We start from the raw sequence: 55,840 nt of genomic DNA, 5'->3' as shown, positions 1-55,840 counted from the left end.
ATGAGCAGGCGCGCAGCCGCGCCCATGCCAGCGGCTCGGACACCCGCAGCGACCTCAATGGCCCGCGGGGCTGAGGAAGGAGCGAATCATGTTGCAACGCTATCCTGACGCGCAGCGGATGAACCATTGGCTCATCGCCTTGCTGTTCTTCGGTGCCGGCCTCTCCGGGCTGGCCTTCTTCCATCCGAGCCTGTTCTTCCTGAGCAACCTGTTCGGCGGCGGCCCCTGGGCCCGCATCCTGCATCCCTACATGGGGCTGCTGATGGTGCTGGCCTTTGCCGTGCTGGCGGTGCAGCTCTGGAAGGAGAACCGCTGGACGAAGACCGACACGGAATGGGTGCGCCACAGCAAGGACATGCTGGCCGGTGACAAGTCCAACATGCCGCCCGCCGGCAAGTACAACGCCGGCCAGAAGGGCATCTTCTGGCTGATGGTGGTGTGCCTGGCGGTGCTGCTGGTGACCGGGGTCATGTTCTGGCATGCCTGGTTCCCGGAAGGCAACATCCTGATGCGTCGCGTCGCCGTGCTGCTGCACGCCGCGGCGGCCACCGGGCTGATTCTGGGTGTCATCGTTCACATTTATGCCGCGATCTGGGTCAAGGGCACCATTCGCGCCATGACTCGTGGTACGGTGACGGAGACCTGGGCCAAGCACAACCACCCCCTGTGGTACAAGGAAGTCAAGGAGCGTCCGCGCGCATGACGGCCACGAGCAATACTGGCAAGCCGGTGAGCAGCCAGATCCGTCTGATGACACCGGAGGAAATCGCGGTGAACGCGGGGGCTCGCCCCGCGCCGCTGCGATTGCCCGAAGCCGGTGTCTTCGCCGAACGTGCGCTGCGACTGCGCCAACTGGCGCAGGACCATCCGATGCGGGACTACCTGCTGTTTGCCGCCGAGCTGGCCCAGCGCCAGCACGAGCAGCTCAAGCAGGCCCGCCCGCTGACACTGCCCACCGAGTCCGATCTGGCCGAGGCCATGGCCGCCGGCCTGCCGCCGCTCGACAGCCGCACCTTCGTCCGCCAGAGCGTCTGGCGGGACGAACTGCGCGAGCTGCTTCAGCACCTGAGCACCGCAGCCGTTCCTGCGCCGGTGCAGGCGCTGGCCAAGGACCTGATGCAGCTGGACGAAGCCGCACTGGACAAGCAGGCGCAAGCGCTGCTGGCCGGTGGCGGCCCTGGCCTGGATCCGGCCGCCGCGCCGATGCTGGCCGCGGCCCTGCAGCTGTACTGGGTCCGCCTGGTGCAGCAACTGCAGGACCGCTATCAGCGCGCCGGCAAGACGGAGCATCTGGCGCCGTTCGGCATGATCGACGACCCGACCGTCTGCCCGTGCTGCGGCTCGCGGCCGGTGGCGTCCATCACCCGCATCGCTGCGGAAACTTCGGGTCAGCGCTTTCTGGCCTGCTCGCTCTGCGCCACGCAGTGGCATTACGTGCGCATCAAGTGCACCCATTGCCAGAGCACCAAGGGCATCAGCTTCCGCCAACTTGTGGACGATGACGGCCACAAGCCCAACGAAGCGGTGCAGGCGGAATGCTGCGAGGCCTGTGGCCACTATCTCAAGCAGGTGCACATGGAGAAGGAACTGCAGGTCGAGCCGCTGGCGGACGACCTGGCGTCCCTGACCCTGGACCTGCTGGTGGGTGAACTGGGCCTGGTGCGGCATGGCTTCAATCCGCTGCTGATCCTGGGAGAAGCCGACGCCGGCGACGACCGCCCGCCCGGCAGCGACTCCGAATCTCCCGGCCCCGCCCACACCGGCGCGGCGCCACCGGATCCCGGAGGGCACTGAGCATGAAGCCCGAGGCATCCATGGTCCATGGTCCGACGGCGAGTCTCCCGGCAGACGCCCCAGCGGCGTCGCCGGCTGCCCCCAAAGACCTTCCCTCGATCGACCGACTCCTGCGTGACCCAGCGGTGACCCCGCTGGTCGCCGCGCATGGTCACGCCCTGGTCGCGTCGCAGGCGCGTGAGCTGCTGGACCGCTGGCGTGCCGAGGCGCTGCAGGGCCGTCTGTCACGCGAGCAGCTCCCGCAGCTGCCCGACGCCTTGCGCACCCGCTGCGAAGAACGCCTGACCCCGCGCATGCGGCGGGTGATCAACCTCACCGGCACGGTGCTACACACCAATCTGGGCCGGGCCCTCCTCGCCGATGAAGCGCTGCAGCAGGTGCTGGCCTGCATGGGTTCGCCCAACAATCTTGAATTCGATCTGGCGCTGGGCGCCCGGGGTGATCGCGACAGCCTGGTGGAAGACCTGCTGTGCGAGATCACCGGCGCGGAAGCGGCCACGGTGGTCAACAACAATGCGGCGGCCGTGCTGCTGGGTATTGCTGCGCTGGCCGGTGGCCGCGAGGTGATCGTTTCCCGCGGCGAGCTGGTGGAGATCGGCGGTGCCTTCCGCATGCCGGATGTGATGGCGGCGGCGGGTGCACGTCTGGTGGAGGTGGGCACCACCAACCGGACGCATCCACGCGACTATGAAGCCGCCATCGGACCGGCCACCGCGCTCCTGATGAAGGTGCACACCAGCAACTATGCGATTCAGGGCTTCACCTCATCGGTGGATGAAGCGACGCTGGCGCCGATTGCGCGTGCCCGCGGCGTGCCGCTGATGACCGACCTGGGCAGCGGCTCGCTGGTGGACCTGGCGCAATGGGGCCTGCCGGCAGAGCCGCTGCCGCAGCAGATGCTCCAGGACGGCTGCGATGTGGTGACCTTCAGCGGCGACAAGCTGCTGGGCGGACCGCAGGCCGGGCTGATCGTCGGCACGCGGGAGCACATCCAGCGCATCCGCAAGTTCCCGATGAAGCGGGCGCTGCGCCTGTCCAAGCTGCCGCTGGCGGCTCTGGAAGCGACGCTGCGGCTGTATCTCAAGCCGGACCGCCTGACGCGCGATCTGCCGACGCTTCGGCATCTGACGCGTCCGGTGGCGCAGATCGAAGCCCAGGCAGCTCGGCTGCTGGCGCCGCTGCAGCAGGCGGTGACGCCGCGCTTTGAGGTGCGGACGGCGTCAATGCGCGGCCAGATTGGCTCCGGCTCGCTGCCGGTGGAAACGCTGCCCTCGGCGGGTCTGGCGCTCGCGCCGGTGTTGCCTGGCAAACGCGGCATGGGCCGCGCGCTGGATGAGCTGCAGACGGCGCTGCGCGCCCTGCCGCTGCCCGTCGTGGCGCGGGTGCAGGCCGACGAGCTGTGGATGGATCTGCGCTGCCTGGACGAGGGCGCGCGGGAAGCCGAGTTCCTGGCGCAGCTGCCGCGACTCGCGGAGGCGCTGCAATGATCATCGGCACCGCCGGCCATATCGACCACGGCAAGACGACGCTGGTGAAGGCGCTCACCGGCGTCGACACCGATCGCCTGCCGGAGGAGAAACAGCGCGGCATCAGCATTTCGCTGGGGTACGCCTATCTCGAGACGCCAGACGGTCGGCGGCTGGGGTTTGTCGACGTGCCCGGCCACGAACGGCTGGTGCACACCATGCTCTCCGGCGCGACCGGCATCGACCATGCCCTGCTGTTGATCGCGGCCGACGATGGTGTGATGCCGCAAACCCGTGAGCATCTGGCCCTGCTGTCGCTGCTGGGCATCGACCACGGCACGGTGGTGCTGACCAAGATCGACCGGGCCGATGAAGCGCTGCGGGCCCAGCGTCGCGCCGAGGTGGCGGAACTGCTGGCCCACACGGGGCTGTGCGCATCGCCGGTGTTTGAAGTGTCTGCCGCCACCGGGGAGGGCGTGGATGTGCTGCGCGAGCATCTGCTGGCGCAGGCGCGGGGATTCTCCCGTCGCGATGTGTCGGGGCAGGGCTTCCGTCTGGCGGTGGACCGGGTGTTCAGCCTGTCGGGCGTCGGCACGGTCTGCACCGGAACCGCCTATGCCGGCGAGGTGGCGCTGGGCGAAGAACTGCAACTGGTGCCGCCGGCGACGGGACAGGCGCCGCGCACGGCGCGCGTGCGCAGTCTGCATGCCCAGAATACGGCCGCGACCCAGGCCCATGCCGGGCAACGCGTGGCCATGGGCCTGGCCGGCATCGACAAGGATCAGGTCAGCCGCGGTCAATGGTGGGTGGCGCCGGAAGTGGCGCTGTGGACCGACCGCATGGATGTGCGTCTGCGGCTGTGGTTTGATGAAGCGCGGCCGCTGCGCAGCGGCACGCAGGTGCATGTGCATCTGGGGGCGTCGCAGACCACCGGCTCGGTGGCCGTGCTGGGCACGCTGGACGGCGAACCGCTGGATGCGATCCAGCCCGGCAATGAAGCGCTGGTGCAATTGGTGCTGCATCAGCCGCTGTGCGGCTGGGCCGGGGACCGGGTGGTGCTGCGGGATGCGTCGGCCACGCGGGCGCTGGCGGGTGGCAGCGTGCTCGATCCGTTTGCGCCGGTGCGGTACCGGCGGACGGTGCAGCGGTTGGCAGAGTTGAAGGCCTTGATGATGCCGACGCCGGGGCAGCGGCTGGACGGGCTGTTGGCCCAGGCCCCGCTGGGCGTCGATGTGCAGCGGTTCGCGGCGGCGCAGGGTGTGGCCCGCGCGGTACGGGCCGGGTGGTTGGCGCAGGCGCTGCCCGCGGATGATTCGGTCTGCACGGTGCCGGGGCTGGAAGGGCCGTTGTGGGCACTCGGGCCGGCACAGACGGTGCAGGGGCGACAGGTGGCGCTGGAGCGGCTGGCGCTGTATCACCAGCAGCAGCCGGATGAGCTGGGGCCGGATCTGGCCCGGTGGCGGCGTTTGAGCCTGCCGCGGCTGCCCGAGCCGCTGTGGCGGGCGCTGGTGCATCAGATGGTGGCGCGCGGGGAGGTGACGATCACCGGGGCCGCGGCACATTTGCCAGCGCATGGGGTGCAGTTGTCGGCGCTGGATCAGCGGCTGGCGCAGCGGGTGCTGCCGAAGCTGCTGGATGCCGGGTTTGACGGGGCGTGGGCAAGGGATCTGGCGAAGGACTCGGGGGAGGCAGAGGCGCTGGTGCGCACGACACTCGCCCGGCTGGCTCAGCGCGGAGAACTGTTCCAGATCGTCAAGGACCTGTACTATGCGCCCGCGCATGTGGAGTCGCTGGCGCGGCTGGCGAGAGGGGCCGTGGCGGATCACGGGGTGGTGACCGCCGCGAACTTCCGCGACCTGACCGGGCTCGGACGGAAACGCGCCATTCAGGTGCTGGAATTCTTCGACCGCGTCGGGCTCCTGCGCCGCGTCGGAGATGCCCATAAACTCCGCGCTGATTGCAAGCTGTTTCTGGATGAGGACGAGCCGGCCGGGACCAATACCCCCAACCGCTCCCCCACATCCCCCAGCAACATCCCTTCATCGGGGGCCCCTTGAGCCCCCACGTTTTCACCCCGGAGGGGGAACGATCCCGGTGGATCGGCCAGGCTTCAAACCTGGTGGGTGGCGCCATGCGTTGCCAGGTGGGTTCGACCCCCGCCCCCCTCCGCCGGAAGCATTGGCTTGGCTACTGCGCGGAACGATCTTGCGTCTGCGGTGCTCGCCGTACGAAAGTACGGCTCCGCTCCTCAACGCAACCTCGTCCCGCTCGCGACGCCAATCCAACGCTTCCGGACCACCTGCGTCGCGCGACCACACTTCGTTCGTCGCGTGAGCATCACTTCGTTCGCTCACTCGCGGTCAACGACAGCACTTCGTGCGTCGGGGGAGCGACGCTTCGCTCGCTCGCTCACTTGCGAGGGCGACGGCACTTCTTGCGTCGGGGAAGTCGGGCCGCGTTTGTTGACGGTCAGTAAGCCCTTGGGCAGGCGGCGCCGTTCTAATTCCCTTTCTTTCTCTGGAGATCATGATGACGGGTTTGGTCAAACAACTTAAAAATACCGTGAAGGCTCTGGCCGTCGTCGGCCTCGCCGCACTCTCCCTGGCCACCGCTCAGGCACAGACCATCCTGCGCGTCACCGCCATCCCGGATGAGTCGCCAACCGAACTCGCGCGTAAGTTCGCGCCGCTAGGCAAATACCTGGAGAAAGAACTCGGCGTCAAAGTCGAATGGACCCCCGTCACCGACTACGCCGCCGCCGTCGAAGCCGTCGTCAATAAAAAAATCGACCTCGCCTGGTTTGGAGGCTTCACCTTCGTTCAAGCCAATGCACGCTCCGGCGGCAAAATCGTGCCCCTGGTGCAGCGCGAAGAAGACGAAAAATTCCGCTCCGTGTTCATCACGGAAGCCGGCAGCAAAATCACCAAGCTCGAAGACCTCAAAGGCCACACCCTCAGCTTCGGCTCCGCCTCCAGTACCTCCGGCCATCTGATGCCCCGCAGCTTCCTGCTCGCCGCCAAAATCAATCCGGAAACCGACCTCAAACGCATCAGCTTCTCCGGCGCCCATGACGCCACCGTCGCCGCCGTCGCCGGCGGCAAAGTGGACGCCGGTGCCCTCAACATCTCCGTCTGGGAAAAACTGGTCAGCGAAAAGAAAGTGGATCCCAAAGAAATCCGCGTCTTCTACACCACCCCCCCTTACTACGACTACAACTGGAGCGTGCACGCCGAAATGCCCGCCGCCCTGCAGGAAAAACTGAAACAAGCCTTCCTGAAACTCAACGACAGCACCCCCGAAGGCAAGGAAATCCTCGCCCTCCAACGCGCCACCCGCTTCGTACCCACCAAGGCCGACAACTACGCCGGCATCAGAGCCGCCGCCGAGAACGCCGGTCTGCTGAAGTAATCCCATGTCCCTGCTGGCCCTGGAAAGCCTGCGTCTCGATGCCGGCCCCCGCTGCCTCATCCAGCCGCTCTCCCTGCAGATCAACGCCGGAGAACAGATCGCCCTGATCGGCCCCTCCGGCGCCGGCAAAACCTCGCTGCTGCACGCACTGGCCCTCGCCCTGCGCCCCAGCAGCGGCCGTTTGCACCTGGACCAGCAGGACGCCTGGGCCTTGTCCCACAGCGCCCGACATCGACTCCGCCGCCAGCTCATGCTGGCCCCCCAACACCCCCCACTGCCACCGCGCCAGCGCGTGGCCGTGTCCGTGCTCGCCGGCCAGCTCCCCGGCGCCTCGCTCGCACGCAGCCTGCGCACGCTGTTCAGCCCCTCCGCCGACCAAGCCCGCCAGGCCCACGAAGCCCTCGCCGCCCTGGAACTCGGCGACCGCCTCTGGTCCCGCGTGGACCAGCTCTCCGGCGGCGAACGGCAACGCGTGGCCCTGGCACGCCTGCTGGTGTCCCGGGCGCCTCTGTGGCTGGTCGACGAACCCCTGTCCGCCCTGGACCCTCAACGCGCCCAGCGCAGCCTGTCCGTGCTGCAGCACGCCGCCCGCCAGTCCGGCCGCACCCTCGTCTGCAGCCTCCACCAAGTGGATCTCGCCCGCACCCTGTTCCCACGGATCGTGGCACTGCGCGACGGCCGCCTGTTCTATGACGGGCCGGCCGAAGGCCTGGACGACGCCACCGTCGCGGCGCTCTATGCTGGCGACGAGACCCTGATGCCGTCCACGCCGAGCCGTGCTCACGATGCCGACGACGACGCCCGCAAGATCGACGGTCCGCGGGAGATCGATGGCGCCTCGGGTGTCGATCGTCCCGCGCCAACGCCCGCCACCCCGCTGATCTGCCGATGAGCCATCCGGCTGCACTGTCCTCGCCGCCCCCCTGGCAGCGTGATCCGCTGGCGCTGCGGCGCCTCACACTGGCCCTCACGCTGCTGGTGCTGATGTGGCCCCTGCTGGTGCTCTGCGAATTCCGGCCCTGGGAGCTGCTGGAGCCGCGCAGCCTCCGGGCCACCGGACGCTTTCTCGTCCAGTTCCTGACCCCCCGTCTCGACGGCGAATTCCTGCTCATGGTCGCCGGCGACACCTGGCGCACCGTCGCCATGGCCTCCGCCGGCCTGGCCCTGGCCTGGATCATCGCCATCCCCATGGCGCTGCTCGGCACGGCACGCCTGTCCGTCTCGGCCCTGACCGGGCGCATGGCCGCCTGGCCCGCGGCGCTGCGGTTTGTGGTGCGCGGCGTGCTGGTCATCCTGCGCTCGGTGCCCGAGCTGGTGTGGGCGCTAATGCTGGTGCGTGTCATCGGCCTGGGCCCCGGCTCCGGGGTGCTGGCCATTGCGCTGACCTACGGCGGCATGCTGGGCAAGGTCTACGCCGAGATCCTGGAAAGCGCCGACGGCGCCCCCACGCGCGCTCTGCTGCGCAACGGCGCCGGCCGACTCCAGGCCTTCTTCTTCGGCACGCTGCCCGGCTGCGCCGATGAACTGGTGAGCTACACCGTCTACCGCTGGGAATGCGCCATCCGGACGTCCGTGGTGCTGGGATTCGTCGGTGCCGGCGGACTGGGTCAGCAGCTGGACAACGCCAACAAGATGCTGGCCGGCAATGAGGTCATCACGCTGCTGCTGGTGTTTGTGGCGCTGGTGGCCGCAGCGGATCGGGTCAGTGCGTGGCTGCGTCCCAGCCGTCGCGGTCAGGAGGAGGGCGGTCGTGACCGGCCGGCGCCTCGCTGGGGACTGTGGGTGCTGCTCACCGCGCTGACTGTGATGTTCGTCGCCAGCTTCGTCTCCCTGCCGATGCATTGGGGCGAATGGCTGAGCTGGCAGGCGTTCCGGCAGATGGGCGCATTTCTGGCCGAGTTCTTCCCGCCACAGCTGTCCCCGGACTTCCTGAGCCGCGTGGGGCAGGGCGCGCTGGAAACGCTGGCCATGTCCGCCCTTGGCAGCCTGCTGGCCGCGATCGCGGGTCTGGCACTGGCACTCGTCGCCAGTCGTTCGTCGGGTCCGCTGCGCATCGGCGCGCGTATGGTGCTCAATGCGCTGCGCAGCGTGCCGGAACTGGTGTGGGCCTCGCTGCTGCTGATCTCCGCCGGCCTGGGTCCGATGCCCGGCACGCTGGCACTGGCGCTTCACACCACCGGCGTGCTGGGGCGCCTGATGGCCGAGGCGCTGGAAAACGCGCCGGCGGCCAATGCCCTGGCGCTGCGCTGGGCGGGTGCGTCCCGCTGGCAGGTGTTCCTCTTCGCCACGCTGCCGCAGGCGGCGCCGCAACTGCTCAGCTACAGCCTCTACCGCTGGGAAAACAACATCCGTGCTGCAACCGTTCTCGGCGTGGTGGGCGCCGGTGGTCTTGGCCAGATGCTGACGGTGCACCTGGGACTGTTCCAGATGCGTGAGACCGGCACCGTGGTGCTGGCCATGCTGCTGCTGGTGATGGTGGTCGATGCATGCTCGTATGCCGCTAGACGACAGCTGAACCGCTGAGCCGCTGAGCCGGCCCCTTCACAGCATCTCCACCGAGGTAAATGACCATGGACGCCATGACCCTGTTGACCCGCCGTGCCTCGATCGGCCCCAAGCATCTGACGGAGCCGGGACCGGACGACGGCCAATTGCGCCAGATGCTCGAAGCCGCCTTGCATGCGCCTGATCATGGCGAGCTGGTGCCTTATCGTTTCAAGGTCGTGCGCGGGGGGGCGCGTCAGGCGATGTCGCGACTGTTCGGCGAAGCCGCCCGTCGTGCCGGCAAGGACGACGCCGGCGTCGCACTGGACGAAGAGCGCGCACTGCTGCCGCCCGTGACGGTGGCCGTGATCGCCCGCCAGGACATGGGCCATCCGCAGGTGCCCGCCCATGAGCAATGGGTGGCACTGGGTGGAGCGCTGACCAACTTCCTCAATGCGGCGCATGCGCTGGGGTTCGGCGGCAAGATGCTGTCCGGTGCCAAGGCGCGCGATCCCGGTCTGGTGGCCGCTTTCTGCGAACCTGGTGAGACCTTGGTGGGGTGGATCGCGCTGGGCACACCGGCCCGGGCAGCCAAGGCCCGGCCGCCAAAAGCCGGCGCTGATCAGGCCCTCATGACCTGGCAGCCACCCACCCGATGATCGAAGGTTCTCGGGCCCGGTCGCTGACCCAGCTGACCGGCCTGGCGTCGTTTCGGCGCGCGTGTATCGCCAATCTCGCGCCAATGCCGGCGCACCTGCGCACGCTCAATGCGCGTGGCTGAGGTCCAGGGCTTCGACCATGGCCTTGCCAATCGCTTCGCTGGACTTCGGGTTCTGACCCGTGATCAGGTGGCCGTCACGCTCGACATGCGAGAGCATGGGCAGCAGCGCCGAATGGAAGTCGGCGCCCTGGTCTTTCATGGCGTCCTCGAGCAGGAAAGGCACCTCGCCATGCAGGCCGGCCAGGCGTTCCTCCATGTTGGTGAAGCCGGTCACGCGGCGGCCCTTCAACAGCGGTGAGCCGTCGCGTCGGCGGACATGCAGCAATCCGGCAGGCCCGTGGCAAACCGCAGCGATGAGTTTGCCGTCGGCATCCTGCCGGGACAGCATCTCCTGCAGCGTTGCATCTGTGACCAGGTCCACCAGCGGACCGTGCCCGCCGGGCAGGAAGATGAGGTCGAAGGCATCGTCTTTCACCGAAGTCAGCGCCCGCGTGGATTGCAAAGCCGACAGCGCGGAGGCCCATTCGGCAGCCTCCTTCTCGCTGGGTTGGGATTTCTCGTCGATCGGCACGGCACCGCCGGCCGGCGACGCCACGGTCACCTCGACGCCGGCTTGCGTCAATGCGAGGTAGGGGACGGCAAATTCTTCGGCCCACAGGCCCGTGGGATGGCCCGATGGGAGCTGTTGGCAGCTGGTAGCAACAATAAGGGCGCGCATGGGAGGCTCCTGAAAGTGGGAGAGAGGATGTCGGCAGCTTGGCAAGCAAGGTGCCTACCGCCCCGCCTCGGCCTTTCGCCTTCGCCGGCCCCCGCATCGACCAAAGTCACATCCACCCGCGCCGGATCCGTCGTAGGCTTGATGCTGGCCGGAGGCGACCCCGACGTTCGCGAAGCTTCGGCCCCAGACTGGACGGACTTCACGATGGCGCAATCAAACAAGCCCGGACCGCTGTGCGCGGCGGACGGCTGGCTCCCGGCTCGCACGCCGGGCACCTTGGGCATCCTGGACCACGGCGATCCCGATGTCTGCACCCGGCTCGGGGACACACCCGGGAGCCTGGGCCTCTTTGACCACGCGTTTCTCGACCTGCCGTGGCTGTCGCAGCAACCGGCGTCCGGTCCTTTGATGTGTCGTGCAGCGGACGGCACACCGGTGACCGGCGGCCCGGCCGGTGCCGATCGCATCACCGTCGAACAGCTGCGCAAGATCTTCCCGAAGGCGTCCAAGGATCTGCTGCAAAAGGTGGCCGACGAACTCAACTTCGACCTGAAGCTGTATGGGCTCAACACGCGCTTGCGCCGGGCGCATTTCTTTGCCCAGGTGCGGGAAGAGGGCGGGCCGGCATTGACCATCAAGAGCGAGAGTCTGGCCTACGGAGAGGCGGGCTTGAAAGACACCTTCAAGTACTACCGGGAGCATCCGAAGGAGGCGGTCACCGACGCCTATGAGAAGAACGCCAAAGGGAAAGTCATCCGTGCTGCGCAGCAGGAGCTGATTGGCAACAACGTGTATGCCAACCGCAATGGCAATGGCGACGCCAAGAGCGGTGACGGCTGGAAGTTTCGCGGTCGTGGCCTGATCCAGGTGACGGGACGTTCCAACTATGCCGCCGCCACGAAGCTGTACTGGAAGGTGTACAAGGACCGACAGGTGGATTTCGAAAAGACGCCGGAGCTGATGGGAGAATTTCCTTACGCGGTGCGCTCCGCCGTCTGCTTCTGGCTCGACCACAAACTCCATGAGTTGGCGGACATGGGCGACAAACCCGCGGATGTTGACCGCATCACGAAGGTCATCAACCTTCACACCAAAAGCTACGCGGCGCGCCGCGAAAATTTCACGACGACCCATGCCACATTCCAGTGATCTGCGTTCGCGTTTTCAAGGCGGTCTCCACCCGGTGCGCCGGGGCCTGACCCTGACGCTCATGATGGCGGCGGCCACGGCCGTGCAGGCGGCGGGCGCGCCCCCGACCCTGTGCAACGCACAGGAAGAGGTGCAGTTCTCCTGCTCGACCGGTGCGAAGACAGTGTCGCTGTGCGCGAGCCCAAGCAGCGGCACGATCGACGCGCTGACCTACCGATACGGTGTGCCCGGCAAGGTGGAAATGGAGTATGCCGCCACCAAAGCCAACGGCCAGGTGTTCTTCGCCACGGTGATGCCCGCGGCGCCGGACGCCCAGGTCAGCCAGGTGTGGTTTGACAAAGGCAACACCCGTTATCTGATGACCGAGTGCACCGGTGGCGAGTGTGTGAAACCGGCGGGCCTGGCGGTGCTGCGTGGCGACAAGGTGCTCATGAATGCTCGCTGCGTGCGAGATCCCGCCAATGACCTTGCCTGGTTCAACACCCGGCTGGTCGAGTTCGGCAACGACGCATCGCAGGTGAAGTCGTCAACGCCGCTGTTGCGCAGTGAAGAGACGGACAACAACATCTCGGAACTCTACAAAACGGGCAAGGCGCCGCGGTAAGCGCCGGGTGATCTGCCATCACTCGGCAGATGCGCCTCACACGCCCATGAAGTGCGCCGCCAGTCCGCGCGCCTTGAACTCGTGGACCACATGGTCCACGAACACCCGCACCTTCGTTGGCAGCAGCCGCCGACTGGCGTAATAGATACTCAGCGGCAAGCCGTTGCCCCACCAGTCCGGCAGCACCTGGACGAGGTCTCCGCTTCGCACCAGGGGCCGCGCATGCGGCGAGGGCATCAACGCCAGGCCCAGACCTGCGGCGGCGGCCCGTCCCATGGCTTCGGGGTCGTCCAGCACCAGGACCGGGCGCACCTCCGCGACCCCCGAGCGGCCTTCCGCATTGTTGAGCGTCCACGGGATCAGCCGTCCGGTCCGAAGCGACCGCCGCATCACCCCACGGTGACGGACCAGGTCTTCCGGCGTGCGTGGCAGCGGATGCTGTTCCAGATAACGGGGTGACGCCACCAGCACAAAACGCAGCGGCGTCAGTTCGCGCGAGATCAGGCCATCGGTCAGTTCGATGCCGCCGCCCACCGCCACATCAAATCCCTCCGCCACCAGCGCGACCTGCCGATTGTCGAAATGCAGGTCCGGCACGATGTCCGGGTAGCGCTGCAGGAAGCTGTCCAGCATCGGCAGCACATATTCCCTCCCGACCATCGGCGCCAGCGCGACCTTCAGCGGCCCCGCCGGTTGTCCGGCCCCTTGGCGCAGGTCGGCCAGCGCTTCGCCGATCTCCCCCCAGGGCAGACGCACCTGCGCATACAGGCGCTCCCCATCCGTGGTCAGGGCCAGGCTGCGGGTGCTGCGCTGAAACAGCCGCAGCCCCATGCGGGCTTCGAACTGCGCGACGCTTTTGCTCACCGCTGCAGGCGTCAAGCCCAGGCGACGACCGGCGGCCGAAAAGCTGCCTTCGTCCGCCGCGGCGATGAAGGCGTCCAGATGACTGCGAAGGTCGGTGAGCATGGAGCACAGCTTATCCGACTGGTTGAAAGTGATCGACAGGATTCGTGACTACCGCAATCAGGTGGCGGCGCCCACACTGTGATCACTGCTTCACTTCAACCCTCTGAAAGAGACCCATCATGAGCACCTCCCATACCCCTCTTCGCGGCCAGGTGGCCTTCATCCACGGCGGTTCCCGCGGCATCGGCGCGGCGACCGCCCGCCGGCTGGCCCGCGACGGCGCTGCCGTCGCCATCGGTTATGCCGCCTCCGCGAGCGCCGCGCAGGCGCTGGTGGAAGAAATTGTGGCCGCCGGCGGCCAGGCCATCGCCGTCAAGGCGGACGCCACCGACGCCGCCGCGCTCACCGCCGCCATTGACCAGGTGGCCGAGCGTCTGGGCCGGCTGGACATTCTGGTGAACAGCGCCGGTGTGCTGCATACCGGCCCCTTCGAAAACTTCTCGCTGGAGGACTTCGACCGCACGCTGACCGTCAACGTGCGCTCGGTATTTGTGGCCTCGCAAGCGGCGGCACGGCATATGAAGGAGGGCGGGCGCATCATCAACATCGGCAGCACCAATGCGCAGCGCATGCCGTTTGTGGGCGGCGCTGCCTATGCCATGAGCAAGTCGGCCCTCGTCGGCCTGGTCAAGGGCATGGCCCGCGACCTCGGCCCGCGCGGCATCACGGTCAATAACGTGGCTCCCGGTCCGGTGGACACGGAGATGAATCCGGAAGCCGGCGAGTTCGGCGCTGCGCTGCACGACCTGATGGCCCTGCGTCGCCATGCAAAGGTCGATGAGATCGCCGGCATGGTGGCTTATCTGGCCAGTGCTGAAGCGGCCTTTGTCACCGGCGCGGATCTGCTGATTGATGGTGGGTTCGCCGCCTGAGTTCACTCGCTTGGCGGGGCCGATGGACGTCGGCCCCGCAATGGTTCATCGGCCCCGCAATCGAGGGGTCTCCCCCTTAAGAACGAGGCGGGCTCTCCCAGCGCTCCGGCAGAATCGCGCGCTTTGTGTCGTTGTAGACACATTTAGACAACAAAACGTCGCAATGCGGCGCGGCCACACGAGCCGGCGAGGGAGAGGAATCGATGCTGATGGCAACAGGCGCTCGTGCGTCCGGATGGGCTGCGCGCTGCGTGGCAGGGATCATGCTGGTGCTGCTGAGCGCCTGCGGGGGTGGGGGTGGCGGCGGTGCAGGACCCGATGCGGGGCCGGGCGGCACGCAGGCGCGCCTCGGGGTGGTGATTTCCGAGGCCAGCGGCAAGGCAACACTCATCGGTGAGCCGGCCACCTTCACCGCCACAGCTTACGGCGGGCGGGGGCCCTACAGCTATCGTTGGACCTTTGTCGATGGGACGGAAACCGAGCGTGCCGAGGGCACCATCAGCCACGTCTTCACCATCACGGGCTCGCAGCAGGTCTTGGTGGTGGTCAAGGACGCCACGGGCAACACCGCACGCGCCACCACCACCATCAACGTGGAGGATCGTTCTGGCCTGACCTTGTGGGTACCGCCCAGCCTGTCCGTGGGCCAGCCGCTGGCGCCGCAGATCAACGTCGACAACAGCACGGTGGTGGCGCTGGACTGGGATCTGGGGGACGGCCGCACGGCACAAGGCAAAGCGCCGGCCTTGGCCTACTTCAACAAAGGCCAGTACGTCCTCACCCTGGTGGCCACCTACAGCAATGGCGTCAAGCGGACGGCCACCGCGACCGTGAATGTCGACACCGACGCCCCGGCACTGAGCGTCAGCATTCCCGCCGGCAATATCTACCCCGGCAACTACGTGACGATCAAGGTCGGTCCCGACCTGCGCACATTTGAAAGCCTGCACCTGTTTGTGAACGGCAAGGATGCCGGCTACACCTCCACCGGCTTCTCCCTGCCCAAGGCCGGTACGTACGAGGTCCGCTTCGAGCGCACCAATGCGACCGGTGCAATCGCCTCCGCCAGTCTCGCCGTGACCGTGCTGGATCCGGTCCCACCGTCCGGCCTGGCGCTGCAAATGCCAGCGGCCACCACCAGCACGCTGGAACGCTGGGCCACGCAGCAGTTCTCGGTCAAGGTGGCGGTCGGAGATGGCAACCACGGCAACAAGTACCAGTGGGATTTCGGTGATGGTCAGACGGAGAGTTCCGAGTACAACACCTGGATCAATCACACCTACCGCGCCGCCGGGGTGTACACGCTGACGCTGACGGCGACGAACGATTACGGACTGTCGGCCACGGCCACCGGCACGGTGGTGGTGGGCCCACGGCAGGAAATCACCTTGCTGGCAGGGCAGGGCGTGGTGGGCACGCAGGTGGACGGGCCGGCGCTGCAGGCCAGGTTCATGCAGCCACAGGCCCTCGCTTTCGACGCTTCCTCGAACCTCTTCATCAACGACTACGCCAACGCCGCACTGCGCAAGCTGTCGGTGGACGGAAACGTCAGTACGGTGAAGATGCCCAGCTACTGCAGCGCCGGGTACAGCCGGCAGATGGCGCTGGCACCTTACGGCGACGGCAATATTGACGTCTACTCGTCCTGCGGAGGTCTGGTGCGTCTCTATCCAGGCGCTCCCTCCATTGATCAGAACAGCATCGCCTACCCTGTCGGGTCGGAGGTGTCGATCACGCAGATGGCTCGCGCGCCCGACGGCGCGCTGGTGATGGCGGGCTCCGGGGTGCTGCGCCGCCTGGAAACCGATGGCCGCGTCACGTATCTGGCTGGCGTGCTCAATACCAGCGGCGGTCTGGACGGCACCGGTGCCAATGCCACGTTCGACAGCATCCGTGGCATCGGGTTCGACAATTCGGGCCAGCTGTACGTAGCCGACTACCTGCGTATCCGCAAGGTGACTTCGACCGGCGAGGTGACGACGCTCGCAGGCCAACAGACGTGGAGCACCGGCTTTGACGGCCAAGGAACGTCCGCCGCGTTTGGTCCCATCAAGGACATGTCGGTCGCTTCGGACGGGACGATGTATGTCTTGCAGGAGAACGGTGCGATTCGTCAGGTCACAGCGGCGGGCGCGGTCACGACGCTCCCGGTCGCTGCCGACAACAGCCTGAGCGGCATCGCGGTGGCGCCCAATGGCACGCTGGTGGTGAGCCGTGCCGGCACCGATGCGGTCTACAAGGTGCAGCCCAACGGCTCACTGACCTTGCTGGCGGGGATTCCGCCCACACGTGCCCGGGTGGACGGGCGCGGCAATGCGGCGGTCTTCTGGGAGACGCAGGGGGTGGCGGAGGGTCCGAGCGGCGCCTTGTATGTCGCAGACAGCAACAACCACGCGCTGCGCAAGGTCCTGCGCGACGGCACCGTCACCACACTGGCCGTCTTCTCGTCCAACGGTGTGCAGGTCTACGGCTCCACGCCGTTCTATCAGGGCGTGCCCATGCTCGGCGAGGTGGCCGTGGATGCCCAGGAGAACGTTTATGTGGCGGATGCCTTCATGAACGTGATCCGCAAGGTGGCGCCGGATGGCACCCAATCCATCCTGGCGGGCCAGCCTGGCAGCAGCGGATACGCCAACGGGCCCGCCCAGCAGGCGCTGTTCTATTCGCCGCTCGGCGTGGCGGTGGATGCTGCCGGCAATGTGTATGTGAGCGACCTGACCCACACCATCCGCAAGATCTCGCCGGCGGGTGTCGTGTCGCTTGTGGCGGGTGTGCCCCGGACGGCGGACCTGCGCAACGGGGCGGCCAGTCAGGCCAACTTCAACTTCCCCACGCATCTGGCCGCAGCCGCGGACGGCACCCTGTACGTGGCCGACTACGGCAACAACGTGGTGCGCAAGATCACGCCGGAGGGGGAGGTGTCCACGGTGGCTGGACGGCGGGGGGCCAGCTGCAGCATTGACGGACCGCTGGGGACCAACTGCACCCCGCAGCCGATGGGGCTGTCGCTGGACACGGTCAATGGCGATCTCTACATCGCCACGTCGGTGGGGGTGATGCGTCTGCGTCCGGACGGCTGGGTGGAGGAGCTCATGCAAAGCAACAACTACCCCTACGGGCGCCGCACCAACCTGGGCCCCATCTACGGCTACAACACCTGGATTGCCAGTCCGCAGTCGGTGGCGGTGTTGTCGGACCGGCAGCTGGCCATCACGACCGGTGACGCGGTGCTGGTGACGTCCTTCAAGCCCTGAGGCGCTCAGCCGTAGATGTAGCTCTGCAATTGGGCAATGGTCATCTCATCGTCCGCGATGATGTCGTTCATCAGATCGCGGATGGACAACATGCCGATGACCTTGTCGCCTTCCATCACCGGCAGGTGCCGGATCTTGCGTTGGCTCATCAGGCTCATGCAGTCCCGCATCTCGGTGGTGGGTTTGACCACCAGCACGTTGGGCGTCATCACCTCGCTGACCGTGGTGTGGCGCGAGTCGCGGCCTTGCAGGGCGATCTTGCGGGTGTAGTCGCGTTCGGAAAAGATGCCGAGCAGGCGGTCCTCCTGCATCACCAGCAGGGCGCCCACATCGTGCTCGGCGAGCAGGTGCAGCGCGTCAAACACGGTGGCATCGGGCGTGATGCGCCAGACGCTGGGGCCGCGGTTCTTCAGCAGTTCGGACACCGGTTTCATGGATCCTCCTGACCTGTCGACGAATGAGGCGTCACGCCGTCCGGATCGACGGCGAGCGCATGAAATTCAAGCCGGATGAGTCAGATCGCGCAGATGCGTGGGACCGGCCCGGCGCTCGATCTCTGCGAGCAATTCCCGACCCCATCCCAGCGCGAACAGCGCCTCGCCGACCACGAACATCGGCCCGACCAGCAGCCCGATCAGATCGTCGACGAACGCCGGCTTGCGGCCTTCGTAATAGTGGCCGACGAACTGGATCACCCAGCCGACGATGAAGCTGCCCAGTCCCCAGCCCAGCCAGCTCGCCGTGGTGCCGGCGGCCAGCGGATGGGCCAGCGCCATCAGGATGGCATTGACCAGCGCGGTGGCCAGGCCCAGCACCAGATTGCCGCGGGTGAGGTACCACAGTGTCGCGGCGGCCCAGGCCAGCCAGCCCAGGGTCACGGTGTAGTCGCCGACATGAAACTCGCCCCGGGCCAGCAGCACGCCCACCGCAAACACGATCAGCGGAATGCCGACGAAGTGGGTGGCGATATTGCGGCGGTCGCGGTGATAGGCCGCGTACTGGGCCATCAGATCAGTGGCTTGACGAGCCATGGCGTGTCTCCAGATTGCGTTTGAACAATGCTAGTGCGAGTCCGGCCGGAATGGCGATCAAAATGCAGAAATTCGAACTCTCGGTTATCCCTATGCGGTGCCACTTGCGTGACAGAGGTCCCCGAACGGCTTTTCGTTGGGCGAGCCGCCTCGTGTTTATCGGCCTTCTGGCGAGTCAGGCGGCCTGCACGTCCACGGTGCCCGATACCGCCGGGAAAACGGCCGCGACCGCTGGTTCCGACTCCGGCTCTGCGTCCCTCGCTTCCTGTGGCGACTGGCTTCGATTGCAGCAAGCGGGCGAGGGCCGTCTCTATGCATTCGACCCGGCGCGAAGCACGCTGCGCATCCTCGTCTACCGGGGTGGAAGACTTGCGTCGCTGGGCCACAACCATGTCATTGCTGCAGAGCAGCATGCGGTGGGACAGGTGTATCTGCCACGCGACGGATTGGCCACGGCCGGCGCCGAACTCAGTTTTCGGCTGGACCAGCTGGTGCTGGACGCTCCGGCGTGGCGCACGGCGATGGGAAGTGACTTTGCCAAGATCTTGTCCGAGGCGGACATTGCTGGCACTCGGGCCAACATGCTGAAGGGGCTGGACGCCGAGCAGTTCCCGGTGGTGACCGCAGTGACGCGTACGGTGGAGGGGGGCTGGCCGCGCCTGGTGCTGCGGCTGGACGTGACCCTTCACGGCGAGACGCGCACGCTGGACATGCCGGTGGAGGCGGTGAGACCTGAGGGGGAGGGCCCGCTGAAGGCCCGCGGGCGGCTGGTGCTGCGTCAGACGGACTTTGGCATTCAGCCGTTCACGGTACTGGGTGGACTTCTGGCGATTCAGGATCCGCTGACGATTGAAGTCGATCTGAGTGCGCGGCCGGCGACAGCGTGCCAACCTCGGACATCCGCGTAGTGGAACGGCGGGGAACGGTCGGGACACTGCGTCCGGCTGAAGTCCCTTGGAGTGAGTTGCGTGTGAGTCCTGCAGGGGCCTGAGAGCGATTTGCGCGTGTGGACAGGGCAGGGTGTACGACGGTTGCAGGTCTTGATGGGGGAAAGCCATGCTGATCGCCTCACCGCGCATCGTCGCAGGGCTGGCGTGAGGAATGGGCAGGGCCGGGTGCCTTTTGCGTAAGTAAAGAAGGGAATGGCCGGCGTAGCCGGACAGGAATGACATGGAGCAAAAGGTGCCCGGCCCTGCGCATTCCGTCCGCAGTGCTCGGTCCACAGGCCTCGGTGCTTGGTCCTCGGTCTCAATCGTCCGCCACGCCCTCCGAGCGCATCGCAAGGCGATCAGCCGCGCAATTCGAGACTCATCAAGTCCTTCGCCACATACCGCCCGTCGCTCAACCGGATCGCCCTGGGCAGATGCCCATACCGGCTGAATCCAAAGCTCCGATAGAGCGCCATCGCCGGTGCATTTCCGGCGCTCACGCTCAAGGTCACGACCTCCAGCACCGGCTCCCGTCGCAGCAACGCAAGCGCCTGTCCCAACAGCTCCCGCCCGATCCCGCGGCCTTGATGGGCATCCAGCACCATCATTCCCACCAGATGCGCCACATGCCGCACCTTCAGACGAGCTTCATGCTCGCAGGTCAACGCACCCACCAGCTCATCGCCGATCCAGCCGCCCAGCGTGAACAGCGCGTGTCCACCCGCCTGCGGATGCAGTCGGTGCCGATAGCTCGCGGCCTCCCGCAGCAGCTCTGTCGCCGCATCCGACGTGAACGCGGCCTCATGCCGGGCCAGCATGGTGTCCCGCAACTGCTTGTAGGCCGGCAAATCGTGCTCGGTCAGCAATCGCAGCGTCAGGCCTGGAGCGGCATCCCCGGGCGGGGTATCGCGGGGCGGTGCATCACGGGGCGGTGCATCACGGGGCGGGGTAGGGGCGCTCAAGCTGACTCCGGTCGTTGATGTTGGCAAAGGCGTGATCATCCTCTGGCCGGTCGAAGGCGACCTCGGCCAGCGGCAACGTGCGCAGCCAGGCTTCCACCCGGCGTTCTCCGTCCATCAGGGCTTGCCGCAGCGAGGCCTGATGTCGAGTATGGATCACACTCGCCAGCGGCTGGCTGCGCAGCGGGGTGCCCGGTGCCTCGCGGCCCCAGGCCATCGCGCTGTCCAGGGACGCCGCGGCTTGCGCCGTGACGGGGAGCGCGTCAGGGAACGTGCCCGAGCCGGTGCCTGGGCGCGTCAATGCCGCCATCAATCGGCTCAGCAGGTCTTTCGGCAGCCACGGACTGTCCCCGCTTACGCAAAGCAGCCAGTGATCCCCCGAATGATCCGCCGGCTCACACGCCAGACCCTCGGTCTGACCGCCTGCCTGACTATCATTCAGACCACCGGACAGACGCCCCCCTGCACGGCTGACAGCCTCCATCCCCGCCAGCATCCCTGCCAGCGGACCCTGAAAGTCGGACAGCCCATCCGCCACCACCGGATACCCTAGCGCGGCGTACACCTCGTGATGCCGGTTGGCGCTGATCAGCACCCTCCCACCCACCTGCGGCGCCATGCGATCCAGCACATGCTGGACCAGTGGCCGCCCCTGGAAGACCTCCAGCGGCTTGTCCACCCCGCCCATCCGGCTGCCGCGCCCTCCGCAGAGGATCAGTGCCGTGACCCGGTCGGCCGACATCATCCGCCGATGTAGTGCATTTCCACGCGGCGCGCGCCGCCCGCCTCGCTCGGCGGCAGGGACGCCCGCACCTCGGAATACCGATCCGACCGCCGCCCCCACAGCGCCGCCAGCGCCGCGCTGATCTCCGCATCACTGCGCGGCGGCAGGTCACCCTGCCCACGGATCAGCGCACGCAGATCGTGCCCTTGCGACGCAAACAGACAGGTATAGAGCTGCCCCTCGGTCGACAGGCGCGCCCGATTGCAGTCCCCGCAGAACGCCTGGGTCACGCTCGAGATCAACCCGATCTCTCCGCTCCCGTCAGCATAGCCCCAGCGCGTGGCCGTCTCGCCCTCGGCGGTGGGCGCCAGCGGTACCAGGTCCACCTCGCTGCGCAGCCGCGCCAGCACTTCGGACGAGGGCAGCACCTCGTCCATTCGCCAGCCGTTGCTCATGCCCACATCCATGTATTCAATGAACCGCAGCGTCACCCCGGTGCCCCGGAAATGCCGCGCCATTGGCAGGATCTGATCGTCATTCGTTCCGCGCTTGACCACCATGTTGACCTTCACCGGCGCCAGCCCCACCGCCTGGGCGGTCTCGATGCCGTGCAGCACATCGGCCACCGGAAAGTCCACATCGTTCATGCGACGGAAGATGCCGTCATCCAGCGCATCCAGGCTCACCGTCACTCGCTGCAGCCCGGCATCCTTCAGGGCCTGCGCCTTGCGGGCGAGCAGCGACCCGTTGGTGGTCAGGGTCAGATCCAGCGGCTCGCCCTGCGGCGTGCGTAGCGCGGCCAATTGCGCGATCAGCGATTCAATGTTGCGCCGCAGCAGCGGCTCGCCCCCGGTGATGCGCAGCTTCTGCACCCCAAGCCCCGCAAAAACACCGGCCAGCCGCGTGATCTCTTCAAAGCTCAGCAGCTCCCGATGCGGCAGGAATTGATAGTGCTTGTCGAAGACTTCCTTCGGCATGCAGTAGCTGCAACGGAAATTGCAGCGGTCCGTGACCGAGATGCGCAGATCCCGCAATGGACGGCCTCGCGCGTCCAGCGGGCTGTGGCCCGAAGGTGTGGCGGGGAGGGGGGACGGAATGGCGGGAATGCGGCCCGCCTGTCTCACATCGAGCAGGGGAATGACGGCGTCGGTCATGGGGCGATTGTGCCGCCCCTGCAGCAACCTCATGAAGTCAGGGGCCGGCAATATCAATGAATGCGGGATGAATGCCGCAGCAAGGCAAGCGCGAGTGTCCCGAACCTGTAGGACTTGTCACTTGCGCGACGGCGCAGGAGTCGATTGAATCGCGACCATGACCTTCGCCCCCACGCCTGTGCTGCATGCTGATCTCGCCAGCTTCGTGTCGTTTGGTGAAGCGCTGACCGACATGCGACGGGTCGGCCCCACCGAATGGCGCAGCCATTGCGGCGGCTCCCCCTGGAAGGTGGCGATTGCCGCTTCGCGTCTCGGACAGCTGAGCGCCTTTGCCGGCGGCATCAGCAAGGACGCCTTTGGCCAGGACCTCTGGCGGTGCAGCGTCGATGCGGCGCTGGACCTGCGTTTCATCCAGCAGTTCGCCCGCTCACCGCTGATGGCCTTCCTGCACGAGCCGGTGCCGGCGTCCTTCCTCTATGTGGGTGACGACAGCGCGGACCTCCACTTCCGCCCGCATGCACTGCCGGCCGGCTGGCGTCATGCCGTCCGGTGGGCCCATTTCGGCTCCATCAGCCTGACGCGTGAACCGCTGGCCGCACGGCTGGTGGCGCTGGCGGAGTCGCTCAAGGACGAAGGGGTGCACATCAGCTACGACCCCAACTACCGCCTGAGCATGGATTCGCGCTATGACCGCACGCTGGAGCGCCTGTGCCGCATCGCCGATGTGATCCGCGTGACGGAGGATGATCTCTGCGGCCTGTTCCGCGCTCGGGACTATCACCTGGGGCTGGGCCAGCTCGCCGCGTGGAATCCCAAGGCGATCGTGCTGCTGACCCTGCGGGACCGGGGCGCCCAGCTCTTCCATCCCAAGGGCGATGTGAGCGTCTGCGGTTCCACGCTCGAGGCGGTGCCCGACCCCTTTCACCGCCTGGACGTGGCGGACGCCACCACCGCCGGGCTGCTCTTCAGCTTGATCCGCTTCCCGGCCGGCAGTCCGGAAGACCATTTGCGCTGGGCCGTCGCGGCGGGTGCGGCTGCTGCCACCGAGCAGGGCGTGCACGGCCTGACGCCGCGCCGTGTGGAAGATCTGGTGACCCAGGTGCAGGTGGCGCGGACCGAGCTCGCCTGAAGCCAGGCGCCACGCCGGCGCAGGGGGGGGCCATGCCCCGCGCCTCCATGACTCCGTACAAACCCTGAGGTTTTGGACTTGCTTGGGACCTGGGTTGCTCCTATGCTCTACCGACCGGTCGGTAAATAAACCATACCCGCTGAATCAAGCCCCTGGCTGGATTCATCACGAGGCAGCCGAGGAGACAAACCCGACATGAGTACCGCCCACCTGCCTGGCTCGCCAGGCGCAGGCACCGGGACCGGAGAAGCGACCTCCCCAGGCGCGGATCCGGTCCTGCTGGTGTCCAACGAAGGCGCCGTGCGCGTGCTGACGCTCAACCGTCCGCAGGCGCTCAACGCCTTCACCACCGCGATGCTCGGCCAGTTGCGTCATGCACTGGACGACGCCGCGGAGGATTCCTCGGTGCGGGCGGTGCTCGTGACCGGTGCTGGCCGCGCGTTCTGCGCCGGTCAGGATTTGAACGACCCCTACATCAAGCCGGAATTCGAGACGGCGGCCGACACCGCTGTGGGCGCCGAAGCCGTACCTCCGTCCGGGCAGGCACCGCGCCGCCCCAAACCCAAGGACATCGGCCACCTGCTGGACCATTACTACATCCCGCTGGCACTGCGCCTGCGCAGCATGCCGGTGCCCACGCTTTGCGCCGTCAATGGTGTGGCGGCCGGTGCGGGCGCGAATTTCGCGCTGGGCTGTGACCTGGTCATCGCCGGCCGTTCGGCGTCCTTCATCCAGGCCTTCTCCCGCATCGGCCTCGTGCCGGACTGCGGCGGCACCTGGCTGCTGACCCGTCTGGTGGGCCGCGCCCGCGCGCTGCAATTGACGCTGCTGGGTGAGAAGCTGCCCGCGGAGCAGGCGCAGCAATGGGGCCTGATCGCCCGCTGCGTGGCGGATGAGGAGCTGGCCAGCGTCGCCATGGCCACCGCCCAGCAGCTGGCCGGCATGCCCACCCGCGCGCTGGTGCAGACCCGCGCCGCGCTGGATGAGGCGATGGACCTCGAACTGGAAGATGCGCTGCGCATGGAAGCGCGGCTGCAGAGCCAGCTCGGCTACGCCCACGATTACCTCGAAGGCGCCGCCGCCTTCCTGGACAAACGCGCCCCGCACTTCAAGGACCGCTGATGGCTGTGCTCCCGCAGGAAGGGGCACGTCGCGTGTCCCGCCAGGCGCTGGCCGAGGCCGTGCGCGACACCATGTTTGCCAACGACCGCGCCTCGCGCGGTCTGGGCATCGAGATCGTGGCCATTGCCCCGGGCACGGCCACGCTGCGCATGACGGTTCGCGCCGACATGCTCAACGGATTCGACATCTGCCACGGGGGTTTTGTGACCACCCTGGCCGATTCCACCTTCGCCTTCGCCTGCAACTCGCATAACGAGATGACGGTGGCTTCCGGCTTCGCGATCGACATCGTCGCGCCGTCCCGGTTGGGCGATGTATTGACCGCGGTCGCCGCCGAAACCTCGCTGGCGGGCCGGACCGGGGTCTACGACATCACCCTCACCAACCAGCGCGACGAACTGGTCGCCGTGTTCCGGGGCCGCTCCTATCGCATCAAGGGCAAGCCCGTGGTGCCGGGGCTGGTGCCGGACGACTCCGGAGACGATGCCCCATGCCGGTGAAGCACCCCAGCCCCGCAGACCTGGAACCGATCGAGCGGGCCAGCCAGGATGAACTGCGCGCCCTGCAATTGCAGCGGCTGCGCGACACGCTGACGCGCGCCTACGAGCATGTGTCCCACTACCGGCAGGCCTTTGATGCCAAGGGTGTGCACCCGGCCGATCTGAAGGACCTGTCCGACCTGCGGCATTTCCCGTTCACCACCAAGCAGGACCTGCGGGATCACTACCCGTTCGGCCTCTTCGCGGTGCCCCGGCAGGAAGTGGTGCGCATCCACGCCTCATCCGGCACCACCGGCAAGCCGACGGTGGTCGGCTACACCCGGCGGGACATCGATACCTGGGCCGATCTCGTCGCACGGTCGCTGCGCGCGGCCGGTACCCGGGCGGGAGATATCGTCCATGTGGCCTATGGCTACGGTCTGTTCACCGGCGGCCTCGGTGCCCACTACGGCGCGGAGCGGCTGGGCTGCACCGTCATTCCGATGTCCGGCGGGCAGACCGAGAAACAGGTCCAGCTGATCCGGGACTTCCAGCCGGACGTCATCATGGTCACCCCGAGCTACATGCAGGTGATCATCGAGGAGTTCGCCCGTCAGGGCCTGGACGCGCGGGACAGCTCCATCCAGGTCGGCATCTTCGGTGCCGAGCCCTGGACCGAAGCGATGCGCCGCGAGATCGAGACCCGCGGCGGTCTGGACGCAGTGGACATCTACGGCCTGTCCGAGGTGATGGGCCCCGGCGTGGCCAGCGAATGCATCGAAAGCAAGGACGGCCCGGTCATCTGGGAAGACCACTTCTATCCCGAGATCATCGACCCGGACACCGGCGAAGTGCTGCCCGAAGGCGCCGAAGGTGAACTGGTCTTCACCTCGCTCACCAAGGAAGCACTGCCCGTCATCCGCTACCGCACCCGCGACCTGACCCGGTTGCTGCCGCCCACCTCCCGCAGCATGCGCCGCATGGGCAAGATCGTCGGCCGCAGCGACGACATGCTGATCATCCGCGGCGTGAACCTCTTCCCGACGCAGATCGAGGAACTGGTGCTGGCGCAGGAAGGCCTGTCCGGGCAATACCAGCTGGTGGTCTCGCGCGAGGGCTCGCTGGATGAAGTGGAAGTTCGCTGCGAGCTGTCCACCACCGCGTCGGGCGTGGATCCGCAGGCGGTGTCCAAGGCGCTGCAGCATCGCATCAAGACTTTGGTCGGTGTGTCCACCCGTGTGACGGTGGGCGCGCCGGATTCCATCGAACGCACCCTGGTGGGCAAGGCCCGCCGTGTGGTGGACAAACGCCCGCGCGGCTGATCCCCGCAGGCAAGGAGAGAGCATGTACACCCAGGCCATGAGTGTCGGTCCGCAGGATGAAGCCCGCCGGCTGCAGACCGCGGAAGAGCAGGCACGCAATGCTGCTTTCGAGCAGCGCATCGATGACGGTGACTTCATCGAAGCCAAGGACTGGATGCCGGACCACTACCGCAAGACGCTGGTGCGGCAGATCAGCCAGCATGCGCACAGCGAGATCGTGGGCATGCTGCCGGAAGGCAACTGGATCACCCGCGCACCGACGCTCAAGCGCAAGGCCATCCTGCTGGCCAAGGTGCAGGATGAAGGCGGCCACGGCCTCTACCTGTACTCCGCCGCCGAGACGCTGGGCACCAGCCGCGACCAGATGCTGGACGCGCTGCACACCGGCAAGGCCAAGTACAGCTCCATCTTCAACTACCCCACGCTGACCTGGGCCGACATCGGCGTCATCGGCTGGCTGGTGGACGGCGCCGCCATCATGAACCAGGTGCCGCTGTGCCGCTGCTCCTACGGCCCGTATGCCCGCGCGATGATCCGCATCTGCCGCGAAGAGAGCTTCCACCAGCGCCAGGGCTACGAGAGCCTGCTGACGATGATGCGCGACGGCACCGACGCCCAGAAGGCGATGGTGCAGGACGCGGTCAACCGCTGGTGGTGGCCGTCGCTGATGATGTTCGGGCCGGCCGACAAGGATTCGCCCAACTCCGAGCAGTCGATGCGTTGGGGCATCAAGCGCCTCAGCAATGACGAGCTGCGCCAGAAGTTCGTGGACGCCACAGTGCCGCAGGCCGAGATCCTGGGCGTGACGTTGCCCGACCCGCAACTCGCCTGGAATGCCGAGCGGGACCACTATGACTTCGGCCCCATCGACTGGAGCGAGTTCTGGCGTGTGGTTGGTGGCGACGGCCCCTGCAACCGCGAGCGCCTGTCCGCCCGGGTCAAGGCCTGGGAAGACGGCGCCTGGGTCCGCGACGCCGCGCTGGCCCATGCCCAGAAACGCGCCACGCAAGCCGCCGCGGCCTGATTCATTTTTCTGGAGCCTCATCATGAGCATCAACCAGCAGACCGGCGCCCAGGAATGGCCGCTGTGGGAAGTGTTTGTCCGCAGCAAGGCGGGCCTGGACCACAAACATTGCGGCAGCCTGCATGCGCCGGATTCGGCGATGGCCCTGCAGATGGCGCGCGATGTCTACACCCGCCGCCAGGAAGGCGTGAGCATCTGGGTGGTGCCGTCCTCGGCCATCGTGGCGTCGGACCCGGGGGAGAAGTCGATGTACTTCGATCCGATGGAAGACAAGGTCTACCGTCATCCCACCTTCTATGAACTGCCCAAGGAACTGGACCACATGTGAGGTCCGAGGAGCTCCAGATGACCGTCGAGGTGAAGATGCCCACTCCTCATGTGACGCCCGGGGCGCCCGTGGCGCCCGCTGTGACGACCCGCACGGCGGCTGCCGTGGTGGGTCCCGTGGTGAAGGACGTCGGCGCGCAGTATCTGCTGCGCATCGGGGACGCCTGCCTGGTGCTGTCGCACCGGCTGTCCGAATGGTGCGGCCATGCGCCGATGCTGGAAGAGGACCTGGCGCTGGGCAACATCGCGCTGGACCTGCTGGGGCAGGCCAGGGCGCTGCTGACCCGCGCCGGTCAGCTGGAAGCGCGGGCGCAGGCCGGTGGCCAGACGGCTGCAGCCCCCTTGGACGAAGACCAGCTCGCCTACCTGCGCGAAGAGCGCCATTTCCTGAACCCGGTGCTGATGGAGCTGCCGCGCGGCGACTTTGCCTTCACCCAGGCCCGCAACCTGATGGCGGCGTGCTGGCTGCTGCCCCTGTGGGACCGCCTGCGCGATTCCAGCGACGCGGAAGTGGCCGCCATCGCCGCCAAGGCGGTGAAGGAAGTGCAGTACCACCAGCAGCATGCCGCCGACTGGGTGGTGCGCCTGGGCGACGGCACCGAAGAATCCACCCGCCGCATGCAGGCCGCGCTGATGCAGCTGTGGCCGTATGTCGGCGAGCTGTTTGCTTCTGATGCGGTGGACGATGCCGCCGTCGCGTCCGGCCTGGGACCTGCCTGGTCCGAGCTGCGGGACGACTGGGATGCCGCCATGGCGGCCGTGCTGAATGAGGCCGGCCTGCCGCGTCCCAAGAACACGCCGCATGTCTATGCCGGCCGCCAGGGCGTGCACAGCGAGCATATGGGCCACATGCTGGCCACCATGCAGCACCTGCAGCGCACCTATCCAGGCGGCGTGTGGTGACGACGGCCATGCAGGCGCACGACCAGGGCTGCGGCCGCCTCTCCGCCGCGTGGGAGGTGCTGGGCCAGGTGCCCGATCCGGAAGTGCCGGCAATCTCGCTGGTGGAGCTGGGCATCGTGCGCGATCTGCTGGAGACCGCCGACGGCCTGGAGGTGGTGCTCACGCCCACCTATTCCGGCTGCCCGGCGACCGAGGCCATCGAGCAGCAGGTGTGTGAAGCCCTGTCGCGCTTTGGCACGGTGACGGTGACCATGCGTCGCGCGCCCGCCTGGACCACCGACTGGATCACCCCCGAGGGCCGCGAGAAGCTGCGGGCCTATGGCATTGCGCCGCCGGGGCGTGTGCAGGGCGGGGGCGATGGGGCTGCCGTCCCGATCCGTCTTGTCCGCATGCCCCGGGCCGCCGCGCCCGAAGCCGTCGCCTGTCCGCGCTGCGGCAGTGCCCACACCGAGCGCCTGTCCGCCTTCGGCAGCACCGCCTGCAAGGCGCTCTACCGCTGCCTGGCCTGCCGGGAACCCTTCGAATTCTTCAAGCCGCTGTAGCCCTGTCCATCATGAGCCTGCACTTCCACCCCCTGCGCCTGCGCGCCAAGCATCAGGACACCGACGATGCGGTGGTGCTGTCCTTCGAGGTGCCGGAGGACCTGCGCGACACCTTCCGCTTCACCCAGGGCCAATACCTGACCCTGCGCGGCGAGGTGGACGGCCAGGACCTGCGCCGGTCCTATTCCATCTGCGCCGGTGTGGATGACGGTGAACTGCGCGTGGGCGTGCGGCACGTCTCCGGCGGGGCTTTCTCCACCTGGGTCCATGACCGCCTGAAGCCGGGCGACACGGTGCAGGTGTTCCCGCCGCAAGGCCGCTTCTTTGTGCCGCTCGATCCGGCGCTGCCCCGGCATTACGTCGGGATTGCCGCGGGTTCGGGCATCACGCCGATCCTGTCGATCATGAAGACGGTGCTGGCCAAGGAGCCGCACAGCCGCTTCACGCTGATCTACGGCAACCGCCGTCCGGCCAGCGCCATGTTCAAGGAAGAGCTGGAAGACCTGAAGAACCGCTACCTGACCCGGGTGTCGCTGCACCATGTGTTCTCGCGGGAGCATGTGGATTCGCCGCTGATGCAGGGCCGGCTGGACAAGGACAAGCTGGCCGACTTCCTGCGCGGCCCGGTGCCGGCGGCGGGCATCGACCAGGTCTTCGTCTGCGGCCCGTTCGAGATGAACGAGCAGGCCGAAGCCGCGCTGCGCGAGGCCGGCGTGCCGGAAGCGCGCATCCACATTGAACGCTTTGGCACGCCCGACACGCAGCAGGGTCGTCCCGCGCCGCACGAGATGCAGGCGCAGGATGCCGAAGCCGCCCGCGTGGTGGTGATCCGTGACGGCGTCTCCCGCGAGATCGAATTCCTGCGCAGCGACCCCAGCCTGCTGGACGCTGCCGCCCGGGCGGGCATGGACGTGCCGTTCTCCTGCAAGTCCGGCGTCTGCTCCACCTGCCGCTGCAAGCTGCTGGAAGGGGAGGTCCGCATGGACCGGAACTTCGCCCTGGAAAAACACGAGGTGGCCGCCGGTTTCATCCTCAGCTGCCAGGCCCATGCGCTGACGCCGCGGGTGGTGATCTCCTTCGACGAGCGCTGAGCAGCCCCCGGGCGCTGCTAGGCTTGCGCACTTTCTGATTCCAAAACAACACAATGGCTCGCGGACGCGCCCCCGGATTTGATGCCAGTCGCGAGGAGATCCTCGCCCAGGCTGCACGCCTGTTTGCCAACCAGGGATTCCCTGCCACCTCGATGAATCAGGTGGCGGAAGCCTGTGAGGTCTCCAAGCCCACCCTCTACCACTATGTGCGCGACAAGCATGAGCTGCTCGCGCTGATCTGCCAGACGCATCTGCAGCATCTGGCCGACCTGGTGGACGAGGTGACCGCCCTTGAACTGCCGCCGCAGGAACACCTGCGGGCGCTGATTCTGAGCTTCGTGCGGGCCTACGGCGAGTCCCAGCATGAGCACCGCGTGCTGACCGAAGACATGAAGTTTCTCGATGAGAGCCATCGCGCTCCGTTGATCGATGTGGAGCGGCGGGTGGTGGCCCGGTTTGCCGATGCGGTCGCCACGCTGCGTCCGGAGCTGAGGGACGTCCATCTGCACAAACCCTTGACCATGCTGCTGTTCGGCATGATCAACTGGACCTTCACCTGGCTTCGGCCGGACGGTGCACTGACCTATGAGGCCATGGCACCGATGGTGGCGGATCTGTTCTTCGGCGGCCTCGGAGCAGTCAAAGCCGCCTGATCCTTTTCCCTTGCGTTCCCAAAACCCATTCCAAGGAGACAACATGAAACGCATCGAGAAGACCCTGCTGGCGCTGGCCGGCGCCACGCTGCTCGGGCTCGGCAGCGCGGCCCGGGCCGACATCAACGTGGGGGTGAGCGTCTCGGCCACGGGTCCGGCCGCCTCGCTCGGCATTCCGGAAAAGAACACCTTCAGCCTGATGCCCACGACCATCGCCGGGCAGAAGGTGAACTACATCATTCTGGACGATGCGTCCGACACCACCACGGCAGTCGCCAATACCCGCAAGCTCATCACCGAGCACAAGGTGGATGTGGTGGTGGGCTCCACGGTGACACCGAATTCGCTGGCGATGATCGATGCGGTCTCCGAGGCGCAGGTGCCGATGATCTCGATGGCCGCGTCGGCCCGGATCGTCGAGCCGATGGATGCCAAGCGCAAGTGGGTCTTCAAGACGCCGCAGAACGACATCATGATGGCGCTGGCCATCGCCGGTCACATGCAGGCGCAGGGCGTCAAGACGGTGGCCTACATCGGCTTTGCCGATGCCTACGGCGAAGGCTGGTATGCGGAGTTCAACAAGGTGGCGGCCAGCAAGGGTCTGAGCATCGTGGCCAATGAGCGCTACAACCGCACCGACACCTCGGTCACCGGCCAGGCGCTGAAGATCCTGTCGGCCCGCCCCGATGCGGTGCTGGTGGGCGGCAGCGGCACGCCCGCTGCACTGCCGCAGAAGACGCTGAAGGAACGCGGCTTCGCCGGCAAGTTCTATCAGACCCACGGTGTGGCCAACAACGACTTCCTGCGCATTGGCGGCAAGGATGTGGAAGGGACCTTCCTGCCCGCCGGCCCGGTGCTGGTCGTGGACCAGTTGCCCGCCGACCATCCCGCCAAGAAGAGCGCCAAGGACTACGTGACCCGGTATGAAGCCAGCTTCGGCAAGGGCAGCGTGTCCACCTTCGGCGGTCATGCCTGGGACGCCGGCCTGCTGCTGCAGTCGGCCATTCCGGTCGCCCTGAAGAAGGCGCAGCCCGGCACACCGCAGTTCCGCGCGGCCCTGCGGGATGCGCTCGAAGGCGTCAAGGAACTGCCCGGCGCGCATGGTGTGTTCACCATGTCTCCCAATGACCATCTGGGCCTGGATCAGCGCGCCCGCGTGATGGTGAAGATCGACAACGGCACCTGGAAGTACCAGCCATGAGCATGTCTCCTCCTGTCCTCCAAAGTCTCATCGCCGGCCGCTGGGTCGGCAGCAGCGCGGCCCGCGGGCTGCACAGCGCCGTCAACGGGCGGCTGGTGGCGCAGACCCATGCCGAGGAACTCGACTTCGGCGAGGGTCTCGATTTCGCGCGGCGTCAGGCCCTGCCTTCGCTGCTGGCGCTGGACTATCAGCAGCGCGCCGCCATGCTCAAGGCATTGGCCGCCTATCTGATGGAGCGCAAGGAGGAGCTTTACGCCATCTCCGCCCACACTGGCGCCACCCGCGCCGATTCGTGGATCGACGTGGAAGGCGGCATTGGCACGCTGTTCGCCTACGCCTCGATGGGGCGGCGCGAACTGCCGTCCAGCAATGTGGTGCATGAAGGACCGGCCACGCCGCTGGGCAAGCAGGGCCAGTTCATGGGCACCCATGTGCTGGTGCCGCGGCGCGGGGTGGCGGTCCACATCAATGCCTTCAACTTTCCGATGTGGGGCATGCTGGAGAAGTTCGCGCCCAGCTTCGTGGCGGGCATGCCCTGCATCGTCAAGCCGGCCACTGCCACCAGCTATGTGGCCCAGGCCTGCGTGCGCATGATCGAAGACTCCGGGCTGCTGCCCGCCGGGGCGTTGCAGCTGATCATCGGCAGTTCCGGCGACCTGCTGGACCGGCTGCTCGAAACCGACGTGGTGACCTTCACCGGCTCGGCGGACACCGCGGCCCAGCTGCGCGTCAATCCGAACCTGGTGCGTCGCAGCATTCCGTTCAATGCGGAAGCGGACAGCCTGAACTGCGCCATCCTGGCACCGGACGTCCAGCCCGGGGAGCCGGAGTTCGACCTGTTCGTGAAGGAAGTGTTCCGCGAGATGAGCGCCAAGGCCGGCCAGAAGTGCACGGCCATCCGCCGCGCCATCGTGCCGGCGTCGCAGGTGGACGCCGTGGCCGCCGCGCTGCGGGAGCGCCTGGCGAAGGTCAAGATCGGCGATCCGGCGGTGGAGGGCGTGCGCATGGGCGCGCTCGCTTCCAAGGATCAGCAGCGCGATGTGGCCGAGCGGCTGGCGCAGCTGGCTCGCGGCAATGAGATCGTCTTTGGCGAGCGCGATGGCTTCGCGCCGGTGGGCGAGGGCGTCGGCGACGGCGCTTTCTTCGCCCCGACCCTGCTGCTGTGTCGTGATGCGATGCACAACGAAGCGGTGCACAACGTCGAAGCCTTCGGTCCGGTCTCCACGCTGATGACCTATCACGACTTCGACGAAGCCCTGGCCCTGGCGGCCAAGGGACGCGGCTCCCTGGTGGGCTCGGTCGTGACCCACACCCCTGCGCTGGCCGCGCAGGCCGTGCTGCATGCCGCGGCCTTCCACGGCCGGCTGCTGGTACTGGACCGCGAGGCCGCGGCCGAATCCACCGGCCATGGCTCGCCGCTGCCGATGCTCAAGCACGGCGGCCCGGGCCGCGCAGGCGGCGGCGAAGAACTCGGTGGCATCCGCGCGGTCAAGCATTACCTGCAGCGCTGTGCGGTGCAGGGCTCGCCTACCATGCTCACCGCCATCACCGGCGAGTATGTGCGCGGGGGCGCGGTACGCGAGGACGTGGTGCATCCCTTCCGCAAGTACTTCGAGGAGATCCAGGTCGGTGATTCGCTGCTGACCCATCGCCGCACCGTGTCCGAAGCGGACATCGTGAATTTCGGCGGCATCTCCGGCGACTACTTCTACATGCACTTCGACGAAGTGGCCGCCAAGGACACCCAGTTTGGCAAGCGCATCGCCCACGGCTACTTCGTGCTGTCAGCGGCCGCCGGTCTGTTCGTGTCGCCCGCGCCGGGACCGGTGCTGGCCAACTACGGGCTGGACACGCTGCGCTTCGTCAATCCGGTGGCCATTGGCGACACGATCCAGGCGCGCCTGACCTGCAAGCGCCGCATCGACCGCGGCAATCGCCCCGACCAGCCGCCGCAAGGCGTGGTGGCCTGGGACGTGCAGGTGACCAATCAGCATGGCGAGCTGGTGGCCAGCTACGACATCCTGACGCTGGTGGCCAAACGGCCGGAAGCGGAAGCGGCGCAGGCCTGAAAGACCGGCAGCCAGCCGCCTGTCATCGCCGCGTTCCGACGGGGGCCCGCTGGCGGTCCTAGAATCGCCAGCTCCCAAGCGATGACGCCCTCATGAACGGGCGATGACGATGACAGCTGCTGTTCGGACCGCCGCCCCGCAGGCCCCGGTCGTGATCGTGGGGGCCGGCCTGGCCGGTCTGACCGTGGCCCTGCACCTGGCCGACACCTGCCCGGTGATCGTGCTGGCCAAACGTGAGCTCACCGAGGCGGCCACCGCCTGGGCACAGGGGGGCATCGTCGGCGTGCTGGGCAGCGATGACAGCATCGACAGCCATGTGAAGGACACCCAGGAAGCCGGCGCCGGTCTGGTGGACGAGGCCACCGCCCGTTTCATCGCCGAGCGCAGCGCGGATGCGGTGGGCTGGCTGGTGGCCCAGGGCGTGCCCTTCACCGCCGACGAGCAGGGGCCGCTGGGGCTGCACCTGACCCGCGAAGGCGGCCATGCGGTGCGCCGCATCGCCCATGCGGCGGACGCCACCGGCAAGGCGATCCACGATGCGCTGCTGGACAAGGCCCGGGCGCATCCCAACATCGAGCTGCGTCAGCGCTGGATGGCGCTGGACCTGATCACCTCCCGCCACGTGCAGCGCGACGAACCGTCCCGCTGCTACGGCATCTATGCGCTGGACATGGACGCCCAGCGGGTGGAGGCGATCGCCGCGCGGGCGGTGGTGATGGCCACCGGCGGTGCCGGCAAGGTCTACCGCTACACCACCAACCCGGATACCTCCACCGGGGACGGGATCGCCATGGCGTGGCGCGCGGGCTGCCGCATCGCCAACATGGAGTTCATCCAGTTCCATCCGACCTGCCTGTATCACCCGCAGGAGCGCAGCTTCCTCATCACCGAGGCGCTGCGGGGGGAGGGCGGTCATCTGAAGCTGCCGGACGGCACCCGCTTCATGGCAGCGCACGATGCCCGCATGGAGCTGGCGCCGCGTGATGTCGTGGCGCGGGCCATCGACTTCGAGATGAAGAAACACGGCCTGGACCATGTCTGGCTGGATGCGACCCATCTGGGCGAAGCCTTCCTCAAGGAGCACTTCCCGACGGTGCATGCGCGCTGCCTGGCGCTGGGCATCGACATTGCGCGTCAGCCGATTCCGGTGGTGCCGGCGGTGCACTTCACCTGCGGCGGGGTGGTGGCGGACCTGCGGGGACGGGCGGACCTGCCGGGGCTGTATGCCGTCGGCGAGACGGCCTACAGCGGCCTGCATGGCGCGAACCGTCTGGCGAGCAATTCACTGCTGGAATGCGTGGTGCTGGGCCGGACGACCGCCGACGACATCCTGGGCGAAGCGCCCGGCGAAGCGGCGCCGCTGCCGGCCTGGGACGAGAGCCAGGTCGAGAACGCGGACGAGCAGGTGGTCATCTCCCACAACTGGGATGAACTGCGGCTGCTGATGTGGAACTACGTCGGCATCGTGCGCACCACCAAGCGGCTGGAGCGGGCCCTGCACCGCATCGACCTGCTGCGCGGAGAGATCGACGATTACTACGCCAACTTCCGCGTCAGCCGCGACCTGCTGGAACTGCGCAATCTGGTCGATTGCGCCGAGCTGATCGTGCGGTCGGCGCTGTTGCGGCACGAAAGCCGCGGCCTGCATTTCAGCCGCGACTATCCGCGCACGCTGCCGGCCAGTCTGCCAACGGTGCTGGTGAAGGGCGCGGGGAGCCGCTGAGGGAGCCGCTGACGGAGCGTGGAGGGAGCGTGGCGGGAGCGCTGGGGCGCGGCGAGGGGCCGCTGAGCGCTGACCTACTTCTGCTTGGCCCGCAACACGCTGCGGGCCTGCACGAAGTTGAAGGCGTAGCTCACTGCTTCCTTGATGGCGGCATTCACGTCCAGCCGCTCCTGCTCCGTCAGGTAGAACGAGTAATCGACCGCATGGCGGATGTAGCGGGGTGGCAGGCGGTTCAGCGCCACACAGGCCACGTCGGCCATCAGTTCCGGATCGGCTTCGATGACGGGATAGGTCGGCGCGGTCTCCATCACCGCGGCAAACACTTCCCGTTCGTGGTGGTTGTAGAGCGAGGTGAAATCCATGGCGGGTCTCGTCAAGCGCTGCACCGGGGCAGCCATGCCCACAGCATAGAGGCCGGACGGCCGTCCTGGATAGCCCCCGCCCTCCGCCCGGTCAGGCGGCCCCGATGCCCGGGGTCATCCCCGCGGTGCGGGCCTTGAGGGCGGCGGTGAAGTCCAGCATGCGGGTGATGCAGGACAGCGCTTGACCCCGCACCGGCTCGTCCACCTGGATCTCGCCCAGGCCGCGCTCGAGGCAGTCCACCACGCCCTGCAGTCCGTTCATGGCCATCCAGGGGCAGTGGGCGCAGCTCTTGCAGGTGGCGCTGTTGCCGGCGGTCGGCGCTTCAATCAGCACCTTGTCCGGCGCCAGCTGGCGCATGCGGTGCAGGATGCCGTTGTCGGTGGCCACCACGTATTCACGGGCCTTGCCCTCCACCACGGCCTTGATCAGGGCGGAGGTGGAGCCCACGACGTCCGCCTGGGCCACGACCGAGGCGGGGGATTCCGGATGCACCAGGATCATCGCGCCCGGATGCTGCTCGCGCAGCAGTTCCAGCTCCAGGCCTTTGAATTCGTCGTGCACGATGCAGGCGCCGTTCCACATCAGCATGTCCGCACCGGTCTGGTCCTGGATGTAGCGGCCCAGGTGGCGGTCCGGCGCCCAGAGAATCTTTTCGCCGCGCGCCTTTAGTTCGGAGACGATCTCCAGGGCGCAGGAGCTGGTCACCATCCAGTCGGCACGGGCCTTCACTGCGGCGCTGGTGTTGGCGTAGACCACCACCGTGCGGTCCGGATGGGCGTCGCAGAAGGCATTGAAGTCGTCGGCAGGGCAGCCCAGGTCCAGCGAGCAGGTGGCGTCGAGGTCGGGCATCAGCACCCGCTTCTCGGGGCTGAGGATCTTGGCGGTCTCGCCCATGAAGCGCACGCCGGCCACCACCAGGGTGCTGGCGGCATGGTCGCGGCCGAAACGGGCCATTTCCAGGGAGTCGGAGACGATGCCGCCGGTTTCCTGGGCCAGGTCCTGCAGGTCGCCGTCCACGTAGTAGTGGGCCACGAGAACGGCGCCTTTGGCGGCCAGCAATTCCTTGGCGCGCTGCTTGAGGGACTGTCGCTGGCTGGCCGTGAGCGGTGCCGGCACCTTGGCCCAGGCCTGGGCGGTGCAAGTGGCGCCTTGGGCGTCCTGGCGGTCGAAATCGAGCAATACCTGATCCATGGCGCGATTCTAGGGAATTCGGCGGGCCCTGCCGGGAAGGGGGTTGCGTCAGACCTGCTCGAAGAAGCGACTGGGCGGCATGCCGACCGTGCGGGTCACCATCGCTGAAAACGCGCTGGCGCTGGCATAACCGAGTTCGCTCGCAATCACGCCCATCGGCTTGCGATGCGCGGCCAGGCGCAGGGCTTCGGCCAGCAGCGCCTGTTGCCGCCACTGCGCATAGCTGCTGCCAAGTTCCTGGCGGAACAGGCGGGAGACGGTGCGGGCGCTGGCGCCCACCAGCTCGGCCCAGTCCTCCAGCGTGGCGAAACGCTGCGGATGTTCCAGCACGGCTTCACACAGGCGGCGCAGGCGCTTGTCGGTTGGCAGGTCCACCCCCAGGCGAAGGCTGCGGGCCCCGCGGATCTCGTCGAGGATCAGATGCGACAACCATTGCTCCCGGTCGCTGACCGTGCTGCCCAGCTGCACCTCGTCCAGCGCCAGCTGCACCACCAGCTCCCGCATCAGCGGCGAGACCTCCAGCACGCGGTTGTCGGTCCAGACGGCGTTGTCGGAGGGCGGACGGTGCAGGTAGAGGGTGCGCAGCTCGCAGCGCTCCACCGCGGTCACCGCATGCTCCACGCCGGCAGGAATCCAGACGGCGCGGGACGGCGGCAGCAGGAAGGTGGCACGCTCGGTGTTCACACGCACCACGCCGCTGACGGAGAAGACAAACTGGCCCCAGTCGTGCCGGTGCGCCTGGATGTCCATGTGGCTGCCCATGCTGCGGGACTTGGCGCGCACCGGCCGCGCCTCGCTGGGGGCGTAGCGGCGGGGGTCCAGCGGGGGCACGCTGGTCCGTAGGCGGGGGCCTTCCGGGCGAGGCAATTCGGCCATGGCAAGAATTCGACAGAAGTTGTCCGGCTATCGTAATTGCGACGGCCCGGCCCTGACAACATCGCGGACATGAACACCGCCACTTTGCCCATCGGCGCCGCTCAGAGCGCCACACGAGACATCCAGACGATCAGCCTGATCGGACTGGCCCACGGCACCTCGCACTTCTTCCACATGCTGCTGCCGCCGCTGTTCCCTGTCTTCATGCGGGAGTTCGGCTTGAGCTATTCGGAGCTGGGGCTGCTGGTGACCATTTTCTTCGTCATCAGTGGCTTGGGGCAGGCGCTGTCCGGCTTCCTGGTGGACCGCACCGGGGCGCGGCCCATCCTGTTCCTGGCCTTGAGCTGCTTTGTGCTGGCTTCGGCGGCGGCGGGCATGGCGCAGGGCTTCGCCGGCCTGGCGCTGGCCGCCGTGCTGGCGGGGCTGGGCAACTCACCCTTCCATCCGGTGGACTTCACCATCCTGAACAAGCGGGTATCGCAGGCGCGGCTGGGACATGCGTTTTCGGTGCACGGCATCAGCGGCAACATCGGCTGGGCACTGGCGCCGGTGCTGCTGTTGTGGATCTATGAAGGCACCGGTGGGCAATGGCGGCTGGGTTATGCGGCGACGGCCGCCTGGGCCTTGCTGGTGATGCTGCTGCTGGCGATCAAGCGCGATGCCATCGACGACAGCCAGGGCGAATGGAGTCACCAGAAGGCCGGTGCCGCAACGACGCCCGCGGAGCATCCCATGGCCTTCCTGCGTCTGCCATCGGTGTGGCTGTGCTTCTCCTTCTTCTTTTTCACCACGGCGGCGCTGACGGCGATCCAGAGCTTCGCCTCTCCCGCGTTGAACGCGATGTATGGCCTGGATCTGACCCTCACCAAATGGGTGGTCACCGGCTACATGGTGGCGGGCGCCATCGGCATGGTGCTGGGCGGCTTCCTGGTGGCGCGATCGCAGCAACTCGAACGCAACATTGCGTGGGCAATGACGGGTGCTGCCACGTTGCTGGCCCTGACCGGCAGCGGCTGGCTGCCCGGCGGACTGGCCCTGATGGCGGCCACCTGTGCCGGCTTTGGCACCGGGCTGGCTGGCCCGTCGCGCGACATGCTGATCAAGAAGGCCGCGCCACCGGGCGCCACCGGCCGGGTGTATGGCACGGTCTATTCGGGGCTGGACACCGGCTTTGCGGTGGCGGCGCCCATCTTTGGGGCGCTGATGGATCGGCACTGGAACAATGCCGTGTTTGTGGGCGCTGCGCTCGCCCTGCTGGCCGGCATTGGTGCAGCGAGTCTGGTCCGGAAGACGTGACACGGGCGGCCAATTTTTGATGCCGTTTTGACACCTCGCGGCGTAGACTCGAATCGCAACTCGGGAGCACGCCATGCACAACAACTACTGGTTTCCAGCAAAGCGGTACGGATGGGGATGGGGCTTTCCGACGGTGTGGCAGGGACAGGCCACACTGGTGGGTTTCATCCTGATGCTGGTCGCAGGCAGCTTTGTGTTTCCCCCGCAGGATTCTCACTGGGGCTTCATGGCCTATGTGGCGCTGATCAGCGGCCTGCTGCTGGGCGTGTGCTACCTCAAGGGGGAACCGCCCCGGTGGCGGTGGGGAGACAAGGGGCCGTCGGCTTGAGCGCGTCAAGGCAGGCGAGCGAATGCCAGTGAATGCCAGCGCGTTCCGGTTGAGGCGAGCACGGCATCGCTGATCTCGTGCACGCAAAGCGTCAGGCCGTGCGGCTGCAGCAGCTCGATAACGTGCTGTGGGTGGTGATTGAAGAACAGTCGGCCGTCGGGGTCTCGGTGGTCGATCAAGCGGTCGGGCGACATCTCGGGGAGCGACAACAGCAGGTGCGGAGCGGTGGCGGACCGGAGGGCGGACGCCAACGCCTGCAGCGCATGTCCGAGCGCCGCCGGTTCAATGTGCATCAGCACCGCGCTGCACACGATGCCATCAAAGCCATCCGGATATCGATCCGCAAAGGGCTGCCCCAGGCCGGAAGTCCGCCCGGACGCAGTTGGTCCGCCAGGTCGGGATGGGCGGCGATGGCGCCGGCACGCATCGCCTCATTCGGCTCCACCCCCACCGCCTCCATGCCCAGGGCCCGCAAGGCCGCGGTGTCCCGGCCACTGCCGGCGCCCACGTCCAGGATGACATCACCTCGGCGGAAGCAACGCTCCGCGAGCGTCATCATGGCACTGCGGGGCGACTCCGGTTGTGCTCGCAACCGCTCGGCGTAGGTGCCGTAGAACAGGTCGGTGGCTGCATCCATGCGAGTTTCAGGCCAGCGGCTCACGGTTGTGCGGGCAACTGATAGCTGAATTCGTAGAAGTGATGGCCATCCTTGATCTCGATGCTGAGCAGCCCGCTGATGCCGGTGAGCTCCCCGGTGCCCGAGTCTGGCACGACCTGCACGGTCAGCCGCTGCTGCCCGCGGTTCATCTCCCCCATGTGCATCAGTGCAAAGCTGCCGTTACGTCCGGCCAGACGACCCTCGACCCGCTCCATGGCCACATAGCCCGCCGAGCCGGGCAGGGCGGTGCGAACGGCCAGCATCTCGCCCAGGCTGCTACCTTCCAGGTCCCCGTGAAACTGTTTGCGGATGGACATGCGGCCCAGCTTCGCGGCTTCTGTGCCTTCGGCGGCAGGGGCCTGAGCGAGGGTGACGTCGAAGGTGCCTTTGGCGAGGGTGGTCATGGGCGTGGGCCGAGGTGCGGCGGATGAGGGTTGCGGGGCCGAAGGGGTGTTTGCGGCGCTTCCAGCGTCAGTTGCGTGAGCAGAGACCGTCGCCGCCGAAGCGACGCTCAGCACGATGGCGAAGACCCTTCGCGGGGTCAGCAATGAAGTGAATGATTGGGGCATGGCTGCCAAGCATAGCCCAAACTGCTGGATGCCCATCCAGTATTTCTAGGGGGTGTGAGGGGGCCCCCGCGAGAGGGACCGCGCAGGGTCAGAACGCCAGTTGCTCACCCGGCTGCATCACCCGCCCGAGGGTTCGCGTCTTCCCCAATGCCTTCATGAATGCTTCCGGAGTGCCCGGCAATTGAGGGTTGGTCCCGTAATGCATGGGAATCACGAGCTTGGGTTGAATGAAGTCCCGCGTGACCATGGCGGCGTCGGTTGGGTTCATGACGAACGGCCCGCCGCCAATCGGCATCAGCACCAAGTCCGGCCGATACATCTGCGCAATCAGCTTCATGTCGCCAAAGACGCCGGTATCGCCCATGTGCCAGATCTTGAAGCCGTTCTCGAACTCAATGATGAAGCCGCCAGGTTCACCGCCGACATGCACCTCGTCCTTGCTGGTGCCGGGGTTCTTCCAGACATACTCGCTGCTGTGCTCGGCCTGTACCAGCGTGACCTTGATGCCATCGCCCAGCGGCGACAGCGAGCCGCTTTTGTTGATGCGCTGCGCCTTCGGCGCGACGTCCAGCGCAATGAGAGACTGTGCCAGTCCAGCCGGTGCAATCAGCGGCGCATCATTCATTCTGGCCAGGGCCGGCGCATCCGCCACGTGATCGTTATGCCCGTGGGTGACCAGCACCAGATCCACCTTGCCCAGCGCTTCGAGCTGCTTGAATTCCGGCGGTGTCTTCGGATTGGTCGTCAGCCAGGGATCGATCACGATGACCTTGCCGCCTGGGCTGGTGAACTTGAAGGCCGCCTGACCGAGCCACTGCACCTGCACCCGGCCTTGCACCTTGCCTTGTTGCTCCCTCAGCGTCTCCCCTTGCGTGCCGCCCGGGTGTCGCGTCTGCGCGGTCGAGGCGGCTGCGCTGGATGAATCTTGAGCCCAGGCCGGCAACGCCAGCGCCAGGGCAGCAATGAACGGAAGGAGTCGTTGCATGGTGAAAGACCGGTGGTGGGTGGATGAAGCGCCGGAGCATGACCCGGCGCAAGGGCTTTCATACTCAAGGCGAGGGAAGCCATCCTTGAAGGAGTGGATTTCAGGCAATTCCGGTGCCTTGGAGGGATAGTCGTTCCCAAGGCGACGGGACACAATGAAACGCACTGGCCCTTTTTCTTCACGGCTGCAAGGGCTTCTCAAAGGGAGAACGCATGTTCATGACAACCACGATCCGGCAGCGCATGCTGTTGCTCAGCCTGGTGGGCCTGTTTTTTGTGCTGCTGGTGGGCGGGCTGGGCTATGCCTCCATTGCGCGGATGGACGCGGTCGCCCATGAACTGACACGCACCGGTTCCGCCCTGCGCAGCCAGGTCGAGGCCGACATGATGCATGACGCGCTCCGGGCGGACGTGTATCTGGCCCTGCGTACCGGCGCCCACAGCGGCTCACCGGAAGAACAGGCCGTGCGGACCGAAACCGCCGAGCACACCAAGGAGTTCCGCGAGCGCATGACCGCGCTGAAGTCGCTCTCGCTGGGCCCCGAAATCGACGCCACCATCGCCAAGACGCAGACCAGCCTGGACGCCTACATCACCAGCGCCGGCCAGATGGTGGACCTGGCGTTCAAGGATCCGCCCGCAGCAGAAGCCCGGCTGCCGACCTTCAGCAAAGATTTCAAGGCGCTGGAGTCGGAAATGGAATCCCTCAGCGACCAGATCGGTGCCCTGGCTGAAAAGACACGTGCCGACAGCGAAAGTTCTGCGCGCCAGGTCCGCATCCTGCTTGTGGTGGCGGTGGTGGTGGCGGCCGCCATCCTCCTGCTGCTCAACACGCGCGTGGGCCACAGCATCGCCCTGCCGCTCACCCGCGCGGTGGACGTGACCCGCGCCGTGGCATCCGGCGACCTCACCGCCCGGATCGACGGCACCGGCCATGATGAAACGGGGCAACTGATGGCGGCGCTGCGGCAGATGTCCGGAGACCTGTCCCGCATCGTTGGCCAGGTGCGTGACAGTGCCGCCCTGATCGCCACCGGCTCCTCGGAAATTGCCACCGGCAGCATGGACCTGAGCCAGCGCACCGAAGAACAGGCCGGCAGCCTGCAGGAAACGGCCGCGACGATGGAGCAGCTCACATCCACCGTGCGTGCCAATGCCGAGGCCGCCGGGCGGGCCGCAGCGCTGGCCGCCAGCGCCTCGGCCGTGGCAGGCGAGGGGGGACGCGCCGTGAGCGATGTGGTGCAGACCATGACGGCCATCGCCGCCAGCTCCCGCCGCATTGGAGACATCCTGGGGGTGATCGACAGCATCGCATTTCAGACCAACATCCTGGCCTTGAACGCCGCAGTGGAGGCCGCACGGGCCGGTGAGCACGGGCGCGGATTTGCCGTGGTCGCCTCCGAGGTGCGCATGCTGGCCACGCGCAGTGCCGATGCCGCGCAGGAGATCAAGACCCTGATTGCCGACAACGTGAGCGGTGCGGAAACCGGCACCCGTCAGGTCGATGCGGCGGGCGCCACCATGAGCCGGTTGGTCGGCGAGGTCCGCGCCGTCAGTGAACTGATTGACCAGATCAACAAGGCGAGTCACGACCAGAGCCAGGGCCTTGTGCAGGTGAACCAGGCGGTGACGGAACTGGACCGCATGACCCAGCAGAATGCCGCATTGGTGGAGCAGTCCGCAGCGGCGGCGGAGACTTTGCGGCTCCAGTCCGAACGGCTCAATGGGGTGGTCGGGCAGTTCCGCCTGAGCTGACACCATCGGGGTCCGCCCGGGGGCCTGGCTGGCACGTCGGCCGATAGACTGAAGTCAGCACGCTGATTCCGCCATGGACCTGTCTTCACCCTCACCTGCGCCCGCACCCAAGCGCACACCTGCGCCCGCGCCTGGGACCTCAGCCTCGGCCTCGTCGTTGTCTTCCTCCGCGCCCGTCGGCACGGCACCATCCGAGGCCGGCCACGACCCCCACTTCGACTTCGTCATCATCGGCTCCGGCTTTGGCGGCAGCGTGAGCGCCCTGCGCCTGGCGGAAAAGGGCTACCGGGTCGCGGTGCTGGAGCAGGGCCGCCGCTGGACTGCCGAGTCGTTGCCCAAGTCCAACTGGGATACCGCGCGATGGATCCACCGGCCTCGCCTCGGCTTGCGCGGTTTCTTCAACATGCAGTTCTTCCGGCATGTGGTGGTGCTGCATGGCAATGCCGTCGGCGGCGGCTCCATCACCTATGGCAACACGCTGCTGGTGCCGCCCGATCGTGTCTGGCGGGAAGGCACCTGGGCCGGCCTGGCCGATTGGCAGGCGGAAATGCCGGCGCACTACGCCCGCGCGCAACAGATGCTGGGGGTGACCACCAATCAGCGCCTCGGACCGGCCGATCGCCTGCTCCAGCAGATGGCGCGGGAAGTGGGAGCGGAAGGCAGCTTCTATCCCACCGAGGTCGGCATCTTCTTTGGTGATCCGCAGAAAGCCCCCGGGGCCACCTATCCCGACCCGTATTTCAACGGGGAAGGCCCCCCCCGTCAGTCCTGCATCGCCTGCGGCGGCTGCATGGTGGGTTGCCGGCATGACGCCAAGAACACGCTCGACAAAAACTATCTCTACCTCGCGGAGCGCAAAGGCGCGCAGGTGTTGGCGGAGACGCGCGTCGTGGACGTCCGGCCGGAAGGCGCAGACGACGGCTCTGACGGCTATGTGATTGACACTGTTTCCATGACGCCGGGACAACGGCATGTCACCCGGCGCTTTCGAGCCACTTCAGTGGTGTGGGCGGCCTCCTCGCTGGGGACGCAGGAGATGCTGTTCCGCCTTCGCGACCGTGGCTCGCTGCCGCACATTTCCCAAGCGCTTGGCGCTCGGGTTCGAACGAATGCGGAGTCCTTGATCGCTGTGCGCTATCCCGGCGGGCGCCAGGATCTGTCGGACGGCATTGCCATCGGCTCCGGCATCTATATCGACGAAAACACTCACATCGAGGCGGTGCGCTACCCCAAGGGGTCGGATGCGATGTCGCTGCTCACGACGGTCATGACGCTGGGGCGTCCGGGGCTCAGCCGCATCGGTGTCTGGCTGGCGACGCTGGTCAAGCAGCTGGTGACGAAGCCGGCGCAGACGCTGCGCGCCATGTCGCCGTTTGGGTCGGCGCAGGAGACCGTTATCTTCCTTTGCATGCAGACCCTGGAAGGCCACTTGTCCATGCAGTGGCGTCGCCCTTGGTATTGGCCGTTTTCAAAGACCTTGGTGACCCACGGCCAGCGCATTCCGACCTTCATTCCGGCGGCCAATGCATTCGCGGTCAAGGCCGCGCAGGCGACCGGAGGCATTGCCCAGACCACGCTCACCGAAATTCTGTTCAACGTGCCGATGACGGCCCACTGCATGGGCGGCGCCGCCATGGGCCGCACACCGGAAGAGGGCGTGTGTGATGCCCACAACCGGGTCTTTGGCTATCGCAACATGTACATCGTTGACGGCTCCATGCTGGCAGCCAACCTGGGGGTGAATCCCAGCCTCACCATCACGGCACTGGCGGAGCGGGCCATGGCCCACATTCCGCCGGCGGGATCAAAAACCGCCTCACCTCACTTCGCGGCGAGCGGGCTCCAGAAGATGTAATCGGCCTGATAGTTCACCACCTGCTTCTGGCCCATGGTGCTGGCGTCGCAGGGGGACTGCGGCGCCACGCCCCCCTGGGTGGCGACGCGCTGGATATAGCTCACGCCCTGCATCGCGCCCATGCCCATGGCGGGATTGGCCTTGACCAGTTGCAGCGGAATGCTGCCGGCGCTGGCGGGGGCCACTGCCACCTGGGTGCCGGTCACCTTGGAGCCGTCTTTCGCCTCCCAGGTCGCCGGCGGGCCGTAGTACTTGCCGACCATCTGACCCTGGCGGTCCTTCAAGCCAGCGTCCGGCCCGACAAAGGCCCATTCGTATTGACCGGCCGCATCCTTCTTCGCGCGGCATTCATAGGTGATCTTGCCGACGCCCACGGTCTCGAGTGCCACCTTGTGGCCGTCCGGCACTTGCACCGGTGCAGGCAGGCCGGCTTGAGAAAACGCCGGCGCCTTGCTCGCGCTGGAGCCAGACATGGCGCACGCGCCCAGCAGGAGGACGGGCGCCAGACCGGCGGCCAGGGTGGCCAGACGGGTTACGCGGGGGAACACTGTAGACATTGCAGCTCCTCATGTTGATGAAGGAGGCGGATGCGTCGCCCCACCTCCAGTTCGATGTACGGGCCCCGCTCGACCTTGGATCTGTGCGAATGCCGGAAAAGCAAGCAGGCGCGGACGGCTTTCCAGTGATGCGCCGCAGAAGCCGCAGTTGAGCGCACCACCGGGGCAGCGCTTGTGGAAAAACCGAACGTTTCTTTTGCGGAATGCTGGTTTGTCCTGGAGGGCGCCGTCCCCACACTGAGGGAGATCGGGCACGCCTTCCTCGGGAGTCGATGCAAAGCCTGGAAGCCATTCCGTTTTCTTGCAGAGGGGACACTTCATGTTTTACGCCATTGGTTGGTTCATCGTGGCCATGCTGCTCGCGCTCTGGTCCCTCGCGACCTGGACGCTGCATGCAGTCGCGGTGTGGGCGGTTTCTCAGGCCGGCGTGCTGTCCGGGATGGCGGGCGGCGCGGTGTCGGTCTCGCTGCCCGCGTGGCTGGAGCCCTGGGTCCCCACGGCCGTCACACAGGCGCTGACGACATGGATGACCCAGTTGGGTCCGATGCTGGAGAGCCTGCTGCAGTCGGTGCCCGCGCTGGCCGGTGGGCTGACGGTCCTGGCCTGGGTGGTGTGGGCGCTCGGTACCGTGCTGTTGCTGCTGGTGGGGGCAGGCCTGCATGCGCTGACGGCATGGGGTCGCAAGAAAGCCGCAGCGGCCAGTCTCGCCGCATCCACTTCAGCGGCGCGCAACCGGGAAGCGGGCGCCACGACCTGACGCCGATCGGGCGTTCGTGGCTCCGTGTGGGCCTGGCGACAGCGGAGTGACGGCTCTTCCGGCGCTGCCGCCTGCCTGTTTGGTAGCCGATTTCACGCTAGCGCCGGTTCAATTTATCAATTTGATCGTTTATGGCCAGGGAATGTAGGACAGTACGGCCCATGCCACTTCAATTGGCATTCCGATCACTCCAACCTCCTTCATTGCCATGAACTCCCTCGTTGAACACAGCACGGCTTCCCGGGCCTCCGGCGCATTGATGCCGGTTTCTGCAGGGGTGGGGCACGCGTTAGCGTCTCGCACGCTTCCCCGTGAGTTCCTCAGCTTCCGGCTTGGCGGAGAAGAGTACGGCATCGACATCCTGACGGTGCAGGAGATCCGCAGCTACGAAGCCCCGACCCGCATTGCCAATGCCCCTTCCTTTGTGCTGGGCGTGGTCAACCTGCGCGGCGTCATCGTTCCCATCCTGGATCTGCGGCTCAAGCTGGGCTGCGCCACCGCCGAGTACAACGACTTCACCGTTGTCATCGTGCTGACGGTGATGGACCGGGTGATCGGCGTGGTGGTGGACTCGGTGTCTGACGTCCTGGAAATCGCGCCTGCCAACATCAAGCCGGCGCCGACGATGTCATCCGCCGTGGACTCCGGCCATATCCTCGGCATGGGTTGTCTGGGCAGCGGCAATGATCAGCGGCTGTTGATCCTCACCGACATCCAGGCCATGCTGATGAGTCCGGAGATGGGTCTGTTCAATGCGCCGGAACTGCTGGCGGACTGATTCAACTCAAGGCCTTCACCGGCGCCGGTCCCACGGCGCCGTGTCTCCGCCAAAGCGCTGCGCGAGAAATTCGATCAGCAGCCGCAGTGGCATCGGTTGGTGACGCCGGGTGAGATACACCGCCTGAATGTCGATCGGGTCGAGCTCGTATTCCGGCAGCACCTGCTGCAAGCGGCCCTCGAGCAGCTGATCGCCAATCAGATAGGTCGGCAGCATCGCAATGCCGGCGCCCGCCTGGACGGCGGACAGCACCACCGCCGTTTCATTCGCCACGAGAGGTCCGCTTACCGGCACGGTGACGGACGCCAAGTCACTTGCCGAGCGTTTGGTCAGTCGATACGCGGGCGCAAAACCAGTGCTGTGCAGGACGCAGGCGTGCGCGCGCAGATCGTCGGGATGCTTCAAGGCCGGCGCTCGTTTCAGGTAGGCCGGCGAGGCGCAGAGCACGGACCGGCACGTGGCCAGACGCCGCGCCACCAGCGTGGGGTCCACGCGATTGCTGATGCGAATGGCCAGGTCGATACGGTCCTGGACCAGATCCACCGTGCGGTCCACCATCATCAGGTCGATCTCGACCTTCGGATGCAAGGCCTGGAACTCCACCACCGCTGCCGTCAATTGCGCTGACGCAAACGTCGGAGACGACGTCAGCCGCAACCGCCCCTGCGCTTCCACACTTCCAGAACCCGCTTGGGCCACCACATCGTCGGCCAGGTGGAGCATCTCGCGGCAGGTGATCAGGGCCTGCTGACCGGCGTCCGTCAATGTGAGTCGCCGCGTCGTGCGGTGAAGCAGCCGCACGCCCAGCCAGTCTTCCAGGCCTTCCAGATAGCGGCTGGCCATGGCGCGCGACATGTCCCGCGCATCGGCAGCCGCACTCACGCTGCCGCGGTCAACGATCTCAACGAACACCTGCATGGCAGTGAGACGGTCCACGATTGGCTCGATTCAGTTGACAATTATTCAATTGGGATGAAGTTTATCGCCGTTAAGCTACTCAATACAGTCAGCGACATGGCAAACGTTCTGCCGTTCAGGAGATATCGATGACTGTGCTTCATACCCTTGCCAGCGCGGCTGGCACTGCCGCTGCGGCTGCCGCACTGACCTTGAATGCGGGCGTTGCCCAGGCTCAGGCCCCATCCCAATCTCAGCCCCTTCCCGAAGTTCAGGCCTCGCCGCTGAGCCTGTCCGTCTATCACGCCGGTGCCGACAGCTTCCATGTCAATTCGGTGCTGGTGTCCGGCAAGACGGATGCGGTGCTGCTCGACACCGGTTTCACCCGTGCGGATGCCCTGCGCATTGCGGCGATGGTGCTGGACAGCCACAAGACGCTGAAGACCATCTACATCAGCCAGCCGGACCCGGATTACTACTTTGGGATCAACCTGCTGAAGTCGTACTTCCCGCAGGCCAGGGTGGTCGCCACTGCTGCCACAGTCAGGAAGATCGAAGCCACACTGCCGACCAAGCTGGCCTTCTGGCCGCCGAAGATGGGTGCCAATGCGCCGCAGGGCGTGAGCCTGCCCGAGGTCCTGAACACCGACGCGCTGGAACTGGAAGGACAGACGCTGGAGATCCGCGGCACGGACGACCGGCTCCCGCATCGCAGTTATGTGTGGATTCCGTCGATCCAGGCGGTGGTGGGCGGCGTGAACGTGTTTGGCGGACTGCACGTCTGGACGGCAGATGCCACCAGTGCTGAAGACCGCGCGGCCTGGGCGCGCAAGCTCAGCGACATTGCCGCGCTGCAGCCGAAGGTGGTGGTACCGGGGCACTCGGCACCGGGCGCGGTGGAAGACGTGTCCCAGGTGGTCTACACACAGACCTATCTGCAGCGCTGGGATGCGGCGCTGAAGACAACAAAGAACAGCGCGGAATTGATCGACACCATGAAGGCCGCCTATCCGGACGCGGGGCTCGGCATTGCTTTGGACATTGGCGCCAAAGTGGCCAAGGGCGAGATGGCCTGGTGATGGATGAAACGCCGGAACACCGAATGAATACGCAGACGCAACCTGGACCGACCGTCCTCTATGTGATGGATGCCTACTGTGGCTGGTGCTGGGGATTCTCGAAGCGGGTCAGTGACTTCGAAGTGGCCAATCGACATCGAGTCGCCTTCGCGGTGATCAGCGGCGGCCTGTTCATCGGACCGCGCGCCGCTCCGCTCTCTCACTATCCTTTCATTGCCGAGGCCAATGACCGCATCGCGGCCATGACAGGCGCTGTGTTCGGCGACGACTATCAGGCCGTGCTGCGTCAGGGCGACCTGGTGATGGACTCGCTCGACGCGGCCGCTGCGCTGGCGGCACTTCGTGCGCAGGCCCCGGACCGTGCATTGCATTGGGCCCATGCATTGCAGGCGGCTTTTTATGAGCGCGGTGAGAGTTTGTCTTCGGTCGACACTGTGGCAGCGGTCGCCCGAGCGGGTGGGCTGGACGAGGCTCAGGTGCTGCGCTGCCTGGACGACGGCACCGCGCGGTCATGGGCGCTCGCGGACTTCGAGCGGGCTCAGCGGCTGGGCGTCAGCAGCTATCCAACGCTGCTCTTCGTCCGCGGCGATGCGGTGCACCGGCTGCCCGGGACCGGCGCGACGCTGGAGGCATTGAATCGGGCGCTTGATTCACTGCTGGGAGACCGCTAGCGCTGGACGTCCGATGGCTCGGAGCCGCCGTGCATGCGGCAGGCGACGGAGACGCCTCCCTTGAACTGGCGAAGATGCACAGGGTCAGCGGCCTCTAAGGCGAGCAGATCAATGCATGACTGCTGGCCGCCATACACAGTTCCAAGGTCTGCCAGGCGTCGAGAGACGAGGCTCTGACACTGTTCGACGACTTGGCGCGAGGAAGGGAGTGAAAGCCTGACGCAGAGCCGCTACAGTCAGCCCATGACGATCACCCACTCGCGACTGGCCGGCCACGCGCTGGTCGAGGCCCTGATGGCCCAGGGGGTCACCACCGTCTTCGGTGTCCCTGGTGAAAGTTACCTCGCCGTGCTCGACGGCCTGCATGAGCACCGCGACAGGATCCGCTTCATCGGCTGCCGCCACGAGGGCGGCGCTGCCTTCATGGCCGAGGCCGCCGGCAAGCTGACCGGAAGGCCCGGCGTCTGCCTGGTCACCCGCGCCCCCGGCGCCACCAATGCCAGCATCGGCCTGCATACGGCCTTCCAGGACTCCACGCCGATGGTGCTGCTCATCGGCCAGGTGGCCTCCGACCAACGCGATCGCGAAGCCTTCCAGGAAGTCGATTACCGCCAGATGTTCGGCCCCGGCACCCTCGGCATGGCCAAATGGGTGGCCGAAGTGGAGGACGCCGACCGGTTGCCGGAGTACATCGCCCGCGCCTTCCATACGGCCCAGCAGGGACGCCCGGGGCCGGTGGTGCTGGCCTTGCCCGAAGACATGCTCACCTCGCTCACGGCCGCCCCGGTGCTGCCGCGGGTCACGCCTGCGGTCGCGTGGCCCTCTCCGCACGATCTGATGGCCCTGCAGGCCCGCCTGGAGAATGCAGAGCGTCCGCTGCTGCTGCTGGGCGGCGGCGGCTGGACACCACAAGCCACCGAAGCCCTGCAGCACTTCGCCCGCACCTGGCACTTGCCGGTCGCCTGCGTCTTCCGGCGCCAGGACCTGTTCGACAATCGCGATGCGCTGTACGCAGGCGACGTCGGCATCGGCATCAATCCGGCGCTGGCCCAGCGCGTGAAGGACGCCGACCTGATCCTTGCCGTCGGCCCGCGTCTGGGGGAGATGACCACCGGGGGGTATGAACTTCTCCAGCCGCCTCGCCCGCATCAGCAGCTGGTGCACCTCCATGCCGGTGCGGAAGAACTGGGCCGGGTGTATGCCGCCGACCAGGTCATCCAGGCCAGCATGAGTGTGGCGGCACTGGCGCTCCAGACCCTGCGACCGGACGACAGTTTCGTCTTCCCATGGACCGAATGGACGTCCGCCGCGCATGCGGACTACCAGCGCAATCAGCAGGGCACGCCGGTCCAGCCGATGGACATGACGGCCGTCATCCAGCTGCTGAACCGCCTGCTGCCGCCCGACACGATCTTCACTAATGGCGCGGGCAATTACAGCGGCTGGCTGCATCGTTTCCACCGCTATCCGGCCCTGCACCAGGGCGGCCGAACGCAGCTGGCGCCCACCAGCGGCGCCATGGGCTATGGCTTCCCGGCTGCCGTCGCCGCCAGCCTGCTCCAGAAAGACCGCTGGGTGGTCAACATCGCCGGTGACGGCGACTTCCTGATGACCGGCCAGGAGATGGCCACCGCCATGGCGCACGGCGCACGCCGGCTGATCTGCATCGTGGTGGACAACGGCAGCTACGGCACCATCCGCATGCATCAGGAACGTGAATATCCAGGCCGCACCAGCGGCAGCGATCTGCACAACCCCGACTTCGCCGCGCTGGCGCGCGCTTACGGCTGGTCCGGCCTGACCGCCGAGCACACGGAAGCGGTGGAACCGGCGCTGCGGGAAGCCGTGCGAAGCCAGCAACCGACGCTCATCCACATCAAGCTGCCGGTGGACGTATCCACCAGCCGCACCACGCTCACCCGAATCCGGGAGGCCGCCCTCGATCGGCAGGCCCAGGCTCGGGGACAATGAGCGCATGTCTTCTTCTGCCGCCCCTTCCATCCCCTTCACCCTGCGTGGCGAGTTCATCGAGCTCGACAAGCTGCTCAAGGCCTGCGGCCTGGTCGACAGCGGCGGCGCCGCGCGTCACCTGATCAGCGAAGGCCAGGTGCAGGTGGACGGTGCCACCGAACTGCGCAAGACCGCCAAGATCCGCGCGGGCCAGGTGGTCGCCTTCGCCGGGCAACGGATTGAAGTGGCTGCCGCCCCCTGATCTTCACTGGCCCGCGCCGGACCGCGGGTGTGCCGCGGACGATGCGTCTGGGCCCTGACGGAGTTTTCAGATGACCTCTCCCATTCCCAGCATCGGGTTTTCCACCTGCGATCTGTGTGACTCGCTGAAGGCCGACACCAGCGGCTCGATCCGCTGGTTGCCGGGCAGCCTCTACCGCAGCTATGGGGGCTTTGACCGCTTCGCCGGCCCCATCGCCACGGTGCGGTGCCTGGAGGACAACTCGCGGGTCAAGGCCGCGGTGGAAAGCTTTGGTGCCGGGCGGGTGCTGGTGGTCGATGGCGGCGGGTCACTGCGCCGGGCTCTGCTGGGGGGCAACCTCGCCGCGAGCGCGGCCAAGAATGGGTGGGCGGGCGTGCTCATCCATGGTGCGGTGCGGGATCTGGCGGAGCTCAAGGCCGCGCCGGTGGGCATCTTTGCGCTGGGGCATGTGCCGATGCCCACGGACCGCCGAGCGCAGGGCGTCGAAGACGTGCCGGTGCAGATCGAGGGCCAGTGGTTGCGGCCCGGCGAATGGATCTACGCTGATGAAGACGGTGTGGTGATCACGCCGGGGCCGGCGCATCCGGCGCACTAGGCGTACCAGGCGCACCAGGCGGGACGGGCGCAGCGGACCCAGCGCCTCAGCGCCCCCAGCGCCGCCCCCCAGCGCCCTTTACGCAAACACCGTCAACAGCCGGTCCAGCCCGCCGTCATGGATGGCGACCATCGCCTGCTCGCGCACCTTCGGCTTGGCGTGATAGGCCACGGACAGCCCTGCAGCGCCCATCATGATCAGGTCATTGGCCCCGTCGCCCACGGCGATGCACTGGGCCGGCGTGGCGCCGATCTGCTCGGCGCAGGACAGCATCATGCGGCGCTTCTCTTCGCCGTCGCAGATGTCGCCCCAGTCCTGCATGCAGAGCCCGCCGGTCAGGTGGCCGTTCACGATCTCCAGCTCATTGCTGCGCATGAAATCGATGCCCAGTCGCTCGGCCACATGCCGCGCGAAGAAGGTGAATCCTCCCGACACCAGCACCAGTTTTAGACCCGCAGCCTTAAGTGCGGCGCAGAGCGTCTCTGCGCCGGGGTTGAAGCGCAGGCGCTGATGCAGCACTTCGTCCAGCGCCGTGGCGGGTACCCCCTTGAGCAGGGCCAGACGGCGGCGCAGGCTGTCCTTGAAATCGGTGATCTCGCCCCGCATCGCCGCTTCGGTGATGGCCGCCACTTCCGCCTTCTTGCCGGCCACATCGGCGATCTCGTCGATGCATTCGATCGAGATCAGCGTCGAATCCATGTCGAAGGCAGCCAGACGGAAGTCGCTCAGGCGCAGCGGCGGGGTGACATGTTGAAGGACCAGCGGGGACAGCTCGGCGGACATGGCGGGCACTCGTTTGAAGGGAATGGACAAAAATGAAGGAGAGCGACACAGAACGGGCGGGGACCGGAGCGGACGGTAGAAAACCGACCGGGCGTCAGCTTAACTGACGCCGCCCCGCGTCGTCATCGGGCCTGGATGGCGATGCATGACCTGGAGCTCCATCACGCAGACGCGCACTCCATGAACGCGCATTACGTGAACGCATCACGTGAGCGCATCCCTAGAACGCATCACGCCGTCGTCGTCGGCGCCCCCAACAGCCGCAGCACTTCGCGCACTGCCTGAGCGCGGTCCTTGGGATCGGTCAGCGCTTTGTCGATGCGCAGCTTCTCATTGCCCACCAGCTTGATGTTGCGATTCTTCTGCACCAGCTCGATCACCCGCAAGGCATCAATCGGCGGATTCGGACGGAAGTTGATGTTGATGACGGTGGGCGCCGCATCAATCTTCAGCACCCCGTAGGGCTTGGCCAGCACCCGCAGCCGGTGGGTGTCGAACAGGGTCTGGCCCTGTGGCGGCAGCTTGCCAAACCGGTCGGTGATCTCTTCCAGCATGGCATCGATCTGATCCGCCTTGTCAGCCGTGGCCAGCCGCTTGTAGAGCGACAGGCGCTGATGCACATCGCCGCAGTACGCGTCCGGCAGCAGCGCTGGCGCATGCAGGTTGATCTCGGTGGTGGCGGACAGCGGGCTGAGCAGATCCGGTTCACGACCCGCCTTAAGGGAGCGCACCGCCTCGGACAGCATGTCGTTGTAGAGCTGGAAGCCCACTTCCATCATGTTGCCGCTCTGGTTCTCGCCCAGCACTTCGCCGGCACCACGGATTTCCAGGTCGTGCATCGCCAGGTAGAAACCAGAGCCCAGCTCTTCCATGTTCTGGATCGCCTCCAGGCGCTGCGCCGCCTGTTTGGTCAGGCCTTCGATGTCCGGCACCATCAGGTAGGCGTAGGCCTGATGGTGGGAACGGCCCACGCGGCCCCGCAGCTGATGCAACTGCGCGAGGCCGAACTTGTCCGCGCGGCTGATCACAATGGTGTTGGCACTGGGCACGTCGATGCCGGTCTCGATGATGGTGGAGCACAGCAGCAGGTTGTGCTTGCCGCCCACGAACTCCCGCATCACCCGCTCCAGCTCCCGCTCCGGCATCTGCCCGTGGGCCACAACGATGCGGGCCTCGGGCAGCAGCTCCTGCAGCTTCATGCGGCGGTTCTCGATGGTCTCCACTTCGTTGTGCAGGAAGTAGACCTGGCCGCCGCGCTTGAGTTCCCGCAGCACCGCTTCGCGGATGGTGCCGCTGTTTTCGCTGCGCACGAAGGTCTTGATCGCGAGCCGGCGTTGCGGCGCGGTGGCGATGACACTCAGGTCCCGCAGGCCTTCCAGCGCCATACCCAGGGTCCGCGGGATGGGCGTGGCGGTCAGGGTCAGCACATCGACCTCGGCCCGCATCGCCTTCATCGCTTCCTTGTGGCGGACGCCAAAGCGGTGTTCTTCGTCAATCACCAACAGGCCCAGGCGTTTGAACTTCACATCGGCCGACAACAGCTTGTGGGTGCCGATGACGATGTCGATCGAGCCATCCGCCAGGCCTTCCATCGCGGCCTTGATTTCCTTGGTGGAGCGGAAGCGGCTCATTTCCGCCACCTTGACCGGCCATTTGCCGAAACGGTCCGCGATGTTCTGGAAGTGCTGCTCGGCCAGCAGCGTGGTGGGCGCCAGTACCGCCACCTGCTTGCCGCCCATCACCGCAACAAACGCAGCCCGCAAAGCGACCTCGGTCTTGCCGAAGCCCACGTCGCCGCAGACCAGACGGTCCATCGGA

The 55,840-nt window shown here is 66.8% G+C and carries 56 protein-coding genes and 1 tRNA gene (2 of these 57 only partly in view); 39 read left to right on the top strand and 18 right to left on the bottom strand.

Features of this window, described 5'->3' with window-relative positions; genetic code table 11:
- From fdxH to FHS28_RS07105, 10 genes are all read left to right on the top strand, one after another.
- Positions 1–74, top strand: the 3' end of a protein-coding gene (fdxH, locus tag FHS28_RS07150; protein WP_088449939.1) for a formate dehydrogenase subunit beta. The gene continues 889 nt to the left of window position 1, outside the view; 74 of the gene's 963 nt are visible here — the last part of the coding sequence; its start codon lies off the left edge, out of view; it ends in the stop codon at positions 72–74.
- 14 nt (positions 75–88) lie between these two features.
- The gene (locus FHS28_RS07145; protein WP_088449938.1) at positions 89–703 is read left to right on the top strand and encodes a formate dehydrogenase subunit gamma; all 615 of its coding nucleotides are present in this window, start codon (positions 89–91) and stop codon (positions 701–703) included.
- On the top strand, positions 700–1,794 hold the full coding sequence (gene fdhE, locus FHS28_RS07140) for a formate dehydrogenase accessory protein FdhE (RefSeq protein WP_088449937.1): 1,095 nt from the start codon (positions 700–702) through the stop codon (positions 1,792–1,794). Before FHS28_RS07145 ends, fdhE begins: the two co-directional genes overlap by 4 nt.
- A 20-nt stretch (positions 1,795–1,814) precedes the next feature.
- Positions 1,815–3,281, top strand: a complete 1,467-nt coding sequence (selA, locus tag FHS28_RS07135; RefSeq protein ID WP_088450626.1) for an L-seryl-tRNA(Sec) selenium transferase — start codon at positions 1,815–1,817, stop codon at positions 3,279–3,281.
- Positions 3,278–5,317, top strand: a complete 2,040-nt coding sequence (gene selB, locus FHS28_RS07130; protein WP_088449936.1) for a selenocysteine-specific translation elongation factor — start codon at positions 3,278–3,280, stop codon at positions 5,315–5,317. Before selA ends, selB begins: the two co-directional genes overlap by 4 nt.
- Positions 5,318–5,336: 19 nt before the next feature.
- Positions 5,337–5,429 (top strand) — tRNA-Sec (locus FHS28_RS07125).
- Positions 5,430–5,786: 357 nt separating this feature from the next.
- The gene (locus tag FHS28_RS07120) at positions 5,787–6,668 is read left to right on the top strand and encodes a putative selenate ABC transporter substrate-binding protein (RefSeq protein ID WP_246409709.1); all 882 of its coding nucleotides are present in this window, start codon (positions 5,787–5,789) and stop codon (positions 6,666–6,668) included.
- 4 nt (positions 6,669–6,672) lie between these two features.
- On the top strand, positions 6,673–7,560 hold the full coding sequence (locus FHS28_RS07115) for a phosphonate ABC transporter ATP-binding protein (RefSeq protein WP_088449935.1): 888 nt from the start codon (positions 6,673–6,675) through the stop codon (positions 7,558–7,560).
- Positions 7,557–9,191: a phosphonate ABC transporter, permease protein PhnE gene (gene phnE, locus FHS28_RS07110; RefSeq protein WP_088449934.1), complete on the top strand. Its 1,635-nt coding sequence runs from the start codon at positions 7,557–7,559 to the stop codon at positions 9,189–9,191. Before FHS28_RS07115 ends, phnE begins: the two co-directional genes overlap by 4 nt.
- Before the next feature lie 47 nt (positions 9,192–9,238).
- Entirely contained in the window at positions 9,239–9,811 is a 573-nt protein-coding gene (locus tag FHS28_RS07105) for a nitroreductase family protein (RefSeq protein WP_088450622.1), read from the top strand.
- Between the two features lie 105 nt (positions 9,812–9,916).
- On the opposite strand, the gene FHS28_RS07100 is transcribed toward FHS28_RS07105, so the two are convergent.
- The gene (locus FHS28_RS07100; RefSeq protein ID WP_088449933.1) at positions 9,917–10,591 is read right to left on the bottom strand and encodes a type 1 glutamine amidotransferase domain-containing protein; all 675 of its coding nucleotides are present in this window, start codon (positions 10,589–10,591) and stop codon (positions 9,917–9,919) included.
- Between the two features lie 204 nt (positions 10,592–10,795).
- On the opposite strand from FHS28_RS07100, the gene FHS28_RS07095 reads away from it, so the two are divergent.
- A complete protein-coding gene (locus FHS28_RS07095) occupies positions 10,796–11,740 on the top strand; it encodes a glycoside hydrolase family 19 protein (protein WP_184294334.1) in 945 nt (314 codons plus the stop codon).
- Positions 11,724–12,344 (top strand): hypothetical protein, encoded by a 621-nt coding sequence (locus FHS28_RS07090; RefSeq protein ID WP_184294332.1) that lies wholly within the window; start codon positions 11,724–11,726, stop codon positions 12,342–12,344. The genes FHS28_RS07095 and FHS28_RS07090 overlap by 17 nt, the downstream gene beginning before the upstream one ends.
- Before the next feature lie 36 nt (positions 12,345–12,380).
- Here FHS28_RS07090 and FHS28_RS07085 read toward each other — a convergent pair whose 3' ends face one another.
- Entirely contained in the window at positions 12,381–13,310 is a 930-nt protein-coding gene (locus FHS28_RS07085; protein WP_088449930.1) for a LysR family transcriptional regulator, read from the bottom strand.
- A gap of 119 nt (positions 13,311–13,429) precedes the next feature.
- On the opposite strand from FHS28_RS07085, the gene FHS28_RS07080 reads away from it, so the two are divergent.
- Complete coding sequence (locus FHS28_RS07080) at positions 13,430–14,182, top strand: SDR family oxidoreductase (RefSeq protein WP_088449929.1); 753 nt, start codon at positions 13,430–13,432, stop codon at positions 14,180–14,182.
- A gap of 209 nt (positions 14,183–14,391) precedes the next feature.
- Positions 14,392–17,436: a PKD domain-containing protein gene (locus tag FHS28_RS07075; RefSeq protein WP_184294330.1), complete on the top strand. Its 3,045-nt coding sequence runs from the start codon at positions 14,392–14,394 to the stop codon at positions 17,434–17,436.
- A 5-nt stretch (positions 17,437–17,441) separates the two neighbouring features.
- Here FHS28_RS07075 and FHS28_RS07070 read toward each other — a convergent pair whose 3' ends face one another.
- The gene (locus FHS28_RS07070) at positions 17,442–17,870 is read right to left on the bottom strand and encodes a CBS domain-containing protein (protein ID WP_088449927.1); all 429 of its coding nucleotides are present in this window, start codon (positions 17,868–17,870) and stop codon (positions 17,442–17,444) included.
- 66 nt (positions 17,871–17,936) lie between these two features.
- Complete coding sequence (locus FHS28_RS07065; RefSeq protein WP_088449926.1) at positions 17,937–18,467, bottom strand: Mpo1 family 2-hydroxy fatty acid dioxygenase; 531 nt, start codon at positions 18,465–18,467, stop codon at positions 17,937–17,939.
- Positions 18,468–18,619: 152 nt separating this feature from the next.
- Here FHS28_RS07065 and FHS28_RS24570 point away from each other — a divergent pair, with 152 nt between their 5' ends.
- Positions 18,620–19,375, top strand: a complete 756-nt coding sequence (locus tag FHS28_RS24570) for a YceI family protein (RefSeq protein WP_184294328.1) — start codon at positions 18,620–18,622, stop codon at positions 19,373–19,375.
- A 380-nt stretch (positions 19,376–19,755) separates the two neighbouring features.
- Here the strand turns inward: FHS28_RS24570 and FHS28_RS07055 are convergent, their stop codons facing one another.
- From FHS28_RS07055 to moaA, 3 genes are read right to left on the bottom strand one after another with little or no spacing between them, the layout of a single operon-like run.
- Positions 19,756–20,358, bottom strand: a complete 603-nt coding sequence (locus tag FHS28_RS07055) for a GNAT family N-acetyltransferase (protein WP_246409706.1) — start codon at positions 20,356–20,358, stop codon at positions 19,756–19,758.
- Entirely contained in the window at positions 20,333–21,100 is a 768-nt protein-coding gene (gene mobA, locus FHS28_RS07050) for a molybdenum cofactor guanylyltransferase (RefSeq protein WP_088449923.1), read from the bottom strand. Before mobA ends, FHS28_RS07055 begins: the two co-directional genes overlap by 26 nt.
- Positions 21,097–22,233 carry a GTP 3',8-cyclase MoaA gene (gene moaA, locus FHS28_RS07045; RefSeq protein WP_088449922.1) on the bottom strand — a complete coding sequence of 379 codons (1,137 nt, stop codon included), beginning with the start codon at positions 22,231–22,233 and terminating at the stop codon, positions 21,097–21,099. Before moaA ends, mobA begins: the two co-directional genes overlap by 4 nt.
- 157 nt (positions 22,234–22,390) lie before the next feature.
- On the opposite strand from moaA, the gene FHS28_RS07040 reads away from it, so the two are divergent.
- The 13 genes from FHS28_RS07040 to nadB all read left to right on the top strand — a co-directional run bounded on the left by FHS28_RS07040 (position 22,391) and on the right by nadB (position 35,818).
- The gene (locus FHS28_RS07040) at positions 22,391–23,362 is read left to right on the top strand and encodes a PfkB family carbohydrate kinase (protein WP_088449921.1); all 972 of its coding nucleotides are present in this window, start codon (positions 22,391–22,393) and stop codon (positions 23,360–23,362) included.
- A gap of 195 nt (positions 23,363–23,557) precedes the next feature.
- On the top strand, positions 23,558–24,484 hold the full coding sequence (locus FHS28_RS07035) for an enoyl-CoA hydratase-related protein (protein ID WP_088449920.1): 927 nt from the start codon (positions 23,558–23,560) through the stop codon (positions 24,482–24,484).
- The gene (gene paaI / locus FHS28_RS07030) at positions 24,484–24,984 is read left to right on the top strand and encodes a hydroxyphenylacetyl-CoA thioesterase PaaI (protein ID WP_088449919.1); all 501 of its coding nucleotides are present in this window, start codon (positions 24,484–24,486) and stop codon (positions 24,982–24,984) included. The genes FHS28_RS07035 and paaI overlap by 1 nt, the downstream gene beginning before the upstream one ends.
- A complete protein-coding gene (gene paaK / locus FHS28_RS07025; protein ID WP_088449918.1) occupies positions 24,975–26,285 on the top strand; it encodes a phenylacetate--CoA ligase PaaK in 1,311 nt (436 codons plus the stop codon). The genes paaI and paaK overlap by 10 nt, the downstream gene beginning before the upstream one ends.
- Positions 26,286–26,307: 22 nt before the next feature.
- Positions 26,308–27,309 (top strand): 1,2-phenylacetyl-CoA epoxidase subunit PaaA, encoded by a 1,002-nt coding sequence (gene paaA, locus FHS28_RS07020; protein ID WP_088449917.1) that lies wholly within the window; start codon positions 26,308–26,310, stop codon positions 27,307–27,309.
- A 22-nt stretch (positions 27,310–27,331) separates the two neighbouring features.
- Positions 27,332–27,637 carry a 1,2-phenylacetyl-CoA epoxidase subunit PaaB gene (gene paaB / locus FHS28_RS07015; RefSeq protein ID WP_088449916.1) on the top strand — a complete coding sequence of 102 codons (306 nt, stop codon included), beginning with the start codon at positions 27,332–27,334 and terminating at the stop codon, positions 27,635–27,637.
- 17 nt (positions 27,638–27,654) lie between these two features.
- Complete coding sequence (gene paaC, locus FHS28_RS07010; RefSeq protein WP_246409703.1) at positions 27,655–28,539, top strand: 1,2-phenylacetyl-CoA epoxidase subunit PaaC; 885 nt, start codon at positions 27,655–27,657, stop codon at positions 28,537–28,539.
- An 8-nt stretch (positions 28,540–28,547) separates the two neighbouring features.
- Positions 28,548–29,081 carry a 1,2-phenylacetyl-CoA epoxidase subunit PaaD gene (gene paaD, locus FHS28_RS07005; protein WP_088450618.1) on the top strand — a complete coding sequence of 178 codons (534 nt, stop codon included), beginning with the start codon at positions 28,548–28,550 and terminating at the stop codon, positions 29,079–29,081.
- Positions 29,082–29,092: 11 nt separating this feature from the next.
- On the top strand, positions 29,093–30,172 hold the full coding sequence (gene paaE, locus FHS28_RS07000) for a 1,2-phenylacetyl-CoA epoxidase subunit PaaE (protein ID WP_088449915.1): 1,080 nt from the start codon (positions 29,093–29,095) through the stop codon (positions 30,170–30,172).
- Positions 30,173–30,225: 53 nt separating this feature from the next.
- Positions 30,226–30,825, top strand: a complete 600-nt coding sequence (locus FHS28_RS06995; RefSeq protein WP_088449914.1) for a TetR/AcrR family transcriptional regulator — start codon at positions 30,226–30,228, stop codon at positions 30,823–30,825.
- Positions 30,826–30,868: 43 nt separating this feature from the next.
- On the top strand, positions 30,869–32,026 hold the full coding sequence (locus FHS28_RS06990; protein WP_088449913.1) for an ABC transporter substrate-binding protein: 1,158 nt from the start codon (positions 30,869–30,871) through the stop codon (positions 32,024–32,026).
- Entirely contained in the window at positions 32,023–34,095 is a 2,073-nt protein-coding gene (gene paaZ, locus FHS28_RS06985) for a phenylacetic acid degradation bifunctional protein PaaZ (RefSeq protein ID WP_088449912.1), read from the top strand. Before FHS28_RS06990 ends, paaZ begins: the two co-directional genes overlap by 4 nt.
- Before the next feature lie 109 nt (positions 34,096–34,204).
- Positions 34,205–35,818: an L-aspartate oxidase gene (gene nadB, locus FHS28_RS06980; protein WP_088450616.1), complete on the top strand. Its 1,614-nt coding sequence runs from the start codon at positions 34,205–34,207 to the stop codon at positions 35,816–35,818.
- Between the two features lie 74 nt (positions 35,819–35,892).
- Here the strand turns inward: nadB and FHS28_RS06975 are convergent, their stop codons facing one another.
- From FHS28_RS06975 to FHS28_RS06965, 3 genes are all read right to left on the bottom strand, one after another.
- Positions 35,893–36,180, bottom strand: coding sequence for a late competence development ComFB family protein (locus FHS28_RS06975; RefSeq protein WP_088449911.1), 288 nt, complete (start codon positions 36,178–36,180; stop codon positions 35,893–35,895).
- Positions 36,181–36,271: 91 nt separating this feature from the next.
- The gene (gene nadA, locus FHS28_RS06970) at positions 36,272–37,372 is read right to left on the bottom strand and encodes a quinolinate synthase NadA (protein ID WP_088449910.1); all 1,101 of its coding nucleotides are present in this window, start codon (positions 37,370–37,372) and stop codon (positions 36,272–36,274) included.
- A 48-nt stretch (positions 37,373–37,420) separates the two neighbouring features.
- Positions 37,421–38,248 (bottom strand): AraC family transcriptional regulator, encoded by an 828-nt coding sequence (locus tag FHS28_RS06965; RefSeq protein ID WP_246409700.1) that lies wholly within the window; start codon positions 38,246–38,248, stop codon positions 37,421–37,423.
- Positions 38,249–38,317: 69 nt separating this feature from the next.
- On the opposite strand from FHS28_RS06965, the gene FHS28_RS06960 reads away from it, so the two are divergent.
- Both FHS28_RS06960 and FHS28_RS06955 read left to right on the top strand, forming a co-directional pair.
- Complete coding sequence (locus FHS28_RS06960; RefSeq protein WP_088449909.1) at positions 38,318–39,544, top strand: MFS transporter; 1,227 nt, start codon at positions 38,318–38,320, stop codon at positions 39,542–39,544.
- Positions 39,545–39,617: 73 nt separating this feature from the next.
- A complete protein-coding gene (locus FHS28_RS06955; RefSeq protein WP_088449908.1) occupies positions 39,618–39,872 on the top strand; it encodes a hypothetical protein in 255 nt (84 codons plus the stop codon).
- A 5-nt stretch (positions 39,873–39,877) separates the two neighbouring features.
- Here the strand turns inward: FHS28_RS06955 and FHS28_RS06950 are convergent, their stop codons facing one another.
- The 4 genes from FHS28_RS06950 to FHS28_RS06935 form a co-directional block, all read right to left on the bottom strand.
- Positions 39,878–40,165, bottom strand: a complete 288-nt coding sequence (locus FHS28_RS06950; protein ID WP_088449907.1) for a hypothetical protein — start codon at positions 40,163–40,165, stop codon at positions 39,878–39,880.
- Positions 40,165–40,509 carry a class I SAM-dependent methyltransferase gene (locus tag FHS28_RS06945; protein WP_088449906.1) on the bottom strand — a complete coding sequence of 115 codons (345 nt, stop codon included), beginning with the start codon at positions 40,507–40,509 and terminating at the stop codon, positions 40,165–40,167. Before FHS28_RS06945 ends, FHS28_RS06950 begins: the two co-directional genes overlap by 1 nt.
- A 20-nt stretch (positions 40,510–40,529) precedes the next feature.
- Positions 40,530–40,934, bottom strand: coding sequence for a DUF3224 domain-containing protein (locus FHS28_RS06940; protein ID WP_088449905.1), 405 nt, complete (start codon positions 40,932–40,934; stop codon positions 40,530–40,532).
- A 253-nt stretch (positions 40,935–41,187) separates the two neighbouring features.
- A complete protein-coding gene (locus FHS28_RS06935) occupies positions 41,188–42,084 on the bottom strand; it encodes a metal-dependent hydrolase (protein WP_088449904.1) in 897 nt (298 codons plus the stop codon).
- A gap of 218 nt (positions 42,085–42,302) precedes the next feature.
- On the opposite strand from FHS28_RS06935, the gene FHS28_RS06930 reads away from it, so the two are divergent.
- On the top strand, positions 42,303–43,838 hold the full coding sequence (locus tag FHS28_RS06930; protein WP_246409697.1) for a methyl-accepting chemotaxis protein: 1,536 nt from the start codon (positions 42,303–42,305) through the stop codon (positions 43,836–43,838).
- A gap of 73 nt (positions 43,839–43,911) precedes the next feature.
- Positions 43,912–45,693: a cholesterol oxidase gene (choxAB, locus tag FHS28_RS06925; RefSeq protein WP_088449903.1), complete on the top strand. Its 1,782-nt coding sequence runs from the start codon at positions 43,912–43,914 to the stop codon at positions 45,691–45,693.
- Here the strand turns inward: choxAB and FHS28_RS06920 are convergent.
- The gene (locus FHS28_RS06920; RefSeq protein WP_088449902.1) at positions 45,660–46,250 is read right to left on the bottom strand and encodes a DUF3455 domain-containing protein; all 591 of its coding nucleotides are present in this window, start codon (positions 46,248–46,250) and stop codon (positions 45,660–45,662) included. The genes choxAB and FHS28_RS06920 overlap by 34 nt on opposite strands.
- Before the next feature lie 319 nt (positions 46,251–46,569).
- Between FHS28_RS06920 and FHS28_RS06915 the strand changes: the two genes are divergently transcribed.
- Entirely contained in the window at positions 46,570–47,007 is a 438-nt protein-coding gene (locus FHS28_RS06915) for a hypothetical protein (protein ID WP_088449901.1), read from the top strand.
- 259 nt (positions 47,008–47,266) lie between these two features.
- The gene (locus FHS28_RS06910) at positions 47,267–47,785 is read left to right on the top strand and encodes a chemotaxis protein CheW (RefSeq protein ID WP_246409782.1); all 519 of its coding nucleotides are present in this window, start codon (positions 47,267–47,269) and stop codon (positions 47,783–47,785) included.
- A 15-nt stretch (positions 47,786–47,800) separates the two neighbouring features.
- Here FHS28_RS06910 and FHS28_RS06905 read toward each other — a convergent pair whose 3' ends face one another.
- On the bottom strand, positions 47,801–48,721 hold the full coding sequence (locus tag FHS28_RS06905) for a LysR family transcriptional regulator (RefSeq protein WP_088449899.1): 921 nt from the start codon (positions 48,719–48,721) through the stop codon (positions 47,801–47,803).
- A 110-nt stretch (positions 48,722–48,831) separates the two neighbouring features.
- Between FHS28_RS06905 and FHS28_RS06900 the strand changes: the two genes are divergently transcribed.
- The 5 genes from FHS28_RS06900 to rraA all read left to right on the top strand — a co-directional run bounded on the left by FHS28_RS06900 (position 48,832) and on the right by rraA (position 53,239).
- The gene (locus FHS28_RS06900) at positions 48,832–49,761 is read left to right on the top strand and encodes an MBL fold metallo-hydrolase (RefSeq protein WP_088449898.1); all 930 of its coding nucleotides are present in this window, start codon (positions 48,832–48,834) and stop codon (positions 49,759–49,761) included.
- A 23-nt stretch (positions 49,762–49,784) separates the two neighbouring features.
- Complete coding sequence (locus FHS28_RS06895; RefSeq protein ID WP_088449897.1) at positions 49,785–50,432, top strand: DsbA family protein; 648 nt, start codon at positions 49,785–49,787, stop codon at positions 50,430–50,432.
- A gap of 243 nt (positions 50,433–50,675) precedes the next feature.
- On the top strand, positions 50,676–52,403 hold the full coding sequence (locus FHS28_RS06890) for a thiamine pyrophosphate-binding protein (RefSeq protein ID WP_088449896.1): 1,728 nt from the start codon (positions 50,676–50,678) through the stop codon (positions 52,401–52,403).
- A 4-nt stretch (positions 52,404–52,407) separates the two neighbouring features.
- Positions 52,408–52,644: an RNA-binding S4 domain-containing protein gene (locus tag FHS28_RS06885; RefSeq protein WP_088449895.1), complete on the top strand. Its 237-nt coding sequence runs from the start codon at positions 52,408–52,410 to the stop codon at positions 52,642–52,644.
- A gap of 70 nt (positions 52,645–52,714) precedes the next feature.
- Positions 52,715–53,239 carry a ribonuclease E activity regulator RraA gene (rraA, locus tag FHS28_RS06880; RefSeq protein WP_088449894.1) on the top strand — a complete coding sequence of 175 codons (525 nt, stop codon included), beginning with the start codon at positions 52,715–52,717 and terminating at the stop codon, positions 53,237–53,239.
- 78 nt (positions 53,240–53,317) lie between these two features.
- Here the strand turns inward: rraA and serB are convergent, their stop codons facing one another.
- Both serB and mfd read right to left on the bottom strand, forming a co-directional pair.
- Entirely contained in the window at positions 53,318–54,022 is a 705-nt protein-coding gene (serB, locus tag FHS28_RS06875) for a phosphoserine phosphatase SerB (protein ID WP_088449893.1), read from the bottom strand.
- 230 nt (positions 54,023–54,252) lie between these two features.
- A protein-coding gene (gene mfd / locus FHS28_RS06870) for a transcription-repair coupling factor (protein WP_088449892.1) crosses the window boundary here: on the bottom strand, positions 54,253–55,840 show its end. Its footprint extends 1,943 nt past the window's final position; only the last 1,588 of its 3,531 coding nucleotides appear in the window; the start codon falls outside the window, past its right edge; it ends in the stop codon at positions 54,253–54,255.

Source organism: Roseateles terrae, from assembly GCF_014192155.1.
Taxonomy (GTDB): domain Bacteria; phylum Pseudomonadota; class Gammaproteobacteria; order Burkholderiales; family Burkholderiaceae_C; genus Roseateles; species Roseateles terrae.
Note: the sequence above shows the minus strand (reverse complement) of the source record. Positions and strands in the feature narration are given on the sequence as shown.

Coding starts and splice junctions, on each gene's coding strand:
- FHS28_RS07145 (WP_088449938.1), top strand. CDS start 89: ATGTTGCAACGCTATCCTGACGCGCAGCGGATGAACCATTGGCTCATC.
- fdhE (WP_088449937.1), top strand. CDS start 700: ATGACGGCCACGAGCAATACTGGCAAGCCGGTGAGCAGCCAGATCCGT.
- selA (WP_088450626.1), top strand. CDS start 1,815: ATGGTCCATGGTCCGACGGCGAGTCTCCCGGCAGACGCCCCAGCGGCG.
- selB (WP_088449936.1), top strand. CDS start 3,278: ATGATCATCGGCACCGCCGGCCATATCGACCACGGCAAGACGACGCTG.
- FHS28_RS07120 (WP_246409709.1), top strand. CDS start 5,787: ATGATGACGGGTTTGGTCAAACAACTTAAAAATACCGTGAAGGCTCTG.
- FHS28_RS07115 (WP_088449935.1), top strand. CDS start 6,673: ATGTCCCTGCTGGCCCTGGAAAGCCTGCGTCTCGATGCCGGCCCCCGC.
- phnE (WP_088449934.1), top strand. CDS start 7,557: ATGAGCCATCCGGCTGCACTGTCCTCGCCGCCCCCCTGGCAGCGTGAT.
- FHS28_RS07105 (WP_088450622.1), top strand. CDS start 9,239: ATGGACGCCATGACCCTGTTGACCCGCCGTGCCTCGATCGGCCCCAAG.
- FHS28_RS07100 (WP_088449933.1), bottom strand. CDS start 10,591: ATGCGCGCCCTTATTGTTGCTACCAGCTGCCAACAGCTCCCATCGGGC.
- FHS28_RS07095 (WP_184294334.1), top strand. CDS start 10,796: ATGGCGCAATCAAACAAGCCCGGACCGCTGTGCGCGGCGGACGGCTGG.
- FHS28_RS07090 (WP_184294332.1), top strand. CDS start 11,724: ATGCCACATTCCAGTGATCTGCGTTCGCGTTTTCAAGGCGGTCTCCAC.
- FHS28_RS07085 (WP_088449930.1), bottom strand. CDS start 13,310: ATGCTCACCGACCTTCGCAGTCATCTGGACGCCTTCATCGCCGCGGCG.
- FHS28_RS07080 (WP_088449929.1), top strand. CDS start 13,430: ATGAGCACCTCCCATACCCCTCTTCGCGGCCAGGTGGCCTTCATCCAC.
- FHS28_RS07075 (WP_184294330.1), top strand. CDS start 14,392: ATGGCAACAGGCGCTCGTGCGTCCGGATGGGCTGCGCGCTGCGTGGCA.
- FHS28_RS07070 (WP_088449927.1), bottom strand. CDS start 17,870: ATGAAACCGGTGTCCGAACTGCTGAAGAACCGCGGCCCCAGCGTCTGG.
- FHS28_RS07065 (WP_088449926.1), bottom strand. CDS start 18,467: ATGGCTCGTCAAGCCACTGATCTGATGGCCCAGTACGCGGCCTATCAC.
- mobA (WP_088449923.1), bottom strand. CDS start 21,100: ATGATGTCGGCCGACCGGGTCACGGCACTGATCCTCTGCGGAGGGCGC.
- moaA (WP_088449922.1), bottom strand. CDS start 22,233: ATGACCGACGCCGTCATTCCCCTGCTCGATGTGAGACAGGCGGGCCGC.
- FHS28_RS07040 (WP_088449921.1), top strand. CDS start 22,391: ATGACCTTCGCCCCCACGCCTGTGCTGCATGCTGATCTCGCCAGCTTC.
- FHS28_RS07035 (WP_088449920.1), top strand. CDS start 23,558: ATGAGTACCGCCCACCTGCCTGGCTCGCCAGGCGCAGGCACCGGGACC.
- paaI (WP_088449919.1), top strand. CDS start 24,484: ATGGCTGTGCTCCCGCAGGAAGGGGCACGTCGCGTGTCCCGCCAGGCG.
- paaK (WP_088449918.1), top strand. CDS start 24,975: ATGCCGGTGAAGCACCCCAGCCCCGCAGACCTGGAACCGATCGAGCGG.
- paaA (WP_088449917.1), top strand. CDS start 26,308: ATGTACACCCAGGCCATGAGTGTCGGTCCGCAGGATGAAGCCCGCCGG.
- paaB (WP_088449916.1), top strand. CDS start 27,332: ATGAGCATCAACCAGCAGACCGGCGCCCAGGAATGGCCGCTGTGGGAA.
- paaC (WP_246409703.1), top strand. CDS start 27,655: ATGACCGTCGAGGTGAAGATGCCCACTCCTCATGTGACGCCCGGGGCG.
- paaD (WP_088450618.1), top strand. CDS start 28,548: ATGCAGGCGCACGACCAGGGCTGCGGCCGCCTCTCCGCCGCGTGGGAG.
- paaE (WP_088449915.1), top strand. CDS start 29,093: ATGAGCCTGCACTTCCACCCCCTGCGCCTGCGCGCCAAGCATCAGGAC.
- FHS28_RS06995 (WP_088449914.1), top strand. CDS start 30,226: ATGGCTCGCGGACGCGCCCCCGGATTTGATGCCAGTCGCGAGGAGATC.
- FHS28_RS06990 (WP_088449913.1), top strand. CDS start 30,869: ATGAAACGCATCGAGAAGACCCTGCTGGCGCTGGCCGGCGCCACGCTG.
- paaZ (WP_088449912.1), top strand. CDS start 32,023: ATGAGCATGTCTCCTCCTGTCCTCCAAAGTCTCATCGCCGGCCGCTGG.
- nadB (WP_088450616.1), top strand. CDS start 34,205: ATGACAGCTGCTGTTCGGACCGCCGCCCCGCAGGCCCCGGTCGTGATC.
- FHS28_RS06975 (WP_088449911.1), bottom strand. CDS start 36,180: ATGGATTTCACCTCGCTCTACAACCACCACGAACGGGAAGTGTTTGCC.
- nadA (WP_088449910.1), bottom strand. CDS start 37,372: ATGGATCAGGTATTGCTCGATTTCGACCGCCAGGACGCCCAAGGCGCC.
- FHS28_RS06965 (WP_246409700.1), bottom strand. CDS start 38,248: ATGGCCGAATTGCCTCGCCCGGAAGGCCCCCGCCTACGGACCAGCGTG.
- FHS28_RS06960 (WP_088449909.1), top strand. CDS start 38,318: ATGAACACCGCCACTTTGCCCATCGGCGCCGCTCAGAGCGCCACACGA.
- FHS28_RS06955 (WP_088449908.1), top strand. CDS start 39,618: ATGCACAACAACTACTGGTTTCCAGCAAAGCGGTACGGATGGGGATGG.
- FHS28_RS06950 (WP_088449907.1), bottom strand. CDS start 40,165: ATGCACATTGAACCGGCGGCGCTCGGACATGCGCTGCAGGCGTTGGCG.
- FHS28_RS06945 (WP_088449906.1), bottom strand. CDS start 40,509: ATGGATGCAGCCACCGACCTGTTCTACGGCACCTACGCCGAGCGGTTG.
- FHS28_RS06940 (WP_088449905.1), bottom strand. CDS start 40,934: ATGACCACCCTCGCCAAAGGCACCTTCGACGTCACCCTCGCTCAGGCC.
- FHS28_RS06935 (WP_088449904.1), bottom strand. CDS start 42,084: ATGCAACGACTCCTTCCGTTCATTGCTGCCCTGGCGCTGGCGTTGCCG.
- FHS28_RS06930 (WP_246409697.1), top strand. CDS start 42,303: ATGACAACCACGATCCGGCAGCGCATGCTGTTGCTCAGCCTGGTGGGC.
- choxAB (WP_088449903.1), top strand. CDS start 43,912: ATGGACCTGTCTTCACCCTCACCTGCGCCCGCACCCAAGCGCACACCT.
- FHS28_RS06920 (WP_088449902.1), bottom strand. CDS start 46,250: ATGTCTACAGTGTTCCCCCGCGTAACCCGTCTGGCCACCCTGGCCGCC.
- FHS28_RS06915 (WP_088449901.1), top strand. CDS start 46,570: ATGTTTTACGCCATTGGTTGGTTCATCGTGGCCATGCTGCTCGCGCTC.
- FHS28_RS06910 (WP_246409782.1), top strand. CDS start 47,267: ATGCCGGTTTCTGCAGGGGTGGGGCACGCGTTAGCGTCTCGCACGCTT.
- FHS28_RS06900 (WP_088449898.1), top strand. CDS start 48,832: ATGACTGTGCTTCATACCCTTGCCAGCGCGGCTGGCACTGCCGCTGCG.
- FHS28_RS06895 (WP_088449897.1), top strand. CDS start 49,785: ATGAATACGCAGACGCAACCTGGACCGACCGTCCTCTATGTGATGGAT.
- FHS28_RS06890 (WP_088449896.1), top strand. CDS start 50,676: ATGACGATCACCCACTCGCGACTGGCCGGCCACGCGCTGGTCGAGGCC.
- FHS28_RS06885 (WP_088449895.1), top strand. CDS start 52,408: ATGTCTTCTTCTGCCGCCCCTTCCATCCCCTTCACCCTGCGTGGCGAG.
- rraA (WP_088449894.1), top strand. CDS start 52,715: ATGACCTCTCCCATTCCCAGCATCGGGTTTTCCACCTGCGATCTGTGT.
- serB (WP_088449893.1), bottom strand. CDS start 54,022: ATGTCCGCCGAGCTGTCCCCGCTGGTCCTTCAACATGTCACCCCGCCG.